Consider the following 54,797-nt stretch of genomic DNA (forward strand, 5'->3'; position numbering starts at 1 on the left):
TCGGTTCGCGATAAAACGTGGCTCCACTGGCATCTCGGCGATCTCGATTGGAAAGCCGCCATGCTAAAGCAATACGGTGTCGGTGCCACGCTTACCGACCAGCCACTTTCTTGATAGCTGAAATGCCATATTGTTGTCCTTTGAGGTCTGAAAAATTAGGACACCCGAATAATCTTCCACAAAGCAACATATGGGTTGAGGATACTTATCGCTGTTCCGTTGCCAGTGTTGCCAATCGTGATGTTGGCGTTTGCGCCTTGGGTATCAATTTCCGTGTGGAAATTTTGGACGCTGATGTTTGCACCTGATCCATTGATGGAGACGTTCGCGTACTGTGGCTGTATGCTGATGTTCGATCCTGAAACGTCCGTCCACACGTTGAAGTATCGGCCGTTGTCCGGGCCATACGCGCGTCCAATTTGCGTAGCAAAGGCCGAATCCGAACCCATGCCAACCGCATGGTTGTGTCCGCCATCATTCACGCCGTGCCCGTGCGGGGTTTGGTAGACACCGTGAGAATGGCCGCCGTCGTTGATGCCGTGGGCGTGATCCCAAGAGGCGTGATGCGAGTGCCCACCGTCCTGTACTTGATGCGAGTGTGCAGGCAAGTTAGCGACGGCCAGTGCGACGGCTGTAGCGCCCCCAGCGGCCCCGCGTTGGTACGAGAGTCCCGCACCGATGGTCATACGGTCGCGCAAGTCCGGCGTACCGTTAGATCCATCTGCAACCTGCCAGCCGGGGCCGTATTTCGTCACGATATCCGCTTGGTTGCCCCAGAAGTCTAGAACCGTCCCAATCGGGAATGATTGGTTATTCGAAACGTCGGCGACAAACCGTTGGCCGTCAAACAGGAATCGATAGGTGCCGCCGGATTTGATGCCGGTTGCTTGAATCGCGTTGCCGTCCGACGCCACGGCTGAGACGGGGGCCAGGTTGTCTACCTTGAGGGTGACCCCCGTTGAGTTCGTATTCGCGGCACGCACATAGACGACGAAGCCACGCGTCAACGACGTGAGATTCAGGCCCGTGTTGATGACTAATCCATTGGGTGCGCTCGCGGGTGCTGAGTCATCAACGTACAACGCACGCGCCTTGTCGTTTCCAGAACTGACAACCCATCGCGTGCCGTCGTAGACGAACTGGTAAATCACTCCGCCGACCAGATATCCCGCATCGAGAGGATTACCCAGACCATCCACCACAGCCCGGTTTCCAAAGTTGTTCAGGTTGAATGTGTATGCGCCCGTGTTGGTTGAGGGAATCAGGACGTTGAGAGAGATTCCGGCATTGAGTCCGGACAGTCCTTGAATCGGCAACGTTGCAGTCAGGGCGCTAGTTGAACCCTGTCCGGCAACGTACGTTAGGTATCCTCAGCGAATTTCTTTGCCTGAGTCTCTTGTGGCGTCAGAATTTTATCGATACTGATAAAGATACAGTTCTTGAAATCAGGGTAACCAATTCCTTGTCCGTCGCCCGTGCACAGCAAATCGAGACGCTGACCGCGCCGCAGGGTAGGAAGCGCTGCTCTTGCGCTTTCATGAAACGAAAGGCTGACGCGAGCCGACTCATTGTCCATTCCTTCTTTGAACGCACCTACAGGATCGATATCTTCATTTTTCGAGTTCGTCGGGAAAGTTTTCAGGATCATGCTGTTTGAGCCATCAACACTTTCCATCAAACCTTGTAGACGGATCGATTTTCCCTTGTATTTTGCATCAGCGTTGAGCTTATTTTCTTCATAGTCGGCTACGACTTGTTTAACTTGGACGACTGGTTGTTGCGCAGCTCGCTGCAAATATTCCTCTTCGGCGCGCTTGGTGTCCTCGGGAGTGGGATTTGCATTTGGTGTAGTTGCGACAGGATCATGGCCGCGCGCTGCATCAATTTCGGGTTGAGTGACTCCTGAACTCCTGTCCGAGAAATATTTGATGGCTGCAAGTCCGATAATGCCAAGCACGAGTACAGCGAGAACGATCCGTAATACTGACAGCAAAAATCCTTTCATTTTAATCCCCGTATATGTGTGGTAACGAATTTAAACGTGGTTTGTAATAGTTCTGAGTAGGGTTGCAAGTCGCGAAGATTTATTTAGTTGCCTGCGTCTTCGAGCGGTTGAGGAATTAGAGCGCAACCGCAATGCTTGCACTTGCGGGCATCACGCAAAACGAATTCACGACAGTCAGGGCATTTGACATGTGTTTCTGGCGTGGGCATGCCGTTTTGTGGTGATAGATCACGTGCGATCAACAGAAAAATAACGGCAATGAGCGGGCTAAACACTAACGCAACGAATCCCCACCCCAACCCGGAGCGGCCGCGCTTGACCGCAAGCATGCCGACCGCAACCGAAAATACAAGCCAAAGCAGAAAAATAACCATCACGACTCCCCGGAAGTTGTTGTTTGTCGATTATAGTGCCGGACCCTCGGAGGTGGCTTGGAAGTTGGCGGGCGTGCGCGTGCTCGGTGGAATGCAACCCTCATAACTTCACCACGGTAAGCTGACGGGCCTGTGAATGCTGACTATCGAACTGGAAGATGTTCGAGAGGTTGCCGGGGGCGTAGTCCGGCGGCACGAAAGTAAGATAACGGGACAACTACTAAACCTTACGAAAATGCGAAAACTACTAGCGGGGTTGCTGGGCGCTGTACCTGGACTATCTTTCGCCGTTTCGCCCCTGTCGGTTAGCCCACGGGATCGAGGGGGGCCCATAGACGTGCTGGTTGATGTGTTCCGCATCGTATTTGGCGGGATTCCCACGTGGGTGTGGGTCGTCTTGCTGATCTTGATGCTGTGGGGAGCAGCGATCGAGAAGCGGAAAAAGAAATGAGTCACGGCCCACAAGTGAATAGGCTTGCGGGCGTTTTTTGTGGGGTACACGTCAGGGCAAGCAAGCGTCGGTACACGCGGCGATAAGGCAGGACCTAATTGACCTTGGAGGGAGCGTGGTAAAGCAGGGCGCGCGGCATCCTTCGGCGTCTCGGGAAGTAAAGTACCTGCCGGGGAGCAGTGAGGTAAACTCGCAGGATAGAGGTCTGTTTTGTTGTACTTACGCGACAACTTACGCGGCAGGTCGAAGAAACTCCACGAAATCAACTACTTATGACAGATTCAGGTTTGCCCACGCCGGGCAATGGCCAGGCCGACGAGTGCGTGACGCTCGTCGCCACAGCGTCGCTGCCCACACGCTACGGTACGTTCAAGTCGTACGCTTTCCGCGTATCGGGCAGCGATGCCGAACATCTCGCGCTCGTGATGGGTGACGTCGCCGGCGAGCAGTCCGTGCTGACGCGGCTGCATTCCGAATGCCTGACCGGCGACGTGTTCGGCTCGTACCGCTGCGACTGCGGCGAGCAACTCGATCTCGCGTTGCGCTACATCGCGGCCGAAGACCGCGGCGTGCTGCTGTATCTGCGCGGGCATGAAGGGCGCGGGATCGGCCTGAGCAACAAGATTCGCGCGTACGCGCTGCAGGAGCAGGGGCGCGACACCGTCGAGGCAAACCTCGACCTCGGCCTGCCCGACGACGCCCGCGAATACGACTCGGCCGCCGCGATCCTCCGGATCCTCGGCGTGACGTCGGTGCGGCTGATGAGCAACAACCCGGCGAAGTTCGACACGCTCGCGAAGCACGGCATTCCCGTCTGCGAACGCGTGGCGCTTGCGGTGCCCGTGCGCGAGGAAAACGAGCGTTATATCCGCACGAAGCAGACGAAGTTCGGGCATTACTTCGAAGAAAACGAGTAACGGAAACAAGGGGCTCTGCGGAGCCCCTTGCTCCATCTGGATTTCGCACCTCGAAGCCTTTATGGTAAAGGGTTTGAGCCGAAAGTTGCGTTTGTCAGGTGCATTGTCTGCACTTGACGAAATAGGCGAAAACTTGGCACTCTGGCGTAACATTTTCCTACGCCAGACCGAAAAGCTACGCTGCGGTCCCGGCCTACAACAAAAACCTACGCCGACCGCTGATGAGATTCGACGCACGAACCGCGAGCAAGCTGCCTGCAGGGCAGCACATGACCTTTGACGGATTCCCGGGACTCCGCTTTCAGGCCAGCGAGAGCCGTCGCTCCTGGATCTACCGATATAAATCCCCCATTGACGACCGGATGCGTCAGGTGAAGCTCGGCGAGTGGCCGGCCATGGGGTTTCCCGCAGCGATTTCTGAATGGGAGCAAAGGCGAGCGGAGCGCGATGCCGGGGCCGATCCTGCTGCTGCAAAGCGCGAGAAGCGCGCTGCGGTTGCCAATTCGCGCACTGTCGACGCATACACCGTCAAGCGGGTGTGTTTCGACTACATGGGCGGCTATCTGGAGCCGACCCGGAAGGATAAGGGCGTGATCGAGGTTAGGCGGATGTTCAAGGCGATGCTCGGCCCGATCGAGAGCGTTCCGGCTGCGTCGATAACTCGTGCGCAGGCGTTCGAATTCTTGAATTCCTATCGTGCCACGCCGGCGCTCGCCGCTCGCCTCCGCATGGAGTTAGGCGGAGCATGGGACTATGCGATGGACGCTGGGAGGCTGCCTGACGGCACGCCGAACTGGTGGCGAATGATCCTGCGCGGCAAGCTTCGTAGCAAGGGGCGCACGATCGACGGCGTCGCCATGGGCACAAAAAAGCGGGTATTGGGCGAGGATGAGGTTGGCACGCTGCTCCGCTGGCTGCCGAATATGAGCCTAACGGTTTCGGACGCGATCACGTTGTATCTGTGGACGGGCGCCCGCGGCGGCGAAATCATTTCTATGGAGTCGCACGAAATCGCCGACGAGGCGGACGGCCTCTGGTGGACCGTGCCGAAGGAAAAAACCAAGAACTCGTGGCGCGCGAAAGCAGGGGATTTGCGGGTGCCGCTCGTTGGTCGAGCCGAGGCCGTTGTCCGTCGACGCAAGGACCAGGCTGTGAACGGCTTTCTGTTCCCGACGTCGACCGGCGAGATGATGAAGCAGACCGTCATTTCGCACGGCATTTACTATCATCAGCCGTACTGTAAGCAGGCGCCGAATCATAATCGGCCGCGGCTACCCGTCACGCACTGGTCGCCTCACGATTTGCGGAGGACCGCCCGAACTATGCTTGCCGCACTTGGGTGCCCGCATGATGTCGCGGAGGCGGTACTTGGTCATGTTCAACCGGGTGTAGCCGGCGTGTATAACCGGCACCACTACGATCGGGAACGTCGAGAGTGGCTCACGCGCCTGTCGCAGTTCCTTGATGAACTCGTGCTGCGATATCCGACTAAGTAATCTGTTGTGTAAGGCGAGGTTAGACCAAACGGACAGCGTCAGATCGTCTGACTCTGTTCGGCCAACAGGAGACATCGTTCGCTTGATTCCGGGCATCTTGGAGCGGCCGCTGCACCTTCCGAAACGGACACTCAATGCGTGCTAGCGCCGCCAGTGCACGGGTTTTATGCATCGACGCGACCACGAAGCACGGTTTGCGGTCGCGCGCGCTGCACTGCGCGCGTGAGGGCGAAACTCAGTACGGCTCCGGCCACACCTCACTCTTCGGCACGTTCTGGAATTTCTCTCTGCCTGAGTGCTTCCATTCCCAGTCGGAACGCCTGGATGCACGCCTTATCGTCGTCCGTCAGCGGATTTCGGCCAGCAACGACTTCAACCCTTGCTGCGAGATCTTCCAGCCCGATCGCAGGCGGAAGATAGCGTTCAATATCTCGCGGATTCATCGATAAGACACGACGTGCCACCCGATCGCCGTGGCTTTGCGAACTGCCGACTCTGAGCGCATGCCTCAGAACGCGAAGCAGGGTGGCATCAACACCCACCATCTGGCCAAGCCACGTGCTCACATCGTCCGGTCGTCCCCAGCTATCCCACAGGTGCAAGTTGAAGAACAGTTCCGGCAGATCCAACAACCGACCGTCGCCGGCAAGATGTCTGAGGCGCTCGACCACTGCCGTCCGCATTGCCGCCACGGTCTCGGGAGAGAACTCCCGAAAGACCGAATCACGCTCCCCTGCATCCGGCTGGTGCATATTGTCGATGCTGCTGGTGATATGGCAAACCGCGCTCAAGGCGACGGCACTACGGGCGAGATCAAGGAACAAAGGCTCCCGCTCCGCGGTCGGCAGGCACTTTGCCAGATGATGCACGAGCCAGTAGAACTGGACCGAGGCATGAATCGAATAAAAACCTGGTACTCGATCGCCGTCAATGGCGAGCATCCGGTCGCCGATACGGAAAACCGCGCGCAGGCATGAGCGCGCGAAGTCCACACCAAGATCATCGAGTTCGATCAGGCGAAGAAGAAGTTGATGCGCGCGGGTACTCCCGTCGGTGCGACGGTCGTCGAGTGCGTTCGACCACGCGCGCTCAAGCGCATCAGTTTCGTCATTCAGGGCAATGAAGGCGCGCAGCTCGGCGCGACTCAGTCTTGTCGGTGGGACCCCAAACTGGAAATAAACATCGGACATCTCAGGTGAACACACACGGGCCAGCCTATTCCATTCCCGTACGTGCTCCGCTGCAAAGAACGTGTTACCCCAGACGGATTGCAGCCGCGGGAACAGCCTTTGAAGCAAGGCCTTCACGGGCGTCCTGTAGGTTTCATCTAGGGATGCGAGCCATGCATCGTGAAAGGTACGTTCCCGCTCACGACGTCCCTCGCGGCCGCCGGTGCCAGTGAAGTAGTCGAGATTGTCACGCACAGCCGCATAGGCAGGCGGCACGAACACGCGCAGGAACTCTAGCGCGATGAAGTCCACCGGGTTGACTTCGCCGCGTACTGCCGGAAATGTGACCAGAAGCGAATTGATGATGCGCACGACGTCACGCGGTCGCTGAATGAGGGGAGACAGGCCGTCGTGGAAAACGTTGCCCCAGTATGTGGTCGCGAACTCTGGAGCGTCGATGTCGCCGAAGAGCTCGTTCAGGTCGGCAATCAGTTTGGCAACAAGCAGATCGTGGTCGACCGCTGGCAGCGAGAATTGCGCCTGAACAATTTTTTCGACGTATGCGTCTCCGTCTTCAATGTTGAGCGACGAACGGAGCGCCTGCGACACAAGTTGGCGGTCGAAAGCGAGCAGATACACGACGTTGGGGAAGTCCGCGAGCGCCTTGATTACCTTGAAGACTTCGCGTATTTCATCGGGCGCGAGCCGGTCAATATCATCGACGAAGACCACAAAGCGCCGTCCGGATTGAGCGAGCTTCTCGGCGATCGTCGCCTTGAGTTTTGGTACGTCCTTGGGCGAAGTGCGGAAACGCCCCAGCGCATAGGCAACCATCTTGTCGAGCAGCGGGAGCTTCACCCCAGTGCTCGCCGCTATCGAGGTCGATACCGCACTGCCGATAGCATCAGCGTACGTCGACATGGCTTCAGCACACGCCATGAGCACCTCGTTTTCAGCCGGAAACTGAGCGCTGATCTGGGCGAGGAACTGGGCCGCCAGTTGGTCACGGTCTGCGAACCACCACGGATTGAAGTCAATGACCACGGGAGCGGATTCCATGTCGGCTGGCGCTTGCCCCGAGGAATCTGTGAGATAGTGCCGCACGAAGTTGAGCAGCGATGTCTTCCCAGCTCCCCATGGTGCGTCTATCGCCATGACTAGGCCCTTTGGCCCGGGGGTATTGCGCGCGGCACTCGCAATCGCGCGCGCGAACGGCGCATATCCGTACGCATCTTGCGTGGGATGTACCTGCGGACTGTCGCTGCCAAGCGGCATCGCAAGCGACGGCTCGATAAGGGTGGCACCAACAACCGATCCATTCATGCTTCACCTATTCTTTTTTCTGGTTCCGCTCGTGGATATGCGCGCGACAGGACACCGGGATTCAACCCTAGGCAGGTGGACCCATGCGCGTCGATACCGTGGCGCCGCGAACCCAAGTTGGCTCGTCAGCGAAGATTGTACTCAGGGAGAAGGCCCGCCGCTTTGCCGGAGTCGAGCGCGACGCTGCGCGCGGGATCAGCATTGAACTTGTCTCTCAGTGAGCGAAATTGCCCTTTCGATTTGTGTGTCTCGTGGTAGGTACGAATGGCCGTTATGGCGTCGAGAGGAGCCAGCGGCCGCGTCTCGGGTTGACGGGCCGTTGCGGGTCGATTTCCGTCGGTTGCTTTCGATTGTGAGGGCACGTATCGGGCCGTGCGAGCGTACCTGGACAACCAAGCGGAGTAAAAACAACAGGGCCGGTGGCCCGGCCTCTCAAACAATGCACCGGCCTGCGTATCGGTTTCTACGCGACAGCCAGTTTCGCGCGCTCCGCAACGAAACTCAGCCGATCGAAGTTCATGTTGGCGCCGGACGTGATCGCGATGAGCGTTTCGTTCTCGATCCCTTCGCACTCGGCGTACAGCTTTGCCCCTGCGACGGCCAGGGCACCGGCCGGTTCGAGCACGCTCCGCGTATCCTGGAACACATCCCTCATCGCCGCGCACAGGCCATCGGTATCGACCGTCACCACGTCGTCGAGGTGTTCGCGGCATAACCGGAAAGTCTCTTGTCCAACCAGTTTGACCGCCGTACCGTCCGAGAACAAACCGACCTCCACCAGTTCGACGCGTTCACCCGCACGGAGCGACTGCGCCATCGCGCATGAATCCTCCGTCTGCACGCCGATCACCTTGATGCCCGGTCGCACGGCTTTCACGTAGGTCGCCACGCCGGACGCCAGGCTGCCGCCGCCGATCGGCACGAAGATCGCATGGATCGGCTTTTGATGCTGGCGCAAGATTTCCATCGCCACCGTGCCTTGGCCGGCGATCACGTCGGGGTCGTCGAACGGATGCACGAACGTCAGGTTCCGCTCCTTCTGCAACGTGAGCGCGTGCGCGTAGGCGTCGCTGTACGACTCCCCGGCCTGAATGACCTCGACACGCGAACCACCATGCCTGCGCACGGCATCCACCTTGACCTGGGGCGTCGTGAGCGGCACCACGATCACGGCGTGCACGCCCATGCGAGCCGCGCAGAACGCAACGCCCTGTGCGTGGTTGCCGGCCGACGCGGTGATGACACCGCAAGCCAGCGCATCAGCCGGCATCTGCGCCATCTTGTTGTACGCACCACGCAACTTGAACGAGAACACCGGCTGCTTGTCCTCGCGCTTCAGATGGATCGCGTTGCGACACCGAACCGACAGGTTGTGCGCGAAATCCAGATCGGTTTCGATCGCGACGTCGTAGACCCGCGCGGTCAGGATTTTTTTGAGGTAATCGAACGGCGCCGAAGGATGGGCGGGGCTCTGTACGTGCGCGTCGAATGGGTTTCGGTGCATGAACACGATGATTTCCTTTCCAGGTCAGGGTGGGCAAGCCTAGAAGCGGAAATGAAAAACCCGCCTCGGCGGCGGGTTTTCGTTATCGAGCAAGTACGCGCTAACCCACCATTCGGAGAATGGTGCGAATAATCAGCGCGATGGCGATGGCTCGATGTTCCATGGACACAAGGATTGACGATTATGGGAATGCTGTCAACCAGCGGCGCCTACGCTGAAAGCCAGTCGCATCACGTCGGGCGGCGGCGCGTCCGGCGGTGTGCGTTTTCTTCGGTGCCGCTTGCGCATCCTGTCGTGGGGCAGTTTCAACGTGTGAGGTCAAGCGCCCGGCGGCTTTGGGTGAAGCGAACGCCTTGGCCGGGCTGGCCGGTTTCAAGGCAGCAACCACGCGTGCCTGCACATCACGCTCACCCACCAGGCTGGACACGTGCTGGCGCGGGTGCTCAATCGCGGCGGGTGGCGGTCGGCCCGGAATGGCCATCGAGGCGATACCAGACCGCCCAGCTGAGTTGGGCCGGTATGCGCTGGTCACCAGAGGCAGTTGCCGGCCACTTGCAGCCGTTCGACATGGCGTCTCAGATCGTCCACAATCGATCTCGAGGATGCGCGCGACGTCGACTTCTTTGATCTTTCTCGGATTTGAGGAATACGCTGAAGCGTGCTTCCGAAAGCAAATCGAAATCTTGATCTAATTCGGTCTCCACTAATGAATAATCAATTAATCGTTGTTGCACCGGACGAGGTGGTAAAGGCAGCTGAGGAAGCAGAAGCCGCTGCGCTCCAACCCAAAAAGGGAATTGACTTTGCAAAGATTGGCGAAAACGCGCTGAGGGCGCTCTACGGCGCAAATCTAGCAGGCGTCTTGGTTGCTGGTGCGGAAGCTTTGATCGCATGGAGCAAAGCGCGCCAAAGCGGGCTCGACATCACCCAGATAAGCCGGACGCAAGCTAACTCACTGACCTTCCCACCGGGCCACCCACGCGACGGCGTACTGTATGTGGCCCACCCGGCGGTAAATGGGGTTTATTTCACCGTTGCCTCGTTTCATCGCCTTGCTTTTGAGCACAAATTCTCGGAAGCGATTGATCTACTGATGTCTTTGGGAGCGAGTGAAATTAAGGTGGAGCATGTAAGAGGCTGGTCGCGAGAATTCGCAGCCACCCTCTCTGCTCCAATGCCGGACGCTAATGCTGGCATCGAAATTTCCAGCAAGCAGTCGGGCGTGTCCGCACTTTTGTATGAAGCTAACCTCTGTGGAACCACTCAACCCTCTCTACCAGAACCGCTCGTATGGTACCCACACGAGCCCACGTGGCAATCAATTGCGAAAGGCAGAATCAAATTCGGATTGACTGAATTTTCACTAACTGTGAACTACGAAGACGACTTCGGGATCAATGCAGGACTGAAGCTGACTGCCGGCAAGTCGGGTTTGGACCTCGGCGGGTCGTTTGAGGATCATTGCGCTACCACTTGGAAGATCCACGGAAAGTTTCGCGAAAAAGAATCGGTAACGAGTTAATAAAATAGCGTCGCCTGCCCGGGCCGAACAGGTGGGCGACTGACTGCTATCATCGGATTCATTTGATCGTTATGAGCCGGCTACGGAGGTTGACGGCTGACGCAGATGCGCGTGGCGGTGTTTGGGTGATCTCGTTCTAGATTTGTAAGGCCACTCAAATATCACACTGGCCGATGGTGATAGCATAACCTCATCCATTTCTTTAATTCCAAAGTATTGCTCGTAAAACGTCAGTTTCTTGTGTATGAGAACAAACTCTGCGTTTATCCACGAAATCATTCGCTTTGCTTCTTTTTGCTTGATCGACGAGGGAAGTGAAATGCGATCTTTTACGAATACAGTTTTTCGATCGCGATCCAGTCCGACGTAGACAGCTTGCTGCTTTCGCCGCTCCAAGCCGCCATTTTTTATAAATTCGACAAGGGATGGGGGATATTCAAACATGTCGCGCGCAACAAAGGCATATTGCTTCTCTAAATGTATGTAAAGAAGCTTCAACCCCTGCTGCTCAAACCTCGCCTCTTCGAACCCACAATTCGTAATCGAACTGTAATAATAGTGCTCGATCCACTTGGCTTTCGCAAATTCTTCCAATGACAGAACCGACAACTGGAACGCAGACGGAAAAGAATTGGCTTCAAAGAGAAGAATCGCATCTCGGTGAAGCCTAAGCGCATTTAGAAGCGACTCCTTTCCCAATTTCTTCCACTTGTACACCGACAGGTTGTGAGTATCGGTTATGCTGTTCGTGCTCATTGGTTCCCCCGTTTGCGAACATAAAGTAAGAGAGGGCGCTATCGAGCGTAATTTTGGCATACACAACGACTGGCCGTTTTCGAGAGCGTTGAGCGGCCGGAACGGGCCGGTGACGGCCCTTGAGGAGGTGACGGCGATGTCAACTCAGATTTGATCTGATGCTGACCGAGAGTTCAGGTCTTGGCTTGCGCAAGTGAACTTGCGGCGCCGGTTACTATGGCCGGTATTGGGAGGAGGCGCGAGATCCGATTCAGGGCATGCTTCTGCCCAGGCTTCGACCTCGCGTGTCAGCCACGCAACTCGCCGATCGGAGAGAAGCCGCGGCTTCGGGAATTTGTTCTCGCGCACCAGTTTTTGGACGGTCGCTTCCGATAGCGAGAGAGCGGTTGCCACTGCTGGCAGGTCGAGGTAGAGCGGCTTTATGGTGGTTGATGCGGGCATGCTACGATCCCTCAGTCTCAAAAAGATTTACTGATGCGATGCAAAAGAAATTTGTGATGCGCGGGTACGAGATGAACTGCGAGCCGCGCGTGTCGGCGGACGGCAAATTCGCCGCCCAGGTCGAAGTGACGAAGCTGGGGTACAGCAGGGAGGCCGCGTTTCGGAACCTCGGTGAATTCGATACCGAGGTCCAGGCCGTCGAGTATGCGAAGCAATTTTCGGTTGAATGGCTTAGTCGATACGGATGAGATCTCCCGGTTGCGTCTAACATGCCTCATCCGCATGCGAATGCACTTTGGAGTGAATCATGGCACTTTCAAACGCTGAGATTGATGCATTCGAGCGGCACTGTCTGATTCCCTGGGCGAACGCCATCGAAGTCTCAATCGAAGGAAGTCACGCTCAGCCGAGAGTTATGGGGGCTGGGCCTAGGCCGGGTATTCACGTTACGGCCGATCGCTCGGATTCGGCACAGCATCAGTATTCGTTCAACGTGTTTGTCTATTGGCCTGATGGCGAGGTGAGCGCGCTTTTGACCCGCGAACGTCGAGCGAGCGTGATTTCGAGTGTCAACAACCGATTACCAAATCACCTGTTGGCGATTGCGAGTCAAAGGGGATGTGACGTTGATGGCCGGTCGCAGGCGGCTGCTACGGTTTTCTACATCGAGCTTGACGATTTCGATTTCTGACTGGTGTTCACATATTTAGCCCACAGTGTGACTGGGCTGTTCTGATTCCGCCGCCAAAGCAGGCGAGCGGGAGAGGATGGCGCCGATTCGCTGCACCGCGTCCTCGATTCCTTCGCCCGGCGCGAGTTGCGCCGCTGACCAGACTTCGTGCGCGAGCCCGTCCACACCTTCCGCCCGCTCGTCCGCCGGCGCGGTGGCGGCTTCGGTCGGGACGGTGGTCGACCCATCGACGAAGAGCGCACCTTCCTCGGGGTACTCCGTAAGCCAGCAATACATGCCATTGCCCGCGTGGCCTTCGCCGCGCCGGAACGTTAGTTCGCTTTCAAGCTGGTCGCGATCGCGTTCCGGCGCCAGGAAGTCGAGCGCTTCGAGCAGCTGCGCGCCGGACAGAGTCAGCGATTCGCCGCGGAATGTGATGGTTTTGTCGCCGCGCGACGCGTTGTCGGTGGTCATGGTGTGGTCCTCAGCTGGTCAGTTGCTTCACGTTCGCCGCGAACACCGCGCGCGCGAACCCCATCGGCGTAGCCGAGCGGATGTCGCCGCGGTCGTCGGATGGGGGGACAGCGTGGATCCGGTTGTCTGGCACGCCGAGACCTCCCGCGCGGTTCGGCGGCGGCATCGCGAAATCGCCGCCCGCCCAAATGCACGTCTTCTTCGTATAGTTGTCGGACAGCTCGAAGCCGGTGAACTCGTACGGGTGAAACGTGTAGTCCGGCCTGCGCCAATGAGTCGAGATCACGCTCACGGGGTTCTCGATGCCGTACGGCACGCCGAGGCCGCTCAGGAACTCGTCGGCGACTGCTACCATCTCGATCGCTTGGGCGAGCCGGCGCAGTCCCTTGTCCTTGAACCAGCGCGCACCGCTCACCGCGAGATCGGTGCATGGCGGAAACGCAAAACCGAACACCGCGGTCGAGTCAGCCGGAAGCGTTGGCGCACCGAGCAACGCGTCCCAGTGCTGGAAAATGATCCCGTCTCGAACCACGCGGCCGGCGTGCTGCACGTCGAAGCAGATACAGCGGTATCCGGCATCTGCCCATGGCCTAGCCATGTTGCCGGTCCTGTCGAACAGGAAAACTGCGGTGGGTACGCTCATCGCATCCTCAAATCAGAAAAGAAGCGGGCGCCACAGGGGGCGCCCGCAAAGTGCTACTACCAGGGGAAAAACGAAAAGAGCGGGCGCTATACAAGCCGCCCACAAGAAAAAGCCGCGCGTCCGAGGCAACGGAATTTGCGCGGCTCGGAGAAGGGGGCATGCTAGGATTCGCGCTTCATTTCACAACGAGGACGCGATGAGGCAATGGAATGCGGTGTTCGGAATTCTTGGTGGAATTGCGATCGTGATTATGGTTTCTTTGTTCGGCGCGACATCAGCTGGAACGGAAGCCTACAAACCAGATTTCATGGCGTCGTGGGTGCAAGCAACTGGGGGAATAGTTGCTATCTTTGCTTCAGCCGTAATGGTTAAATGGCAGTTCGATAAGCAAAGACTGCAGCAAGAAAACGACCAGAAAGAAAGCATTCGCAAGCGCGCGCTGTATCTTCGCCAGGTTGCGAGCGAGGCAAGCACGATGGCCGATCAGCTCTTGACCAATCTTCGAGATTCCGAGAGCACATTCGAATACCTTCAGAGCCTGTACGATCCGAATCGTCTTGAAGTAGTCGGTGTGGCTCTCCGTGAAATTCCCGTATTAGAGCTGCCATCACCAGAATTCGTTATGCCAATTATTGCGATTCGAACTGCATGCGAGCGCATTGCGGATTCTGCTCGCGTACTTAAGGACGCGAAAGCGCCTGGGTTAAGCGCGTATCCGAATGTCTTTCAGATGCCGGAGCACGCGGTTGTTGTGTTGCAAGCTGGATATATCAAGTATTCGATGGAATTGATCGACAGCTTGATATGGACTCACCACCTGGAATGAAGACGTCACTGCCACGTGATTTGACTAAGTGCAGTAGGTTGCCGCACAGCGTGCTGTTTCGTCCCATTGTTGCGTGGTGGCGAGAACCAGGATGGAGACAATCAACACGCCAATACTCTTGAGCCACAGGATCAGAAGGGCTTTCACGACCACACTCCTATCAGTGCTTCGATCGGGGGAGCGACGGCGCCGGCAAGCAGGTAGAAGCCGGCGATCACGCACAGCGGAATCCAATCTCGATTCATGGTCATCTCACTTTGCTGTTTTGGCTTGGTGTAACCGGTATCAGAGAATGGCGGTCAGCGTTGTGCTGCCGTCGCTATGCTCAGTGCGAAGCATCAACGGTGCTCCGCCGAAAAGCTCAGGGCGAAGTTCGCGCAACGCGTTGCTGAAGTTCTTCGGAGCCTCGAAGCCGTTGCCGAGCAGTGCGGTCGTGACTGCGAGCTCGGGATCGTCGTCGCTGGGAGTAAAGAACGACGCAACGATCGGGATCTTGTGCTCCTTGCAGATGGCGATGATCTGGGTCATGAGCGGCGAGATCTGCTCGTCATAGATTTGTTCCTTGGTGACGGTGGTCATATGTGCCTCTCCAATATGATTAGAAATCCGAAATGACAACAACGCTCAACGAGCGACACTGATCTCCAATGTCGTCCGATCAACGCTGTCGAAGCATTCAAGGGCGCGCACTCGGTCATAGGATGCGAACAATCCGCGGGCCGAACGCGCGTCGTTCAAAGCTCCGGCATTCCAACAACGTTCAGGGAGGGCGCCTCGATACCACTACGGGGTGTCGAGAGATACGGGCTATTTAGAGCCGCCGCGCCGGCTTGAGGCGCCCTCACTGAAAGCTGTTGAGCGGTGTCGGGCGCTACCCCGTTTCTCGGCTACACCGTTGAGCCGGCCGGTTGCTCCCCGTACTGCGGTCCCGGCGCACTAGCACTCTTAAAGATCGACCGCTTAGAGCGGTGGCGCAGTGATCAAAGCTGCGTTGAGGTCAATTACACCAAATGGTGATGTTTGTGTCAACACCGAACGGTGAATTTTCGATGCAGGTATGGAAATTGGAAATGATTGGCGCGGGAGAATGCGAGCATACGTTGCCGATCTTTGGACGCTGCGATTACACTAGTTCGCGCAAAGGTGGGTGGATGCTTTGCAGTTCGAGCTTTGATGGGCGGGGATGTCAACGATGCGCATGAACCGGTCAGAAAACGGTTTAGGTCGTGTGGTGACAACGGGCCGAGGGTGCAAGCCGCAGTTAACATAAAACTGAACGTCGCTGCGGATGTGGGAAACGAAGTTAAAAGTGGGACAACGGGGCGCTACACTTAATGTGTGGCACGAGTCAGAGATGAGAATAATAGATTGGTCGGCATAAAATGAAAATCCCGGAAAAAGACAGCGTTGTTGCTAAATCGCCTACGGCATTTTGGAAGAAATTTAAAATCGATACGGCGCCCTTGCTGAAAGCAGTCGCAAAGGGCGTAATCCATTCTCTTTCTGGTAAGCTCGAATACGTGCCGGTTGATATCGTCGACGCACTTGGAGCATTGAGTTTGTCTGCGACAACCGAGGAAAGGGCATACAAGCTTATTGAGCGTTCGTTGGCTGCGGCCAGCTATGATCTGGCTTTCGATGCGCTGAACTTTCTAGCAGATGGAAGTGCGGATGTAAACAGTAAGCTTAATTCTGCAATAGATGGTGTGTTTGCAGATATTTCAGTGAGTGTAAATTCTGATTTTATTCGGGCGCCAGACAAGACTGAAATAGTTTCTGCATTTTTGCCTATTTTGTCGCAATGGCTAATAGATGTGGGGGCGGGCCCTCATGCCGCCGAATCAATCTCTTCAAGATTCCCGTCCTATTTCGTTTACGCGCTGCATAAAGAGTGGAGATCTAGAAAAGTAGATTACGAGGCCATTTTTGATGAGGTCGATGGCCCTTTTCACGGTGCGATTGAGCGCTTATCTGAGTGGGCTGAGTACTCATCTGAGTTGCGCAGGAGAATCGATGAAAATGTATTTGATGAGCCGTTCGGTCTATCCCAGATTTATGTGCCATTGAATGCATACACTGTTGTTTTTGAGAAGTCTGGAGAGCGTACATCCGTCAGCAATATGGGGGCTGGTGAGTTAAAGAAAGAAGTTAGAGAGGTTGTTGAGCTGGAGGGGCAGCTAATGTCTTGGCTCAACGCGGCGAATAAAGATGATGCAATCCGCGTCATTAGTGGTGGGCCTGGAAGCGGCAAGTCTTCGTTTATGAGGATATTTTGCGCTAAATTGGCGGAGGCTGGGAAATTTAAGCCAATTTATATTCCACTCCATTTAATTGATCCAACGAAAGATGTGGCTGACGAAGTGGCTGGCTATCTTCGTGATGAAGGAATTTTTTCATCGGCTCCAATTGACGCATCATCTTCGGAAAAAAATATTATCCTTGTTTTCGATGGCCTCGACGAACTCGCTAGCCAAGGCGCGGCCGCGAGCAATGTCGCTAAAAATTTCCTTGATGCGGTCGATCTGCTGTTGATGAGGCGAAATCAACGGGATCTGAGGTTGAGAGCCGTCTTAAGTGGTCGCGAGCTAGTGGTGCAGGAAAACGAAACGTCGTTTAGAAAGCCGGGGGAGGTTTTAACCATACTTCCTTATTTCGTAGCGCCGCACGAGAGGGGTGAGTATAACGATCCGAAGGAATTGTTAAAAAATGACTTGCGCGATATTTGGTGGAAAAAATATGGACAACTCACAGGAGCAAATTTTTCGGCATTGCCGAGGTCGTTGAACAAACGTGACCTAGTTGAGATAACTGCACAACCGCTTTTGAGCTATCTTGTCGCTCTGAGCTTTAATAGAGGAACGGTTGATTTTACCAAGGAGGTTTCGCTAAATACTGTATATGGTGACTTGTTGACTGCTGTGTATGAGCGGGGATACGAAAAAAATCGCCCTTATCGCCCAATTGCGCAGATGAAGAGGGCAGATTTCTGTAGAGTATTAGAGGAGATTGGGCTGGCTGCATGGCAAAGCAGCGATGGGCGCTCCACCTCGGTTGATGATATTCTTCGACATTGCCAGCAAAGTGGTCTGGGAAGTCTCCTCGATGTATTTCGCGAAGGCGCGGAATATGGCGTTACTCGTTTATTGGCTGCCTTCTTTTTCCGACGACACAGTCGGACTGTTGATGGAAGTGCTGCATTCGTATTCACTCACAAGAGTTTTGGTGAATACTTAACCGCACTCCGCTTGCGTCGTGGCGTGATGAAAATATGCATGCACCTTGATCGAAGGAAAGCCGACCCGGACGATGGCTGGGACATAGATACAGCACTTGAACATTGGATTGGTTTGACGGGACCATCTCCACTGACACCTTACATTTCCAAATTTCTATCCAATGAATTTGCGCTGCAAGCTGCCGAGCAGCGTGAAGGTTGGCTGGAAAAGACGTCACAGCTTCTTTCGCATACCATCAATCGCGATTTGCCGATGGATAAGTTGCGAACACTTCCGTATCGTGAAGTCGTTGCTCAGGCGCGAAACGCCAAGGAAGCGCTACTGGTAGTCACGCACCTTCTTGCGAAAGCCGCTGCGAAGGTTGTTTGGCTCGAAGTTGCTGCGCCAAACTCCTTCGGATCATTTCTTCGCGCGGTTGTGCCGCAGCGGATTGGCCCGACTCCAGCGATGCTACTTATGTCGTTGGGATGGCAAGATTTTTCGGAGCAAATCCTTGATTTGGCTGATTTTTACGGGAGTAACGTTGCGAACGCCGTATTCCGTTCGACAGCATTGAATCTTGCCACATTTGATAGGGCATACGGCAATGCCGCCAATTTCCGAGGTGCCCATGGTTTTAGATTATCCGCCGCAGATGCAAATTTTTCTGATGCGGATTTCTCTGACGCTGATCTCGATGATGCAAATTTCGTGAACGCTAACCTTGGTAATGCAGTTTTTCGCGATGCGAAGGTAACAGGCGCAAATTTTTCGAATGCAGATCTCAGAAATGCCGATTTTAGCGGAGCGGATATTTCGGGTGTAAATTTCTCGGGTGCGAATCTATCGAATGCTCGGTTTGACAATATCGAGTTTGAGGTTAAACCTCGTTTCTCAAAGGCGAATTTGGCGGGGGCGAGTTTTTCTGGAATTGAGTTGTCGTCTATTAGAATTAAGCCAAGTCGCCTGAGTCAAGTGAGCAACATTAATATTCAAGACGTGGCATGAATGTATGATTGCTTGGAGTGTTGGTGAAGCTGTGGATCAAATGGTAATGTTGATTGTCACTGAAGATCCATTTTCGATCTCATGCAAAATGCATTGGATCTCGTGAAAATGTAATGAAGAGCCCACAAAGTTGTGGGCTCTTCATGCGTCGTGTCGTTAGCAAACCTGTTGGAGTTCCATGCAGACGTGGTAGAAGCGACCGAATGCTCATTGCCGCCATCTTATACTTGATCGTTTCGTGATGTGATCGAAGAAGACTCTCTTTGATCACGGGAGATGCTGCGATTGACGGTTGTCGGCTGTTGTGTGCAATCTTGCGATTTAGATCTTAGTTGCGGGGGCGTTTTTAGGGGGGGAAAGAGTGGCTTGTGCGCGCTACAGTGATAGTGTCGATTAGATACTATTTGCTATTTTTGATGTTGAATTTGAATTTACATTCTGATTTTTATTTTTCTGGCCGGAACTTGGTGCGCTACATAATACATCCACGTGATTTCTTCTGGGCGATAGGTGAACGTAGCGTGTTCCGAGTAGCTTCCGAGACGTATTAAACCACCTCGACGCGAAAGTAGGCGCTTTAGCATCGTTTCTCCACTTGCAAGGCGAACCAAAACATCGTCTTCTATCTCGGGTTCGGTACCAGGCTCGACCAAGGCAAACTCTCCCGGGTTGAATCGGGGCGCCATTGACGTGCCTACGACCGGGGAAAGGAAAGCATGTGGATCGCCGGTTGCGATCTCTGCATAGTCGTCTGTTGCTCCCACCGGATAATCCCCGTCCGTCCATATTCTCTCAGGTAAACCGCCTTGCGCTCGCCCTACAACGAACACGCAGCGAAAGTTCTTTGTATTAATAGGATACTTCAAAAGCACCGGATGGTGTCCTTTAGGCAGTGGATCTTGGGGGGCACCGGTGGCCTTTGTATCGGTGCGCTCGCTGTCGAGCCAGCCAGGTGGCAAATCCGGATCCCATGATGCCTCCATCGCTCGGGCGACCTTTTCCCCAAACGACTTCCGGGCGGCAAGCATGTCGCTGATCTGCCTAGCGGGCTTCTTTGTTCGGCGGCTGACCTCGGCGAGCGTATGTTCGTCAACGAGGGTTTGGAGGTTTTGCCGGCGGATGTCGGGAAGTTCTTTCATGGGCGCGATTAGAGCACGGTGAAATCATTTGGTGAATTCACCGAATGGTGTTGATTGGCTTCACTGAATGGTGTAGCCTTGCGGGCATGGACGAATTCAAAAAATTCTTGATGGTCATCCCCGTCGCTGAGCGCCACGCCTTCGCGGCGCGGTGCGGCACGACGTACGCGTTCCTTCGGAATGTCATCTATGGGCAACGGACGCCCGGCGAGAAACTGTGCGTGGCCATTTGGCGCGAGTCGAATGGGGTCGTCACTCGGCAAGTGCTGCGCCCGTATGACTGGCAAGAGATCTGGCCTGAGCTCGCTCAACAAAAGGAGATCGCCTGACATGCCTCGATACATCAAGGTCGTTGTCGGTAGCGAGAGCGGCGAGGCCCCAGTGATCGTTATGCGGCGAGACGGTGTGACTGGACTCGACGTTCTCGGATTCGTGCAGGACGTGATCGGGCTGTTTGACATGGAGGCGTTGGCGCAGGCCGAAGGCCGCACGTTCAAGCATCCGTTTGCCAAAAGCGTTGGGGCTTTGCCGCAGGCCGACATCACCACAGGTCGCGAATGAACTGTTCGACTCTGATCCGTGACGCATTTCCGACCGATCGAATGATGTGGTTGGCTGTTCGCTCGTCGATGTTGAGGTTCCAGTCGTCGAACGAGTCTCTCGGGAAATTCTCATCGAATGTTTCGCGGACGATGAGCTCGGCCTGTTCCAGTTTGATCCCGCTTTTCACGTTGACGAGGCAGGTCGCAATGATTGTGCTCTTTCGCAATTTCGAGGCTCCCGGGTATGGATTGCAGTGTGACGCTATTTAAGAAAAAGGAGATCGCATGAAGCGCCTGTACGCACGTCTGATCCTCTGGCTGATCCGACCGGCGCTCGAAGATGTCGAGCGCCGAATGGTCGAACGGATTGAGCGCGAAGCCATGATGCGCATTGACGGCGATATCACGTCGCATGTGCGCCTTGAAAAATTGCGGAGCCAAGCTGCAGGGGAGGCACATGAATCTAGTTTGCGCTATCGGGATAGTCGCCTGTCCGCACCAATCGCCACGATCAACCTTCGGACTGACGATCCTCGGTGATGTGAAGAGTTGCCCGCATGCAGATCGCTTCGATTTCACGCCGGAAACGCGCGCGCATTTCGGGGTCCGCGAATGTCACCTCGCCGGCTTTGAGAAAAGCGGGTTGGCGCGAATCAATTTCATCAACAGGGTTCGGGAATTGTTTCGCGGCCAGTGCAAGTGCCGCGGAAATCGTCAACTGCTGCGCGGCGAGGACGGCGGTGACTTCTTGTTCAAAGGTCAAGCTCATGAGGGTTCCCCGTATCGGAATGGTTGTGTGAGAACTGCCAATTCTACAGATAGGGCCGGAACCCTCGCCATAGTCCGATCTGCGTCGAGATCCGATGCTTGAAGTTTAGAAAATTTGACCTTCAAGGTCATTCAATCAGTTTTGAACGGAGTTGAGTTGCTATGAACACCATTGAAGTCATCCGGAGGCCAAGCATCGAACGGGCGTTCCGGGAAGCATTGAGTGATCCGCGTAGTCGCGGGCCGGTGGCTGATGCGCTCGGCTGGGACGATTCGCAGGTGAGCCGTTTCCTCTCGGGGAACCTCGGCGTTCCGATCAACAAGATCGACGCGGGCCTGAATGCGCTTGAACTGCGCGTCGTCTCGCGGGAGTACCTGGACGGGCTGTCGACGATGAGCAAGGTGGGTGTGAACTGCCATTGCGCGCGGGAAGGGTTCGGGGAGTGCGGCGGCCGATTCTGATGTAAGCGACTGGCCCCGCCAAAAGCGTTTTCGACGGAGAGCGCTTCTGTCAGGGTTTAGGAATCCTAAAAATTTAAAATTTATGGAAGCGAAACAAACCAACCAAACCGCCGATGTGCGACAGCAGCATCCGGTTCTGACCGACGAGCTGAAGCGCATTGTGCGCGACACCAACCAACACCCGACGTATCCGCGCAAGTGCCTGTCGTGCGGTGCAGTCGAATCTCTCGACGGCTCGGTGCCGTGCGGTCACTGAAATGGCCCGCTTCCATTGCCGCTGCCGGCACTGCGAGACGCGCCGGGTGCTGAAGAAGCGTCCTGACGAGTACGTACGGCAGCCGCAATGCAACGTCTGTGGCCGGCGCGATTTCCGAGTTGATGCGTGGATGCAGAAGCGGAATACGCGCCTGATGGCTTGCACGTGCGCTGGTTACTGGTTCTGGCATCGGCGAGGTTCGCTGTACTGCTGGCACCGAGAGGATGGTTCGACCCGATCACCTGGCGATCCCGATTTTGCGGATCGCAATCCGCCGCCCGACGCGTTGGCGGCCTGAATCTCTTCTGGAGGAAACGTGGCAAAAAGCTCCGTTGAAGCATATGGCGCGAAGAGCAAGGTAACTGCGCTCGCGATGGACCCGAATGACCTCGAGCTCGTTGTCGACCCTTCGCACCCCCTGTACGACCGTCGCGTGCATCAAGAGCCGAACCCGAAGACGGTACTGAACTACCGTGCGATCGGTGTGCGCGAGCCGGTGCTGTTCTACAAGGATCCGGAAACCGGCAAGAACCTGGTTATCGATGGCCGGACGCGCGTTATCAATGCCCGTGAGCTAAATCGACAGCTGATTTCCGCTGGCGAACCGCCGATCACAATTCCTGCGATTCCACAGAAGGTCATCAACGACGGTGGGAAGTCATTCACTGCCGTGATGGTCAGCGCGAATGAGATCCGCCATGAGGACTCGCCGATCAATCGTGCCGAGAAGATGGCGCGCATGCTCGACGTCGGACATACGGAAGAAACCGTCGCCATCCACTTCGGCGTCGAGGTGCCAACTGTCCGCCAGCAACTGAAGCTGCTCGATTGCACGGCTGCGGTCCGTGATGCGCTCGAAGCGGACCAGATCACCGTGTCGAATGCACTGAAGCTCGCGAAGCTGGCGCCGGAGCAGCAGCGCGAGAAGGTGAAGGCGGTCATCGCTGCAGCTGACGGCAAGGAGGGACACGAGCGCTCGCGCGCGCAGAAGGCGGCGCTGACGGGCGATGCCGCTCCGCGCATGCGTACTCGCAAGCAGATCGCGGCCGAATTGACGAACGCCACTGGTGAGCGTGCAGAGGCTCTGCGGTGGGTTCTCAACCTGGCAGATAGTGAGCCGGGCGCGGAAGAGGCCGATCCGCGCCAGTTGTCTATCGACGAGGCTGCATGAGCATCAAGGTCCAAACAATGGTGTGGGACCGGTATCCGGGCGAGGACCACGAGCTGTTACTCGCCTTGAAGCTGGCCGACTTCTGCGACGACAACGGGGAACACATCTTCCCAAGCATCGAAAGGCTCGCGGAAAAGACGCGCCGTTCGGTGCGTGCCGTGCAGTACCAGCTCAAGAGCATGGTGGAACGCGGCTGGTTGATTCTGGTTGCCAACGCGGGCGGCGGTCGTGGTCGTGCCTGCGAGTACCGCATCAATCCCGACTGGATAAACGGTGCAGAGATTGCACCCATTTCCACTGGCTCAAAGGGTGCAACGGATGCACCCATCGGAAAGGGTGCAACGAGCAGCAAAAAGGGTGCAACGAACGACGGAAAGGGTGCAATGGGTTTCGCAAAAGGGTGCAATGGGTTGCACCCGATTCACCATGAACCACCACAGGAACCGTCAGAGAACCACCAAGGCGCTCGGCGTGCGCCGCGAGTTGCGTTGCATGCCGAGCTGCGCTCGATCGAATTGCCCGACTGGCTCGCGTTCGAGGATTGGGACATGTGGTGCGAACACCGTGAGGCGAAGCACAAGGACGCCCCGTGGACGCGCCCGGCTGCAACCGTATCGATCCGAAAGCTGACGAAGCTGCGTTCGCTGGGGCAAGACCCGAAGGCATGCATCGAGGAGGCCGTGCTGCGCGGCTGGACGGGCCTGTTCCCGCTGAAGGGCGATGTGGCTGCAACGTCGTCGGGCTCCGACACCGCGATCGCTCCGGACTGGTGGAAGACGGCACCAGGCATTCGCAAGCTCGGCAAGCAGCTCGGCATCGAAGAGAAACCGAACCAGGTCTTCGAGCAGTACAAGGCGAAGGTGTTCAAGGCTGCCGGGCCGGGCGAATGGATGGAAGACATGCTCAGTACGGTCAGCCGCGAAAGCGAAGAACGCTACGAGGCGCTGTACGCCTACTTCAACGACATTCCGCGTGATCAGGGCGCGCACCAGGTGGGCGCATGACGAAACGAACATCTTGGCCAATGCGAATCGACGCAGATGCAACGACCGTGGGAACGGCTCGCGTGCGAGATAGCTGGGCTGTCGGCCGTAGCTCTGCTGCGCGACAAATCGCCGAGCATACGGGCGTTCAGCCGCCGTCGGATTTCGACGACATCGCGAGCGGGTTTAATCCCGGCGCTCCGGTGCCACAGTCGATGCAGAAGCCGAATCATTCGCCGAAATACCGCAACAGGAAATGCGAGCACGAAGGCATCCGATTCGACAGCGAGAAAGAGCGCGCGCGGTATTCCGATCTCGTTCGAATGCAAGCGGCCGGCCTGATTCGGGATTTGCGGCTTCAGATGCCGTTCGTACTGACCGAGCGCATGCAGCGCGACGACGGGACATGGGAGCGCGCGTCGAAATACGTGGCGGATTTCGTCTACATCGACTGCAAGACGGGAAAGCAGGTGGTCGAGGACGTGAAGTCGCCGATCACCCGGAAAAACCCAACGTACATCCAGAAGCGGAAAACCATGTTGGCGGTGCACGGAATCACGATCAAGGAGGTGTGATGGCTGTTGAAAAGGTGGGGAAGGTTGGGCCGGCCTCGAAAAAGATCATCGATTGCGTGAAGGCAAACCCGGGTATCCATGCCGCTCGGGCCGCGCGAACACTGGGCGTCACCCCGGGTGGTGGATTCCGGTCGACCGTTCGGAAGCTGATTTCGGACGGCTATCTCTCCAGGGTAGAAGTGGATGGCGTTCCGCACGGCCTGTTTCACACGGCTCTGCCGCTCAAGTACACCGGCAAGCCCTACGAGGGTATCAACGAAGGTCGCTTCTCGAAGCGTTCGCGGCAAATTCAAGAGCGAATCGCGGCACAGATCGAGAGGGAACAGCGACTGGCCGAATCGACTGCGTGGGCCGGGAAGGCAATTCGCGCAATGGTTGACGCAGGACGAGCGGCAGCATGAAACGATCCGGATTCAAGCCGCGTGCAAAGCCAATGTCGCGCGGATCGTGGTCTCGTAAAAGCTCACCACTTCCCGAGGAGGCCCCACGGAAAACCGCGATGAGACGTCGCCGAAAGCGACCGACCGTTGCTGAAGGGGCGAAGTATCTGGCCGCCTGCCGAGGCGAGCCGTGCTACCTGCGTGTGCCGACTGTCTGCCGCCTCGATCCGCGCGACGAAACGGTCGTGCCGTGTCACGACAACAGCCTCGCGGCGGGCAAGGGGATGGGAATCAAGGCGAGCCATGAGCGGACGGTGCCCGGTTGTTTCTGGTGCCATGCATGGCTCGATCAGGGGAAGGCTCCACGCTGGCAGAAATCGAACGTGTTTTTCGGGGCATACAACGAATGGGCGCCAGTGCGAGCCCGAAAGATGGGAGAAGCAAATTGCCAGTGAGATTGTGGGTTGAGATCCCGGACGGCGTGTATAGCGCGCCTCGACGCCGTGGCTCGGGCGGAATCGTTTTTCATGAGCACACACGCGAAATCGACGCGACCGTGTTTCGCATCGCCCGAATCGCGACTGTCAAACGCCAACTGATCACGGCCGTCGAGGTGGACGCGTTTATTCCCGAAATGTGGCGGGCGCGTATGCCGAAGGCCGATTGGCGATGGGTGGAACCGGGTGTGTTCAGGACGAAGGCATACGTTTATCGCAACCAGAAGTCGCGCGAGCTGGGGCAGTTCCTGGCGAGCGGTGCGTTGGTACTGGACTTGAGGGAGACGCGATGACGCCGACTGCACAGAGGAAGCGCTTGGAAGGTCAGGCGACGATCGCAAAGAAGGTGTTCGAGGCAGTTCCGATTCGTTCCGCATGGTCGATCCACCAAATGATGTCGCACCTGACGAAGATCACGAAGAGCCACATCGACTACCGGGTGATGCAAGGCTGCTTGAACGCCCTAAAAGATTCCGGGTTGGTCAGGGAGCCGGAGCGGGGATGCTTCCAGCGCGTCGAGGTGCGCGAGGAAGCAGCGAAAACCGAAGTGAATGGAGAAATTGACGTGCCAAACCAGAAGACCGAATCGAAATCGGCCGCACCGGCCACGACGGGATCGCCGATCGACGTACTGGATGGGATTGCAGGCCGCCTGCGCCAGTTGCGAGATGACGCGGACACTCTGGCGTCCGACATCGAGACGGCGGCACTCATCATCGCGGAGCAAGGGGCGGAGACACAGGCGGCCGTAATGAAGGCTCGCCAACTGCAGCAGCTCTTGCAGGAGTTGGGAGGTATTCGGGTATGAGCGACATCAAGATTAGCGTTGCCCGCTCGAACACGACGACGCATCGGGCGGTGCTGGATGAGCGAGAGATCAAACGGATTCTTGCCGAAGAGGTGTGTGGACTCGTGGGCGTTGCGAGCGTTGCGGATGCTGTGGAGGTGAGGATCTACCTGTCGAGTCGGATGGGTAGCGGTGGGTCGGAGCATTCGGCAACCGTGGAGGTGACGATCGACCACGACAAGATCGCAAGCGCAGGTGAAGCATGAGCGCTGCCGCATGCATCTTGTACAGCGATGTACCCGAACGGCTGTTGATTTCAGCGATTCGCCACCGTGACGGCGTAACCGAAGCGGATCTCATCGCGTTCGACGAATGCCCGTTTTCGGGGGAGATCACCGAGACGGAGCACGGCACGCAGATCGCGTTTCCGTGGCCGCGCAACCGGACGATGCGCCATGCGATCGGCGATTGGCTCACGCACTACGGCATCAACTTCACGGTAGTCATGTAACGACGAATAACCCGGCGTCTCAAGCAAATCTAAAACAGGATGAACATGACGATCGACGAAAGCAACCAGATCGAGGAGCTTCTGGACGAATGGTACGCATGGCAGGCGGGGTACACGCCGGGGCTCGGCTACGGTCGGGTCGATCCGACATGCCGCGGCTTCTCGGAATCCGATCGCGCCGTTACGGCTACCGAACGGGCGGAAGAGGCTGACCGGAAGGCGACGAAGCGACGGGCGGAACAGGTTGACGTGTGCGTCGATGCGCTGACGTGGCAGGAGCGCTCAGCCATCCAGAGACACATGAAGGCGAAGCGAATCGGAGCAATGAGCGAGGCATGTGGCGCAAATGTCTGGAGCAATCCGCGCGGACTTGATCTGTCGGACGCGCATGCAAGCTACCAGGCCGCGAAGGCAGCTTTGTATCCGAGCGTGAAAGCGCGTGGTCTGTTGAAGGAGCCGTGCCCCGCGTAAGGCGCGTAGGCATAGAGACCGGCTCTTTCTGTCACTGTCTCCTCGTCACCGGCCGTTATCGAGTGCGGATGATCGGTAAGAATGGCTGGTCCCGCGCGCACGAAACGGAGTCGTTCGCGACTTCGCTAGTACGGTCGAGCGCTTCAATGTCGCGGTGGGCACTCGCAGCAGTTCTCTTGAAAAACGCCATTTTCCGACTACTCTCCAAGAGAATTGCATTTCGATTTGCTTTCGGATCAAGGGCGTTGCATGTGAAATTTGCGCATCACGATGCCGCTGCCGCGTGATACGTCTCTTTCGACTCAGCGGATTTTCCATGAGTTGTGTAAATGATGGCGGCGCTTACAACACGACGGCTGGTATGGAGCGGTGATGGACACAACGATCAGTGGGCAGGGGCAGGGGCAGGCGCGGCGACCGACTACGCACCAGGCATCGGTCAACGAATCTCGGCAGGACGGCATCCGGCGTCGGTTGATCGCCGTTACTGCTTCCGGACCAATCTACCATCAGGAAGTATCTTTGGCGGTTATTCCGTTCACAAGTGGCTTAGCGCTACTGCAGGAACTTGCCACTCGCATTCGAAATGAAAAGGTAGAGGTGGCCTCAAGCCTCGCTCTTCGCGTGCGCGGGCGCAATGCTTACCTCACCTGGCTTTACCACACCGCTCGCATTGGCATGGGCTTAGCCTCAGTACCGCCTCGGTGGCGAATTGTCTTTCTGCGCGCGCTCATTGACTATATCCATCGGAAAGGTGACGTTGGCGGCCTCGAGCCGTTGATGGCTGCAACGCTGAACGCGACTTGGCCATGGATGTCCGCGCAGCGCACGAGTGCCGTCACGAAGATTTTCCACTCCCAGATACTGCGCTCGAAGTTCATCCAAGAAACTCCCGCACTGGTGTGCGATCCCATTACGCGTAACATCACGATGCTGCCGCCGGGCGAGCTTGCCAAGGCCGACGTCGACAGCTGGCTCGACTGGCGAAACGCCGTTGCCGGCAACTGGGGAACCCAAGGAATGGACGCCAGCGATCTTGGTATGTCTATACCCAGAGGCCCCGATTGGGGCGACGTGTTGAGCGGCAATTCCGGGTGGGGCGGCTGGGGAGTACCCAGCGGTCCGGGCCGCGTGGGGCCGGGCGGCGGTCCTAATGGCCTCGGCGGATTTGGAGGTTTCGGCCGCGGACAAGGCAATGGGAGCGGATCGAGCGCGTTCGGCAATACCGGCTGGGGGCGAGGAATTGGCTCCAATGGTTTTGGAGACACCGGATTCGACGGGAACGGTAACGGAGGCTCCGGCATCGACTGGACCCAACCGGGCTCCGGTGCAGGCGTGTTCGGCGCCGGATTTGGTTCTGGGCTTGGCCGCGGGATGGGGCCTTCGGGCTTGGGTGGCTTCGGACAGCCCGGCAACGGCGTGGGTCCTGGGGGACTCTTCAGCGGGGGCGAGCCTGGCTCCGGCGGATTCAACGGCCTCGGTGTGCTGGGAGGCCTTGGGCCGATCGACTTCAACGCGCCCGGTGGACCGTTCGGTACAGGCGCCTACCTCGGGAACGGCGGTGCCTCCGACTTTTGGGGCGATGCGGCACAAGTCGTCGGTAAGACCGTGCAGGGCGCCGGAGCAGTCGCAACGGCGGTGGGTGGTGGCCTCATTGTCGCCGGTGCGGCGCAAGACGCGACTATCGTGCTGGGAGTAACTGGGACTGGCTTCATGATTACCGGCGCCGAAGTTGTCGTTGGCGGGTTAGGGGCAGGGTTCGTTGGCCTCTCTATTGAGCAGTGGGGGAAAACTCACAACGAAGGTGAGAAGCCAGCCGAGAAGGCTCCCGATGCTCAGGCTGCGCCACCCGTCATCACGGTGCCCACTGTAGAGATCGACGACAGCGAGGAGGATGACGAGCCGAAGCCGAAGGACTCTAAGCCAGGCGACCTCTATCCGGATCCTGATGGCGGCGGCAGCCCATCGCCGAACCGGCTGCCAGCGGGCGACGGCATAGGCGGGGGCCGCCCCGACTCGATTTGGGACGATCAGTTCGGTGGCGGACGACCTAACAGCATATGGGACGAAAATGGTGGCGGTGGACGTCCGACCTCGATATGGGATGAGAACGGGGGAGGCGGTCGGCCGAATTCAATCGCTGGTGCGGCCAAAGCTACGTTTTTTTCGGGAGCTGGTTTGAGAGCAGCCATAGTCCAGGTCGGTCCGAGCACGTTCCGGTTCTGAGCCCGCCGCAAGGCATGCGGGACAGCGGAAGTGGATGATGAGAGGCGTGCGTGCTTAGTCAGCGCTCTGCGGTTGCGTTGGCTACTTTTCGATATTTCATTTGAAGAGCCGCTTTCCAACGAATTGCGCCTGGCGTCGCGGGAATGCGTTTAACGCGGTAGTTCCTGATTGGCAACATCGAACGCCGCCTTGCGATTCGGATCGATTGATCCTTAGCAAGGGTACGCGTATAAGCGGGCCGCAGACGCTCGCCTGTGCATTCAGTGAGTGACCCGATGGACGGCGAACGGTAGCTTCATGCGATCGTAACGCGCCGAACTGAGTCAGTCGATCCGACGCTAACTGCTTGTTTGGTTTGGTGCAGCCTCATGCGCAAAAAGTGCTTGTAAACCTTCTCTCGTTTCGCTAGATTGACTACGTCGGGCACGAGGTGCGCCCAAACGAAGCCCACGCGGTAAGCCGCGCGGGCTTTTTCGTTACGGTCCTCCGAAATTCAAGTCGTGCAGCTTCCTGCCGGTTTCCTATAAATGTACTTACCCCGATATGGGGAATAACAAGGAGACCACAACATGAAAACAGCATTGCTTGCTTGCGTGGTTGCTGGGGCGTTGCCGCTGACCGGATGCGGGATGTTTTCGTCGCCCCCAGTCCGACCGAGTGACATTACGGTTGAGCAAGCGTTGGCCTCGGTTGGGGATGGACTGGCAGTGTTCAAGAAGAAGCTTGACTCGAACAACATGCAACTGGGCATGTATGTCGAGACGATCAATTTGGAATTGGATCTAACGACAGATCAGAAGGGCGACGGAAAGTTGTCGGTCGACTTCTCGAAAGGATTTCAGCTTGGTCCACAGTTGGGCATGGAGCAAACGGTGGACGCCAGCCGCGGAAGTAAGCTGGTTATAACGCTGAAGCAAGCTATGGTTCCCAGCAAACAGAGCCAAGAGACGGCTCATGGTGACGGGGCCAGCCACCACGCGCAAACTCCGGCAAATCCGCATGATAAGACGCAGAATGGCCAAGGAGATGTTTCCGAAGGCCCGTCAAAGGTGCCGTTTCACGTGCCGTGGAAGATTCTCGGGCAAGACCCGAAAATGTAAGTCCCAGTTATTTGACTTCGAAGCTCGTCGAGCAATTGCCGGCGAGCTTTTTTGTTTTTGCGCCTGGCGAGGCGTTTGGTCTGAAGGTCACGGAGGTGCGTGCGTGGAGCCGCGTTATGGCCGGTCTCGGTGACTGGTCGGCTGTTCGATCAAGTCGTCTACCGGGAATCGAGGTTCCCGCTGGAATTCACATTTGTGGGATATCGATATGCTCCTTCGCTTACGGTCAAAGCGTCTATCATATGCGCAACACAACTATTGGAGGAATGCATGGCGACCTACAAGGAACTGAAAGCCCAAGCGGAGGCATTGGCGGAGAAAGCAGAGGCCGCGCGCCTGGCTGAATTCCAGGCCGTTGTCGAAGACATCCGCGCCAAGGTTGCGGAGTACGGCATTACCGAGAAGGACATCTTCGGTGCACGTCGTAGCAAGTCAGCAAAGCACAAGACGGTGCCTGCGGAGGCGAAGTACCGAGATCCGAAGACCGGCGCGACCTGGTCGGGCCGTGGTCGCGCGCCGGCTTGGATCAAGGATGCCAAGAACCGGAACCGATTCCTGATCGAAGGGTAAATCTTTTTAGTAGCTGGGGGTTGTAAACCCACCCGCGTTTCGCTATATTGACGACGTCGGGCGCGAGGTGCGCCCAAGCGAAGCCCGCTCGGATTGCCGTGCGGGCTTTTTGCATACGGTGGGGCAAAGCCGCTCACTCGGATAGTTGGGTCGACGAGGCGACGGACGCAAAAATGCTGCTGATGGATTTGGCAATCGGTTTTGGATGAATCGTACGCTTCGTCACCTTGGTGCGCTCGGCTTTGATGCAGAGCGGCCTAGGGGCAAGAGAGTACTCTGCGAGGATTTTGCGAGCTCTTTCCTCAGTCATCTCGGACAGCTTCATGCTCTTGAGTACTTTGCTCGACGGTGTGCCGGACCGAAGTAGGAGAAGTGCATAAGCCTCGAATCGTTCTGCGATGGTCAAGCTATGCTTTTGGTCGGCTGCGACGTATGCGCGAGCAATTTCTTCCCACAGTACAATTTCATTCTCGGGATTGTGATCCTGAGAGAAGGAATCATGCCAGTTGCCACTACCTATAGGGTTGACCTCGTCGAGGATCATCGAGATTACGTCGATGCGGCTTCGTTGTTCCGTGGTCAACATACTGGTTCCAATGGGATTTCCAGCTCGGAGTCGCCCTAGCTCAACTTCGATCGCGTTTTGATGTTCTGGCGCAAATGCTTCCGTTGGTGCCTCTTGGTGGGCATGCGCTCCTAACGTTGCCGGGCTGGATTCCCATGAATCAAGGTTGACAAGCCCCATCTGTTGGTTGATCGATGTGCATCGCTGCAAGACAACACTATTTGCAACGTGTCGTGGAATCGAGAAAAATTCGCGGCGGTTGTGCACTCTGTAGGCGGCAAGCTGCTGAAAGATCATCCTTTCAGCGGTGTCGCAGTCTCCGACCTGACACCATGCGACTACGTCGAATGGTTCGGGCACACCGGTTGCATTATGGAAAACCTCTTTGGCACGATCTGAGGGAGTTCGAGTTGTCTTCCCGATTTTTACGACATGCCGTCCATATGAGCGATTCTGCAGGATGTAGATATACCCCGACGCCATGATAGTGGTCCGTATAAGGAGATTTTGATTTCTGTTGCAGATCGTACTGTAGCAGAGCGCCCGCTTCTCGAACTGATGACTTATAAGATGTAGTACGCATTCGCGCGTGCGATCCTTGAATAGGACGAAATCCTGCTCTCGTTGTTTGAACGCCCGCAAGGCGAGGCCCTTGCGGGCGTTTTCATTTATCCGCTGAATCAACTCTTAAGTAAGTTTATGCCGCGCCGACCGATGAAACCGTGTAAGCACCGAGGATGCGGTGAACTGGTCGCGAACGGAAGGTCGCACTGTGCCCGGCATGCACAGGAGGCCATCAAGTGGAGGTCTGACGCATTGCGTGGCAATCGCCATGTACGAGGCTACGGAAGCGCATGGAACGTGATCCGGGTGCGCATCTTGCGTCGCGACAATGGCCTATGTCAGCCCTGTTTGCGAGCAGGGTGCCTGACTGTTGCCACTGCGGTTGACCACATTATTGCAAAGGCGCGAGGCGGTACTGACTGCGATGACAATCTGCAAGCGATTTGCCAAAGCTGCCATGCGATGAAAACCGCTCGCGAGCGGTTGCGTTTTGGAAATCGAGCCGACGCCACCTGAGATCGTGCAGCGTGGGGAGGGGGGGCGAAAAGTCTGGAGGGCGCGGCCCTCGGGACCGCCCGCTTCGTCGAATTTTTACGCCCGCGAAATTAAAAATTCAGGAGTTGGCCAGTGGGAGGAATCGCGTCAGTGCCGGGGCGGGGCAGAAAACCCAAGCCGACCGCACGGAAAATCGCTGCGGGAAATCCCGGCAAACGTGCGCTGAATAAGGACGAGCCGGATTTCGGTTTGGTCACGAACATCGAGCCGCCGGAGTGGATTGCTGGTGAGGCGCGTGACATGTGGGAGCGCGTTGTTCCGCTGCTTTGCGGGCAAAAAATCTTGCAAGTGACCGACCTGCACATTGTTGAAATCTTCTGTGCGGCCTACGGCAACTGGCGCACTGCTCAGGACGAGTTGACTCGCAACGGCCCTGTCGTTGACAGCTCACAAGGCAGTCCGATGAAGAATCCGGCCGCGACCGTTGTGAAGGAGGCGGCGGCGCAAATGGCGAGCTTCGGAGCAATGCTGGGGCTCGACCCGGCGAGCAGGCAGCGCCTGGTCGGCGCGAAGCCGAAAACACCCGACAACCCTTTCGCGAAGCTGCTCGGCAAATGATTGGAAGACATGGCGACGAATTTCCCGCGCGTAGAGCAGGGGCTCAAGTTCGCGCGAGAAGTCGTTCGTGGCAAGCGCATCGCTTGCCGGTATGTGCAACTTGCTTGCAAGCGCCACCTTGACGACCTTGCGGCGAGCCGAAAGAGGGATTTCCGGTGGAAGTTCGATCCGGAAGCCGCTGAGCGAAAGCTCGCGCTCGTTGAACTGCTGCCGCACACGAAGGGCGAGTGGGCGTTCAAGGGGCAACTGGTAACGCTTGAGCCTTGGCAGAAATTCGGCCTGATGGCGACCTTCGGATGGGTCAACAAGCGCACCGGCAAGCGCCGGTTTCGCGAGAGCTACTGGGAGGTGCCGAGAAAGAACGGCAAATCGGTGATCGCGGCCGGCGTCGGTATCGGGATGTTCGTGCTCGATGACGAGTTTGGCGCGGAGGTTTATTCGGGCGCGACGTCGGAAAAGCAGGCGTGGGAAGTTTTTCGTCCAGCTCAGTTGATGGTCAAGCGCTCGCCGATGCTGATCGATTCGGCTGGAATCGAGGTCAACGCCTCGAACATGAACAAGCCGGCCGACGGGAGTCGATTCGAGCCGATCATCGGCAACCCCGGCGATGGCGCTTCGCCTTCGTGCGCAATCGTGGACGAGTATCACGAGCACGATAGCGCCGCACTGTACGAAACGATGCTGACCGGTATGGGCGCGCGTCGTCAGCCGCTCATGTTCATCATCACGACGGCAGGTGCGAACATCGAAGGCCCGTGTTTCGACAAGCGCCGGCAGGTGATCGAAATGCTCGAGGGGACGGTTCCCGACGACGAGCTTTTCGGCTGGATCTGGACGATCGACGAAGGGGATGATTGGACTGATCCGCATGTGCTGGCGAAGGCCAATCCGAATATCGGAATCTCGGTCTATCAGGAGTATCTGGAGAGCCAGCAGCAGCGCGCGATCAAGTCGGCACGCTTCACAAACACGTTCAAGACGAAGCACTTGAACGTGTGGACCTCGGCCAAAGCAGGCTATTTCAACCTCGAAGACTGGAAGGCATGCGAGGACCGCTCGCTGACGCTTGAACAGTTCGAGGGGCAAGACAGCGTGCTCGCGCTCGATATGGCGCGCAAGCTCGACTTGAACAGCATGGCTCGCCTTTTTTGGCGCGACATCGACGGGAGACGGCATTACTTCTGCGTTGCGCCGAGATTCTGGGTTCCCGAAGACACGGTGCGCAATACCGAGAACCGCCGTATGGCGGAGCGGTATCAGGCGTGGGTCAATCACGGCTTTCTGCTTGAAACGGATGGCGCGGAGATTGACTATCGCGACATTCTCGAAGAGGCAAAGGATGCGAACCGAATATGCCCGGTGCAATGCACGCCACTGGACCCGCACGGCGCGACGAACCTCTCGCATCAGCTCGAAGACGAAGGGCTGACGCCAGTCACGATCGTTCAAAACTACACGAACATGTCGGACCCGATGAAGGAGCTCGAGGCGGCGATTACGTCGGGCCGGTTTCATCACGACGGCAACCCGATCATGACCTGGTGCGTTAGCAACGTGATCGGCAAGAATCTCCCGGGAAATGATGACGTGGTACGCCCGATCAAGCAGGGTAACGACAACAAAATCGACGGCGCAGTGGCGCTGATCATGGCGATAGGTCGAGCCATGCTGGCCGATCGAGTCAATTCTGAGTCGATCTACGATCAAGGAGTGGGTGTTTGAAATCAATTGCTATTGCGGCCTGGGTGGCCGGCCTGCTCGGTTTTGCGCTGCTGGTCACGGGGGTAGTGCTGATCAGCCTGCCGATCGGCCTGATTGTTGCGGGTGTCCTGCTTCTGTTGTGGGCGCTCTTGGCGGATATGGCCGCGGCTCGTGCGCAACGAGTCGGGCAGCCGAAGGAGTAGCCCGATGTTCTTCAGTAGGCAATTGCTGTCCAATTCCGGTCAAACCCAAACGGGTTCTGGCGGTTGGTTGTCGGCGCTGTTGGGAAGCGCACGATCGGAAGCAGGTCAGGTCGTTACGCCCGCGAGCGCGCTCTCGCTGACGGTCCTGCAAAACTGCGTCACGCTGCTGTCGGAGAGCATCGCTCAACTGCCGATCGAGCTGTATGAGCGCGCTGGCGACGACAGGAAGCCGGCGACTGACCATCCGCTGTATTCGATCCTGAAATACCAGCCGAATCCGTGGCAGACGCCGTTTGAGTATCAAGAGCAGTCGCAGGTTGCTGTCGGCCTTCGCGGCAACAGCTACAGCTTCATCGATCGCGATCAGGACGGCGTGATTCTCGGGCTGTATCCGCTGGATAACGAGGCAGTGACGGTGATGAAGGGTTCTGACCTCATGCCGGTCTATCGGATCTACGGGGCCGAACCGATGCCGCAACGGTTGGTGCATCACGTTCGCTGGATGTCGATCAATGGCTATACCGGGCTTTCGCCGGTCATGCTTCACGCGAACGCAATCGGGCATGCGCAGGCGATCCAGCAGTACGCCGGGAAGTCATTCATGAATGGCACGGCCCTGTCGGGCGTGATCGAGCGGCCGAAGGATGCTCCGGCGCTGAGGGATCAGGCGAGCGTCGATCGAATCACGGACGGTTGGAATGCGAAATTCGGTGGGTCGGGTAACGCGAAGAAGGTCGCGTTGTTGCAGGAGGGTATGACGTTCAGGCCGTTGTCGATGACGAATGTCGACGCAGCGCTGATTGATGCGCTTCGTCTTTCGTCGCTCGACATCGCGCGAATCTACAAGATCCCGGCTCACATGGTGAACGAGCTGGAGCGGGCGACGTTCAGCAATATCGAGCATCAGTCGCTCCAGTTCGTCATCTACACGCTGTTGCCGTGGGTCAAGCGGCACGAGCAGGCGAAGACGCGCGATCTGCTGTTGCCGTCCGAACGGAAGCAGTACTTCATCGAATACAACCTTTCGGGGCTGCTGCGAGGCGATCAGTCGTCGCGCTACGCCGCTTATGCGGTCGGGCGCCAGTGGGGCTGGCTTTCGATCAACGATATTCGCCGGCTCGAAAACATGCCGCCGGTCAAGGGCGGCGACGTCTACCTGAGTCCGATGAACATGGTTGACGCGTCGAAGCCGCAGCAAGTAGCTGCCGGGAAGACCGAGCCGACGAAAGCCCAAATCGGCGAAATTGAGAGGATCCTATCTTGAAACCGCACCTCAGACTTGCAAGTCTGATTTTCAACCAGCCGCAGCTCGTCACGGACCCAATGATGTCGCTCGCGGTTCAGTGGGCGAACCAGGCGCTGAACCTCAACATCGTCAACCTGACCGTGAACGGCGTACAGCCGAAGATCATGGAGGACGACGAGTTCGACAGTGGTGCACAGATGGCTGCGGCGTCGGAGCGTCGCCGTGTCCTGGTGGCCGATACCGGTATGGACATCATTCCGGTGTCGGGAATCCTGGTGTCCCGCTCGGCGCACATGAATCCATGCGAGCCGATGACCAGCTACGAGAGTTTGCGTACTGCCGTGAATCAGGCGGCTGCGGATCCGGCAGTCGAACATATTGTCCTCGACGTCGACAGCAACGGCGGCAGTGCAACCGGTGCGTTCGAGCTGGCTGACGATATTCGCGCTGCCTCTCTGGCGAAGCCGATTACGGCGATCGTCAATTTCTCGGCATTTTCGGGGGGCTACTTGATCGCTGCCGCGGCGTCGAACGTGATTGTCAGCCGCACGTCAGGCGTTGGCTCGATCGGGGTGATCGCGAATCACCTGGACGTGTCGAGGCGCGACGAACAGCAGGGCGTGAAGGTGACGTCGGTATTCGCCGGCAATCACAAGAACGACCTCACGCCGCATGAACCGTTGAGCGACCAGTCGATGCAGTTTCTCAACGACATGGTGCAAAACAGCTACAAGCAGTTTGTCGACGCGATCGCGAACTTCCGTGGCTTGAGCACGCAAGCGGTGAAGGACACGCAGGCGGGCATCTTCTTCGGGCAGCAAGGCGTCGACGCTGGGCTTGCGGACAGCATCGAGACGCCGCAGGCAGCGATCAACCGGATTGCTGCCGAAGTGCGCGCATCGCGAGCCGAGCGTCAGAGCGGGAGCGCTCGACGCAGCGTGTCGGCACGTGCTGCGGCAATGAACATGCAATCCATGATTTAACCAGTCGCAATAAATCGAATTCCCACGATCAACATCAGAGCACGTTCGCGTCTCAGTTGAGCACTGCCACCTCCGGGTGGCATTTTTTTTAGGAGAAGGGTAAGTGAACATCAATGAACTCCGCCGCGAACGCGCTGCCATCAACCAGCGCGTTCAGGCGCTGGCCCAGATCGAGTTGGGCGGTACCGCGTTGTCGGGCGAACAGCAAGCCGAGTTTGACCAGCTCAGCTCGAAATTCAACGATCTGACCGCGCAAATCGAGCGTGCGGAAGCCGCGGAGCGTATGGCTGCCGCCGCCGCAGTGCCGGTCGATCCGGCGCCGGCTGCGGTTACTGCGCCGGCTGCGGCGTCCGTGCCCGCACAGCCGAAGGTTCCGGAAGTGAAGGGCGCGAAGATGGCGCGTATGGTTCGCGCACTCGCGGCAGCGCGTGGTGACACGCAGCTCGCGTCGAAGATCGCGATCGAGCGGGGTTTCGGCGAAGACGTTGCTATGTCGCTCAATACGCTTTCGTCGAGCGCGGGCGGCGTTCTGGTGCCCGAGAACCTGTCGAGCGAGGTCATCGAGCTGCTGCGTCCGAAGTCCGTTGTTCGCAAGCTCGGCGCTCGTACGCTGCCGCTGTCGAACGGAAACATCACCATCCCGCGCCTGAAGGGCGGTGCCATCGTCGGTTACATCGGCGCAGACACCGATATTCCGACGACGCAACAACAGTTCGATGATCTGAAGCTCACGGCGAAGAAGATGGCCGCCCTGGTGCCGATCGCGAACGACCTCATCAAGTATTCCGGCGTGAATCCGAACGTCGATCAGATCGTGGTCGGCGATCTTACAGCCGCGATCGGTGCACGCGAAGACAAGGCGTTCATTCGCGACGATGGCACGGCGAACACCCCGAAGGGCCTGCGCTTCTGGGCGATTCCCAGCAACGTCATCACCGCGAGCGATGGCTCGACGCTGCAGAAGATCGAAACGGATCTCGGTAAGGCCATTCTCGCGCTCGAAAACGCCGACGCGAATCTGACGCAGCCCGGCTGGATCATGGCCCCGCGTACGTTTCGCTTCCTCGAAGGTCTGCGCGACGGGAACGGTAACAAGGTCTATCCGGAACTCGCAAACGGCATGCTCAAGGGCTATCCGGTCGGCAAGACGACGCAGGTGCCGATCAATCTCGGTGACGCCGGCAAGGAGTCGGAAATCTACTTCACCGACTTCGGCGATGTGTTCATCGGCGAGGAAGAAACGCTCGAAATCGACTACAGCAAGGAGGCGACCTACAAGGACGCCGACGGCAACATGATCAGCGCATTCCAGCGAGATCAGACGCTGATTCGTGTGATCGCGAAGAACGACTTCGGTCCGCGTCACGTCGAGTCGATTTCGGTGCTGGCCGGCGTGACCTGGGGCGCGTAAGCGAACTCGTAACCGTGCGGCTCGATCCGTCGTGATCGGGCCGCCGTTCGGAGAAAAACATGAAGGTAGTCAAGTTCAAGCGGCATTACGCGCAATACACGCCTGGCGATATCGCGGGTTTCGAGGACGCGCACGCAGACCGGCTCGTCGACGCGGAAATCGCGGAGGCATCTGTGTCGGAGCCGAAGGAGGTGAAAGCCTCGCAGAGGGTCGACACGGGTAAGCCCGCGGCAAAGGGGTAATGCCAGATGGCCGCTGTTCTCATCGAATACCTGGACGACGCGGAGCCGCTTACCTTCGAGGATGTTGCAATTCAATGTCGAATCGATGGTGACGAAGAACGGGAGTTCATAGAGCACACGGTGATTCCCGGCGCGCGTCACGCGGCCGAGCGCAAGTCTGGGGCCGCGATCCGAAAGGCGCGCTATTTCGAGCGGCTGGCGGGCTTCCCGAGGGGGGACTTCCCGTTGTCGATCGGGCAAGTTCTGAGCGTCGACAGCATCGAGATTCGCGATGCAACAGGCGCTGCCTCGACACTCGACCCGAAAGGGTATGAGCTCGTCCAACTGGGGCGAGAAGCGTGGTGCGCGGTTCTTGGATCCGCTGACTGGCCGCACGCTCGAGCAGTGACGATCACGTATCAGGCTGGCGTCGACATCGACAAGCATCCGTCGGTACGGTCGTGGATGTTGCTTGCGGCTGCATGGGCCTACGACCATCGCGAACTTTTCTCGGAGGGGCAAGGAGTCGCGCAGATGCCGGAAGGTTATTCGGACCTCCTGCTCGATTCGATCACCGTTCCGCCGAGGTTCTGATGAAGGCCGGAAAACTGAAAGAGCGAATCGTCATCGAGCGGCCCAGCGGGGAAGAAAACGAGAACGGCGAACCGCTGCCGGGGGCGTGGGTGGTGCATGCGCGGCCGTGGGCTGACGTGTTGTTCGTGAACGGAAAGGAGCACGTTGTCTCCGGAGCGATTCGCGGCGCCACTGTCGCCAGCATGCGCATTCGCTATCGGGCAGGGATCGATGAGCAGATGCGAGTGCGTTACGACGGCAGGCTGTACGACATCACGGCGGTGCTGCCCGCTCGGACGCGTGGGTATCTCGACCTGTCGGTAAAGGTGGGAGAGAAGTATGTCTAGTGTCCAGATTCTTGGGCTGGCGGATCTGCAGGCCGATTTCGCCAAGCTCGCGAAGGCGCAGTCGACGAAGGCACTTCGACGCGCGACGTTGGCGGGCGCCAAGGTGATCCGAGACGAAGCTCGTGCGCGAGCGCCGAAGAAGACCGGGAAGCTAAAGCGGAACATTGTTTCGGCATCGCTGCGACAGAAGGAATCGCCTGGTGTGGCGACTGCGGGCGTTCGGGTTCGATCGAAGGGCAAGGAAGATTCGCCGACCAACGCGTTTTACTGGCGATTCGTCGAACTTGGCACGCAGAACATGAAGGCCGATCCATTCATGCGTCCGGCCTTCGACGCAGCGATTGCCCAGGCCGAGGGCGCGATTCGAACCGAGATCGCACATGCGATTGATACGGTGATCGGAGGTGGAATATGAGCGCGCTGATCATCCGCGACGCGATCGGGGTTGTGGGTGCCGCGAAGGGCTATGTCACGGTAGCCGGGTCGAAGGCGCAATCGCCGTACTACGTCGTGTCGCGCGTCAGTGGTGGGCGCGATATGGCACTTGGCGGAGCGACCGGCGGCAAGTCGGGCATGTATCAGATCGACGTGTACGCCAGCACCTACACGGAGGCCGATGCGATCGCCGATCAGGTGATCGACAGGGCATCGTCGAGCGGGAAGTTCGCCGTTGGTGGCATCAGTGAGTTGCCCGACGACTTTTCGAGCGATACCGGAGATTTCCGGGTGAGCCTCGAAGTATCCGTGCAGTTCTGATCGATTCAATTTCTGTTTGGCCCGCGAGTGCGGGCTTTTTCATTTTGAGGGGCTTATGGCCGAGAAGAGCAAGCGCATCAAAGCGCAAGGTACGAAGGTCGAGATCTCGAAAACGTCGTCGGCGAACCTCGACGACGACAAGCTCGTTTTCGTCGATCTCAACACGACTAGCAAGACGATCAACTGGCAAGGCGGGCAGTCGTCGGAGATCGACGCGACGACGCTCGCCAGCGATGAAAAGGAATCCGAGCTTGGCTTGCCGGATCCGGGCGAGTTTTCGGTGGATGGCAACTATTCGTCGGACGATGCTGGCCAGCTGATTCTTCGCGGCGCGCGCGGCACGGGTGACAAGTATGTGTTCCGTGTGACGTTCCGCGACAAGTCGCAATTCCTGTTTGTCGGCATGGTGCGCCAGTACACCTGGTCGGCCGGCGTCGACGGCATTGTGACGTCGACCTACAGCGTCCGCGTCAGCGGCTCGCCGAAGGAAGTGCCGCCGCCTGCCGCACCGGCGGGTTAAGCGATCTGAACAACGTGAGGAAAGAGTGATGACGAAAACTCCGACGGTCGCCGGCGCGCTACGTGCTGCGATTCTCAATCCGCTGGCCGGCTGGCGCCACGAGATGCTCCCGATGCCGGAATGGGGCGACGTCACGGTCGCCGTTCGCGAGCCATTGCTCGAGGACCGAGTATTCTGGCTCGAACCGCTGCGCCTCGCTGCCGGCGTCGAGCCGGGCGACGACGAGGCGGCTGCCCGCGCGAAGTATGCGCGCGTCAGTGCGGGCGAGCACAAGCTGGCTTCCGCGCGTCTGTTTGTTCGTGTCCTGTACGTGGAGTCGACGGCCGGCTGGCGCCGCGAATTCGAGGACGCGGACGCGCAGGAGGTCGCTTCTGCATTCGGAGCCGCGCACGAACGCATCGTGAACGCCGCGCTCGAGCTCGGCAACATGAAAGCCGACGCGGAGGACGATGCAAAAAAAGCCTCCGCCGAAACCCCGATCTCCGACTTGAACTGACGCTGGCGCTGCGGCTCGGCAGGACGCTTGCCGAGCTGCGCGCGGACATGTCGACCGCGGAGTTCGCCTTGTGGCAAGCGTTCGATGCCGAGTCGCCGATCGCCGATGATCGTTACGACCTTCATGCCGCGATGGTCGCGTCGGCGGTGTTTCAGGCGCAGGGTGCGAAGGTGAAGGTGGCCGACATGATGCCGAACTGGTCGGGCGAATCGCCCGAGGTTCAGGAGGTCGCCGACGATCCTTTCTTCGCAGGCCTAATGAGGTTGGTAAAGTAGGCGGATAGGAAATATGGGAACGAGTCTCCGCGAGCTGATCGTCAGCGTTACCGCGAATACGACCCAGTACGATCGACGCATGCAGCAGCTTGGGTCGACGGCCAACGGCTATTTCAATGCGGTTCGGGATGGGGGCCGGGCCGCAGATGCGGCGTTCGCTTCGAACGCATCGAGCGTGCAGGTGACGGTGCGCGCGATCGAGGCCGCGCGCGGGTCGCTCACGGCATATGCTCAGGCTGCGGCCGCGGCGTTCGGCGTGCACCAGCTGGTCGAGTATGCCGACGAATGGACAAACCTGAGCAACCGACTCAAGATCGTCACGCGGGATCAGATCGATTTCGCGGTCGCGCAAAACGATGTGCTTCGCATCGCACAGGCAACCCGGCAACCGCTCGACGCGACGGCCGAGCTGTATCAGCGGATCGCGAACAACACGTCGCACCTCGGTCTGTCGATTAAGCAGGTCGGCCCGCTGGTCGAAACGATCAGTAAGGCGGTTGCGCTCTCGGGTGTGTCCGCTGACACGGCGCGGCTCGGGATCGTGCAGCTCGGTCAGGCGTTCGCGTCCGGCCAACTGCGCGGGCAGGATCTTAAGAGCGTGCTCGAGGAACTGCCGGGCGTTGCCGACGCAATCGCGCGCGGAATGGGTAAGGGCACGTCCGAGCTGAAGTCGCTGGCTGAGGACGGCAAGTTGACCGTCGAGAACCTGATCGACGCGCTGAAGAACGCCGGATCGAGCACGGACGCACTGTTCGGTAAGGTGGACATGACCGTCGGGCAGGCGATGACGCGCCTGCAAACGGAAATCGTCGCGTACGTCGGCCACGCGAACGAGGCGACCGGTGCGAGCGCGAAGCTGGCGCAGAGCGTGGTCTACGTTGCGGATCACCTCGACGAGATCGTCACGATCAGCGCATCGCTCGCGGCCGGCCGGCTCGGTGTGTATTTCGCGCAGACCACGGTGGCCGTCAGCAAGTCGGCCATCGCGTGGAACGCGGAGCGGCAGGCGCTGCTCGCGAAGGCGCAGGCGGAAAACGCGGCTGCGCTCGTCACGATCGCGAAGGCACAAAGCGACCGCGATGCGGCAGCGGCGAAGCTGCAGAACGCGCAGGCGGCAGAGGTCGCCGCGGCGGCCGAGCTGGCCGGCATGCGCGCGATGCGCGAGAGCCTCGCGATGCAGTCGGCACTGACGGCCGGTTCGATCCAGTACACGCAGGCGAAGCTCGCGGAGGCACGAGCGATCGAGGCGAGTGCGGTGGCGCAGGTCGCGACAGCGCGGTCGAATCTGGCGAATAGCCAGGAGATCGGCACGCGGATCGCCGGCACGCCGTACGCGGCGGTGATCGCGCGCGAGACGGCGGCGGCGCAGGGCGAGCTGGAGCGGGCCGAGGCATCCCTCGCGCTGGCACAGCAGCGCCGTGTGGCGCTGGAGGCTGCGGCGGCCAAGGGAACGGTCGACCAGACGCGCTACGCGGCGGCACTGGCCGAAACCGAGAAGGGGCTCGCCGTCGCCGAGCGCGAGGTCGCGGCGGCGACGCTCGCCCGCGAGCGGGCCGAGCGCGGGGCGACGGCAGCGACTGCGGGTCTGGCCGCCGCGACCGAGCGCGCGGCGGTAGCGCAGACTGCTGCCGCGCGAGCCGGCTCGTTGATGCGCACGGTAGGTTCCGGATTGCTGTCGGTGATGGGCGGCTTGCCCGGCATCATCGCGACGGTTGGCACGGTGGCGCTCGGCGCCGCGGTGAACTGGCTGGTATTTCGCGATCACGCGAGCAGCGCGACGTCGAGCCTGCTCGACATGCAGGCGCCGCTCGACCAGATCATCGAGAAGTATCGGCAGTTGTCGCCGTTGCTGCAGGAGGTCGAGCGCAATCGCGCGAAGCAGGCGCAGACCGCGGCACGCAGCGATGTAGCGGACGCATACGCGGGCCTTGCGGCGCGCGCGTCGCAGAGCGTCATTGTGCCGGGCATTGGAGACAGCGCGCCGATCATCACGGACGAGAATCAGGTCGCGCTCGATCGGTTCATTGAAGGGCTGAACCGGATCAAGACTGAGAACCTCGGCGTCGACGAGAAGTCGCGCGAGCTTGCGTCGCTGGTCGGCGTGTTTATCGACGCGACGAAGGGCGGTGACGAGCTTCGCGCCGAGCTGGTGCAGGCCGCGTCGGCGATCGACACGGCCGGCGCCGCGGCGGACAAGGGCACGCGCACGCTGGCCGCGATGGATGCTGCCGCGCGCAGTGCGGCCGACGGAATTCGGCTGCTCACGGAAGAAAACAATTTCTTCGCGGGCGGCATGGCGGCCGAGGCCTGGAACAAGTACGTCGAGAAGCTGAAAGAGGCCTCCGACGTCATCGGCATGACCGCGCAGCAGCGCGCCGAATACGAAGCGAAAACGAAGGGCGCGAACACAGCGGAGGCGCGGCAGGCCGGTTTGATCGCCGGCCGCGCGGACGCGTACAAATCGCTCGAAAAGGCGATCCAGGACAAAGACGCGAAGGCCGAGGCCGGCGCGCGGCGGAACATCGACAATCTGACGCGCGAGCTCGCGCTGATGAATCAGCAGATGGTCGTCGCGGCGGCACTGGCTGAGTTTCAGGCGGATCTCGTCAGCAAGAAATTCGAGAAATTCGGGTTCAACGCTGACGCGGCGCTCGCGGCCGCTGCGGCGCGCGGCAAAAAGGCTTTCGACGATACGGTGTCGGAATCGTCCGGCCAGGTCGCGCGCATCGGCGTAAACGCGTCGGCGCTCGCGCACAAGAGCCGGGCCAGCGGCTCGCGCGCCGAGCCGGAAAGCCAGCGCATGCTCGACAACATCGCGCAGCGCATTGCGCAGCTGCGCGTCGAAGCGGTCGCAACCGACAAGCTCACGCAGTCGGAGAAGGATCGGATCGGGTTCGACCAGAGGCTGACCGATCTGGCCGCGAAGCGCACGAAGCTGACCGACGGCGACAAGAGCTTGATTCGTGATCAGGCTGCAATTCGCGCGGCGTACGACCGCGCGGTGCAGCTGGAGAAGGAGGTGCGCTATCACGAAGCGATCAACAAGCTGAAGGAGCGCAGCACGCAAATCGATGCGGAGCTGGCCGACTACGCGTCGGAGCGTCAACGCGAGGTTGAGCGCGAGCTCGCAGCGATGCCGATGGGCGACAACGCGCGCGAGCTGAACCAGGCGACGAGCCGCGTCGGCGATGAATTCCGGCGCCGGCGCGACGATTTCACGAAGGGCGCTCGGAAGGACGGCACGCTCGGGTCGCCGGAGTATCTGGCCGAGATTGACCGGATTAACCGGGCCGAAGCCGAACTGGTCGAGCGCGAACGTGGGTATGTCGAGCAGCGGCTCGCGGTGCAGCGCGACTGGCGCGTCGGTGCAAGCCGCGCCGTGGCGCTGTATCAGGAATCGGCGGAAAACGCGGCAGGGCGCGCGGAGGAAGCATTTACGAGTTCGTTCCGCAGCATGGAGGACGCGCTGACCTCGTTCGTGTCGACCGGCAAGCTGGATTTTCGCGGGCTGGTCAACAGCATGATCGCGGACCTGGCGCGCTTCGCCGCGCGCGCGGCGATGGCGCCCGTGTTCGGCGCGCTCGGTTCGGCGCTGGGGCTTGGCGCGGCCAGCGCGGGCGGATTCAGTGCGTCGTCGTTGCTCGGCGGTGTAGCGGGCGGCATGTCCGACATTTTCGGGGCGGGCGGCGGCAACGCGTACGGTTTCCACTTGGCTACCGGCGGGCGGGTCACTGGCCCGGGCACGTCGACGAGCGACAGCATTCCGGCGTGGCTCTCCAACGAGGAATTCGTGGTGAAGGCTGCGGCGGTGCGCAAACCCGGCGTGCTTCGGCTGCTGGAGGCGATCAACAGCGGACAGGATCTCGGTTTCGCGAAGTTTGCGAATGGCGGACTGGTCGGTGGCGGATCGGTCGGCGGGGGCGGGCTCGGCGCGCAGGGCGGAGGGATCGAGCTGAATATCCCGGTGACGATCGACGGTGGCACGGGCAACGCAGCGCAGATGATGGCGAGCGCCGAGTTCGTGAAGAAGCTCACGCAGATGGTGCAGGGGCTGATCGCGGTCGAGAGTCGTCAGGGTGGCGCGCTCTGGAAACTGAAAAATGGGATGGGGTGATGACCGACACGTTTAACTGGTCGCCGACGGTTGAAGGTTTCGGCGGCGACACAACGCTGCGCGTGCGAAAGGCGCCCTTCGGCGATGGGTACACGCAGCGCGCGGCCGACGGTCTCAACAACCGTGTGCCGTCGTACAGCCTTCGATTCGTGGGGAAGGCCGAGAAGATCTCGGCCATCCTCGAGTTCCTCGATGCGCATGCCGGCGCGGTGTCGTTTTTCTGGACACCGCCGCTTCGGCCGCAGGCGCGGTTCGTGTGTGAGAAGTACACCGAGCCGGTGAGAAGCGGGCGCGTGTACACGATTACGGCGCAGTTTGAACAGACGTTTGCACCATAGGGTTAGAGATGCCAGCACTACAAAAAGCAAACCTCGGAGTAGCGCCAAACGGCGCGGGCGGCGATGATCAGCGCACCGCAAATATGCGGTTCAATGCCAATGTCGATGTCTTGTCCGCGATCCTTGCGCTCGGATACAACATTCTCAGCGACAACTGGACACTCGCGCCTAGCAACGTCGGTACGCGGTTCGGATTGAATATGGGTGCTGGTGGAAAAGTGGTGAAGCTGCCGCTTGCGTCATCGGTGTCCGTAAATGCGTGCGTGCATTTCTTCAACGTCGGGCCGCCAGTGACGATTGGCTTCCAGGGTAATGATGGATCGCAAGTCAATCTGCTCAATACCGGGGATTGGGCGACATACATTGCGGACGGCGGCACCTACTGGCATGTCGCCGAGCGCGGCAAGATGCTGCCGGACGAGGTCGTAAGCGGATTCCTGACGGTTGCGAAAGGGCTTACAGTTGGCGGCGACCTCGTAGTAAAGGGGAGCGTAGCTGGAGACCTTATCGCGTCCGGAAAGCTTTCAGGAGTAAACAGTCCGAACCTCTTAATCAATGGGTCTGGCGAACTCGGCAACACCGGTTGGAACGGCACTAATTTCACGGCCACGCCAGGGAATTTTGGTGAAGGGTCTCTCTTCTTAAATGCCGGTGCGATCAATACCGGAACCTGGGTGGTTGATGCGTCGAACGATATCCCGTGCGGCCCCGGCATCCCACTTGCGCTCTCTGCTGAATTCTATTCGATGGGCCTTAACGCCGGGCGCGTGTATGTGAAATGCGAGGCGTTCAAAGCTGACGGCACGTTCATCGGAACCGTTACCGGGACACCGGGGATTACAACCAAGCTGGGCTATACGTTCCGAAGTGCTGCGGGTGTGACGCCCGACGGAACGGCGGCTGTGCGTGTAAGCAAGGTCGCTGACGCTGCACCGAACATTTCGGCATTCGGCGTTGCGTTTCGCAGAATCAAGTTGGAGAGAAACAACGGGGCGACGCTGTATTCCCAGGAGGCAACCATTGCCTATCTGGGGGGGGCTCCGACGTTTTCCGGCGTGCCGTACTTCGGCCGGTTTGTGCCGTGGCACAGCGGAAATCTGATTGCGCCGATGACGCTGGACGGCGAGCAAACGGTTTCGGGTATCAAACGCTTCACGGCCGCAACCTCCTTTAGTGCGAATACGTACTATGCAAAGCAAGTAACGATCAACGCGAGTGCGCCCGATGGACTCTGGTCGAATGCACCATTGGTAATTGCTGGCTATCCCGGCGTTGGCTCGATCGGGATCGGAAGTAATAACGGGGCAATCAACCTGAGATGCTCGGCCAACAGTGGAACACTGGACGTTGTGTCCTCCACGTCTGCCGCGTTTGCTCCGGTCTCGGCGTCAGCATTCAATGTCAACTCGGATGTAGCAATCAAGGCCGAGGTTGAAACGATTGAGAACGCGATGGAGAAGCTCAAGAGGCTCCGTGGCGTGACGTACGTCATGAAGTCGGACGAAACTCGCGCGCGGCAGTTGGGGGTCATCGCGCAGGAGGTCGCGAAAGAGTTTCCGGAGGCTGTCACCGAAACGAGCATGCAAATCGATGAATCCGGTGTGATGGTTACGGAAGGAGGCCGGCCCATGCTCGCGGTCAACTATTCGGCACTGATCGGACCATTGCTTCAGGCATTCATCGAACTGGAGGCGCGAGTGTCGGCGCTTGAGGGGTGATTCGCATATGGGGATCAATTCCGATATTCAGCAGCTGGAACCGGGGCATCGTATCGAGCTGTTCGAGGTCAACTGCACGGAGATTGGCGGAGACGCGTTGCGCTTCCACGGGCATCTGCAGTCGACGTCGATCGTGTGGCAGAGCCTGGAATACAAACCGTGGCCGATCCAGGCGGCCGGCTTCGAGCGGACATCGGACGCGCGGCAGCCCGCGCCGACTCTGACGGTAGGCGATATCAACGGCACGATCACCGCACTGTGTGTCGCGCTCGATGATCTAGTCGGCGCGAAGGTGATCCGCCGGCGCACGCTGGCGAAGTACCTCGACGCGGTGAATTTCCCGAACGGCAACCCGACCGCAGACCCGAATGAGCAATGGCCGCCCGAGCAGTGGCGTATCGAGCAGAAAAGCGACGAGCAGCCCGGCGTGCAGGTGGAATTCACGCTGTCGTCGCCGCTCGATTTCGGTGGGCAGCAGGTGCCGGCGCGACAGATTGTCGGCATGTGCCAGTGGCGCTATCGCGGGCCCGTATGCGGATATGCCGGCGTGGCGTTCTTCGACAAGAACGACAGGCCGGTGAGCGATCCGGCGCTCGACTGCTGCAGCCAGAAAGTCAGCGGATGCGAATGCCGGTACGGCGTGAACAACCCGCTGCCGTACGGCGGATTTTTGTGCGACACCCTCGCGTAGACCTTCGATTAACCTCTCTTCATGGACCCGCCACCCGGCGGGTTTTTTTATGGGCGAACGAATCAAGCAGGCGATCGCGGAGCACGCGCTCGCCGAGTACCCGCGCGAGTGCTGCGGGCTCATCGTCGGCACGGCGGCCGGCGACGTGTACGTGCCCGGCCGCAACATCGCGGCCGTGCCCACTGAGCAATTCGGGCTCGCGGCCGAAGATTACGCGGATGCGGAGGACATGGGCGAAATCCTCGCGTTCGTGCACTCACATCCGAACGGACGGGCACAGCCGAGCATGGCGGACCGCACAGTATGCGAGCGTTCCGGCATCCCGCTGTGGGTGATCGTCTCGCTTGGCGTGCAGGCCGACGGCGCGATCGGTGTCGACGACTGGTGCGAGTTCGGCCCGAGCGGATACGTTGCGCCGCTCTATGGCCGGGAGTTCCTGCACGGCGTGCTGGACTGCTATTCGCTGGTGCGCGATTGGTACCTCGCCGAGCGTGGCGTCGTACTGCCGGATTTCGAGCGTGAAGATGGCTGGTGGGACGACGGTCGCTCCAATCTGTATATCGCGCACTACCAGGATGCCGGCTTTCTCGACGTCGGGATCGACGTACAGCTCGAGCCGGGTGACGTACTGCTGATGCAGATCCGAAGCAAGAACGGCGTGCCGAATCATGCGGGCGTGTATCTCGGCGACGGCATGTTCGGGCATCACGTGCACGGGCGACTGTCGTGCCGCGCGGTGTGGGGCTCGATGTGGCGCGACAGCTGTACGACGGTGTTGAGGCACATCGGGGGCGCGAAGTGATTGAAAAGCTGCGCGAGGTGAGGCTTTACGGGATCGCGGGCGCGCGGTTCGGTCGGGTGCATCGCCTGGCCGTCTCGTCGACCGCGGAGGCGGTGCGCGCGCTTTCGGTGCTGATCCCGGGCTTCCAGAAGTTCCTGCTCGACGCGCGCGACAACGGGTTGACGTTTGCGGTGTTCAACGGCCGCCGAAACCTGAGCGAAGGCGATCTGGGTGCGCCGGTCGGCGGCGAAGCGATCCGGATTGCGCCGGTGATCATCGGCAGCAAGAGCGGTGGTCTGTTCCAGACGATTCTCGGTGCGGCGCTGGCCGTGGCCGGTTTCGTGTTCAGTCAGCCGACGCTGATCGGCCTAGGCGTGTCGATGGCGCTCGGCGGCATCACGCAGATGTTGAGCCCGCAGCAGGCGGGGCTGGCCGGCGCGGCCGACAACGGCACCTCGTACTACTTCAACGGCGCGGTGAACAGCGCCGCTCAGGGCGAGCCGGTGCCGCTCGTGTACGGCGAGATGGTCGTCGGGTCGAAGGTCATCAGCTCGGGTATCTATACAGAGGATCAGGTGTGAAAAAGATCTACGCGGAATCCGGACCGAAGCGGATCAGCGGGGCGAAGGGTGGCGGCGGTGGCGGGAGTGGCGGTGGGGAATCGCCCGACAGCCTGCATTCCGTCGCGCGCGCCAAGGTGCTCGACGCTATTTCCGAGGGACCGATCGTCGGGCTGGTGAAGGGCATGCAGTCGGTCTTTCTCGACGGCACGCCTATCCAGAATTCCGACGGCTCGGTCAACTTCCAGAATTACAGCGTCGACGTCCGCACGGGTACGCTCGATCAGGAGTTCATGCCGGGCTTTCCGGCGGTCGAGCGCGAGGCGGCCGTAGGCGTGCCGCTGACTTCCGATGCACCGTGGGTGCGGCAGGTGCAAAACACGCAGCTGTCGGCGGCCCGTATTCGCTTCGGCCTGCCAGCACTGCAAAAGAGCGATCCGGCGACCGGCGTGTTCGGCTATCGCGTGGAATATGCGATCGATCTGTCGGTCGACGGAGGCTCGTACGCACAGGTGCTGTCGTCGGCATTCGATGGCAAAACGACGTCGCTTTACGAGCGCTCGCACCGGATCGAGTTGCCGCGCGCGACAACCGGCTGGTTGGTCCGCGTGCGCCGCATCACGCCGAACGCGCACAGCTCGCTGATCGCGGACACGGTGAACATCGAGGCGATCACAGAGGTGATCGATCGCAAGCTACGGTATCCGATGACGGCGCTCGTTGGCATGACGTTCGACGCGCGGTCGTTCTCGCAGGTGCCAGTGCGGTCGTACCACATTCGCGGCCTGATCGTTCGGGTGCCGTCGAACTACGATCCCGAGACGCGAGCGTACTCGGGGGCATGGGACGGGACGTTCAAGCCGGCGTGGACGAACAACCCAGCGTGGATTTTCTACGACCTGCTGCTGAACGATCGCTACGGGCTTGGCAAGACGGTCGACGCGTCGATGATCGATAAGTGGGGGCTGTACGAGATCGCGCGCTATTGCGACGTCATGGTGTCGGATGGGCGGGGCGGTGTCGAGCCGCGCTTCACGTGCAATTGCGTGATCCAGTCGGCGGCCGACGCGTACAAGGTTCTGCAGGATATCGCCAGCGTGTTCCGTGGCATTTCGTACTGGGGGCCGGGCGCGGTGGTCGCGTCTGCGGACATGCCGTCCGATCCGGTCTACGTGTACACCGCGGCGAACGTGATCGACGGTGCGTTCCGGTACGTGGGTAGCGAGCGCAAGACGCGATACACGGTCGCGCTTGTGAGCTACAACGATCCGTCGAACCAGTACAAACAGGCGGTCGAGTATGTGCCGGACGACGACGGCATCGCGCGGTACGGCGTTATCAAGACGCAGGTGACTGCGTTCGGCTGTACGTCACAGGCTCAAGCGCACCGGCTCGGGCGATGGCTTCTCCTGACGTCCCGCTACGAGTCGGGCACGGTGTCATTCAAGGTCGGGATGGATGGCGTGCTGGTCGGCCCGGGGCAGGTGATCGCGATCGCCGATCCACGAAAGGCTGGCCGGCGCATCGGCGGGCGCATTCGAGCGGCGGCCGGCAACGTCGTCACGCTCGACAAGGCGCCTACCGTGGCACCAGGCGATCGCTTCACGGCGATTCTGCCGTCAGGTGTCGCGCAGTACCGTGCCGTGAAGTCCGTCAACGGCGACGTGCTCACGCTGGCCGATCGCTTCGACGCGGATCCCGTGCCCGGTGCGGTGTGGATGCTGGAAAACGCGGAGGTCGCGGCGCAGCTCTATCGCGTCGTGAGCGTTCAGGAAGGCGACGACGACGGGCGCATTGAGTACACGATCACGGCGACGATGCACGAGCCGGGCAAGTACGCGGCGATCGACGACGGCGCGCAGATTCAGCAGCGGCCGGTGACGGTCGTGCCGCCGTCGGTGCAGGCGCCGCCGGCCAACGTGCGGATTACCACGTATTCGGCGGTCGACCAGGGCATTTCCAAAACGACGATGGTTATCGCGTGGGACGCCGCGGATAACGCTGTGACATACCTGCCGGAGTGGCGGAAGGATAACGGCGAGTGGGTGAGCGTGCCGCGTACGGGCGGGCTGCAAGTCGAGGTGTCCGGGATTTACCAGGGGCGGTACGTTGCGCGCGTGCGTGCCCAAAACGTGATGAACGTCACGTCGCTTCCGGCCATCAGCGCGGAAACGCAACTGAACGGAAAAACGAGCCTTCCGCCGGCGGTCGTGTCGCTCAAAGCGGCGGGCGTGGTCTACGGCATCAATCTCGACTGGGCGTTTCCCGGCGATGGTACTGCCGGCGACACGCAACGCACGGAACTCTGGTACAGCCGCACGCCGAACCGTGCCGACGCGATCAAGCTGTCGGATTACGCGTTCCCGCAAGCGTCGACGTCCATGCAGGGGCTCGCGGTCGGCCAGGTGTTCTATTTCTGGGCGCGGCTCGTCGACACGACTGGGAATATCGGCCCGTGGTTTCCGGCGAATGGTTCTGGTGTGCAGGGTCAGCCGTCGACGAACCAAAGCGAGTACGAGAAATATTTTGCTGGCCAGATCTCGCACTCGGCACTCGGCGAGGATCTGAAAAAGCCGATCGATGCGATTCCCGGGATTCAGCAGGGCGTTACGGATAACGCGGCGGCGATCGCGAAGGAGGTGAAGGATCGCACCGATGCGATCACGAAAGAGGCGAAGGATCGAGCCGACGCGGTGGCCGAAGAAGCGCGCCAGCGTGGTGCGGCTGTGGCGTCCGAGCAGCAGGCGCGGCAGTCGGCCGATAGTTCGCTCGGGCAGCGGATCGATACCGTGACGGCGAGCGTCGGAGACGCGGCGGCCGCAGTGAAGCGAGAGGAAGCTGCGCGTATCGATGCAGACGGTGCTCTTGGCAAGCGCGTCGACACAGTCGTCGTGAAGGTTGGCGAAGCAACGACGTCGATTCAATCGGAAGTACAAGCGCGTCAGGATGGCGACGGCGCGCTCGGGAAGCGAATCGACGCTGTAAGTGTCGCTGTTGGGGAGAACAAGGCGGACATCATCACCGAGCAGCAGGTTCGCCAAAAGGCGGACTCCGCACTGGCCAGCCGAATTGACTCCGTGTCGGCACAGATCAATGTTCCGATGGCAGGTGACAGCGGCCAGGCGGCCGGATCGACGCAGGTAATGGCCGGCGTCTATTCGGAGCAATCGGCGCGTGCCGAGGTCGATATGGCGTTGGGCCAACGGCTCGACACTGTTTCCGCGCAGATGCAGGTAGGGCAGGCGTCGTTGCTTGCGGACATTCGTACCGAGTCGAAAGCGCGTGTGGATGCGATCAGCGCGCAGGCCGAGCAGATCACAACGATACGCGCGCAGGCCAACGAGAACGCGGCGGCGGTCCAGACAGTTGCGCAGTCGTATGCGGATCTGAATGGGCGCGTTTCGGCGTCGTACCAGATCAAGACGCAGATCACGTCGGACGGTCGCACGTACATCGCCGGCATCGGAATCGGCATCAACAACGACAGCGGGATTGTCGAGTCACAGGTGTTGGTGTCGGCGCAGCGCTTCGCGGTCGTTGACCCGAGCAACGGCGGATCGTCGATCGTGCCGTTCGTGGTGCAGGGCGGGCAGGTGTTCTTGCGTCAGGCGCTCATCGGCGCTGGTTGGATCACGAACGCGATGATCGGCAGCTATATCCAGTCCGACAACTATGTCGCGGGAAAGCAGGGCTGGCGGCTCGATAAGAGCGGTTGGTTTGAAATCAACTCGACTGATGGTCGCGGCAACCGGACGGTGATCGATAGTAATGGCGGGCGCGTGTACGACGCAAACGGCGTTCTGCGTGTTCGATGGGGGGTATGGGAGTAATGGCTGCGGGGTTCTGGGTATGGGATGGTGCGGGGCGCTTGGTGCTCGACGGTACGTCGCGGGCCGGGCGGATCGTTGGGATCGTGTACACGGGAGGCGGCGCTGGGTCCAGTCCGGCTGACTTGTCAGGGGGCGCGCCGTTTTGGGCGTTCATGCCGCAGTGGATTTTTCGCCGTGTCGGCGGTGCAGAGCCGACGCCGCTTGTCGCGATCGACGCATTTGGAATCAGTTGGTCGTACAGCGGCAATAGCAGCGGTTCGAATGCTTACTCGCCTGTGCCTGGCTGGCTTGTTTTCGGGGTGTATTGATGGATGCAGGATTTCAAGCATTTACGAATAGCGGCCTTTACCAAATTGATGGAAGGACACCGAACTATCAGCTCGTTAGATCGATGTCAGGGCAGGCGGTAGACACGTCGTTACCGCTCGCGGTCAACGATGCGGGGAAGCCGTTCGGGGCGACGGTTCCGAGCATCGCATTTTCGTTCAACGCGACGGCTGGACCGATGTATGGCGTGTATGCATCTGATGGCGTTGGGATCTCGGTTTGGAGCGTAAGT

At 59.1% G+C, this 54,797-nt stretch carries 63 protein-coding genes and 1 pseudogene (1 of these 64 running past the window's edge); 48 read left to right on the forward strand and 16 right to left on the reverse strand.

Annotation, left to right across the window (positions count from 1 at the left end):
* Nucleotides 1–155 precede the first annotated feature (155 nt).
* The 3 genes from ABIC51_RS38735 to ABIC51_RS38745 form a co-directional block, all read right to left on the reverse strand.
* On the reverse strand, nucleotides 156–1,316 hold the full coding sequence (locus ABIC51_RS38735) for a hypothetical protein (protein WP_226127975.1): 1,161 nt from the start codon (nucleotides 1,314–1,316) through the stop codon (nucleotides 156–158).
* A gap of 44 nt (nucleotides 1,317–1,360) precedes the next feature.
* On the reverse strand, nucleotides 1,361–2,005 hold the full coding sequence (locus ABIC51_RS38740; RefSeq protein ID WP_226127973.1) for an OB-fold protein: 645 nt from the start codon (nucleotides 2,003–2,005) through the stop codon (nucleotides 1,361–1,363).
* An 83-nt stretch (nucleotides 2,006–2,088) separates the two neighbouring features.
* Entirely contained in the window at nucleotides 2,089–2,379 is a 291-nt protein-coding gene (locus ABIC51_RS38745) for a hypothetical protein (protein WP_034195955.1), read from the reverse strand.
* A 723-nt stretch (nucleotides 2,380–3,102) separates the two neighbouring features.
* On the opposite strand from ABIC51_RS38745, the gene ribA reads away from it, so the two are divergent.
* The gene (gene ribA / locus ABIC51_RS38750; protein ID WP_027789400.1) at nucleotides 3,103–3,747 is read left to right on the forward strand and encodes a GTP cyclohydrolase II; all 645 of its coding nucleotides are present in this window, start codon (nucleotides 3,103–3,105) and stop codon (nucleotides 3,745–3,747) included.
* A 221-nt stretch (nucleotides 3,748–3,968) separates the two neighbouring features.
* Nucleotides 3,969–5,243 (forward strand): tyrosine-type recombinase/integrase, encoded by a 1,275-nt coding sequence (locus ABIC51_RS38755; RefSeq protein ID WP_060286073.1) that lies wholly within the window; start codon nucleotides 3,969–3,971, stop codon nucleotides 5,241–5,243.
* Between the two features lie 257 nt (nucleotides 5,244–5,500).
* Here ABIC51_RS38755 and ABIC51_RS38760 read toward each other — a convergent pair whose 3' ends face one another.
* Entirely contained in the window at nucleotides 5,501–7,735 is a 2,235-nt protein-coding gene (locus ABIC51_RS38760) for a KAP family P-loop NTPase fold protein (protein ID WP_354007020.1), read from the reverse strand.
* Nucleotides 7,736–8,201: 466 nt separating this feature from the next.
* Nucleotides 8,202–9,239, reverse strand: a pseudogene (gene ilvA, locus ABIC51_RS38765) (threonine ammonia-lyase, biosynthetic); the annotation flags it as partial.
* A 706-nt stretch (nucleotides 9,240–9,945) separates the two neighbouring features.
* Here ilvA and ABIC51_RS38770 point away from each other — a divergent pair.
* Nucleotides 9,946–10,761: a hypothetical protein gene (locus tag ABIC51_RS38770; protein WP_354007021.1), complete on the forward strand. Its 816-nt coding sequence runs from the start codon at nucleotides 9,946–9,948 to the stop codon at nucleotides 10,759–10,761.
* Nucleotides 10,762–10,830: 69 nt separating this feature from the next.
* On the opposite strand, the gene ABIC51_RS38775 is transcribed toward ABIC51_RS38770, so the two are convergent.
* Together ABIC51_RS38775 and ABIC51_RS38780 are read right to left on the reverse strand one after the other, a co-directional pair.
* A complete protein-coding gene (locus tag ABIC51_RS38775) occupies nucleotides 10,831–11,517 on the reverse strand; it encodes an AbiV family abortive infection protein (protein WP_196488930.1) in 687 nt (228 codons plus the stop codon).
* Between the two features lie 144 nt (nucleotides 11,518–11,661).
* Nucleotides 11,662–11,958 (reverse strand): helix-turn-helix transcriptional regulator, encoded by a 297-nt coding sequence (locus ABIC51_RS38780; protein WP_240690355.1) that lies wholly within the window; start codon nucleotides 11,956–11,958, stop codon nucleotides 11,662–11,664.
* 38 nt (nucleotides 11,959–11,996) lie between these two features.
* Between ABIC51_RS38780 and ABIC51_RS38785 the strand changes: the two genes are divergently transcribed.
* Both ABIC51_RS38785 and ABIC51_RS38790 read left to right on the forward strand, forming a co-directional pair.
* On the forward strand, nucleotides 11,997–12,206 hold the full coding sequence (locus tag ABIC51_RS38785) for a hypothetical protein (RefSeq protein WP_354007022.1): 210 nt from the start codon (nucleotides 11,997–11,999) through the stop codon (nucleotides 12,204–12,206).
* A gap of 59 nt (nucleotides 12,207–12,265) precedes the next feature.
* Nucleotides 12,266–12,649, forward strand: a complete 384-nt coding sequence (locus ABIC51_RS38790; RefSeq protein ID WP_354007023.1) for a hypothetical protein — start codon at nucleotides 12,266–12,268, stop codon at nucleotides 12,647–12,649.
* A 15-nt stretch (nucleotides 12,650–12,664) separates the two neighbouring features.
* Here the strand turns inward: ABIC51_RS38790 and ABIC51_RS38795 are convergent, their stop codons facing one another.
* Together ABIC51_RS38795 and ABIC51_RS38800 are read right to left on the reverse strand one after the other, a co-directional pair.
* On the reverse strand, nucleotides 12,665–13,102 hold the full coding sequence (locus tag ABIC51_RS38795; RefSeq protein ID WP_354007024.1) for a hypothetical protein: 438 nt from the start codon (nucleotides 13,100–13,102) through the stop codon (nucleotides 12,665–12,667).
* A gap of 10 nt (nucleotides 13,103–13,112) precedes the next feature.
* Entirely contained in the window at nucleotides 13,113–13,745 is a 633-nt protein-coding gene (locus ABIC51_RS38800) for a hypothetical protein (protein ID WP_354007025.1), read from the reverse strand.
* 196 nt (nucleotides 13,746–13,941) lie between these two features.
* On the opposite strand from ABIC51_RS38800, the gene ABIC51_RS38805 reads away from it, so the two are divergent.
* On the forward strand, nucleotides 13,942–14,571 hold the full coding sequence (locus tag ABIC51_RS38805) for a hypothetical protein (RefSeq protein ID WP_354007026.1): 630 nt from the start codon (nucleotides 13,942–13,944) through the stop codon (nucleotides 14,569–14,571).
* 24 nt (nucleotides 14,572–14,595) lie between these two features.
* On the opposite strand, the gene ABIC51_RS38810 is transcribed toward ABIC51_RS38805, so the two are convergent.
* Together ABIC51_RS38810 and ABIC51_RS38815 are read right to left on the reverse strand one after the other, a co-directional pair.
* Complete coding sequence (locus ABIC51_RS38810) at nucleotides 14,596–14,718, reverse strand: hypothetical protein (RefSeq protein ID WP_276322721.1); 123 nt, start codon at nucleotides 14,716–14,718, stop codon at nucleotides 14,596–14,598.
* Between the two features lie 138 nt (nucleotides 14,719–14,856).
* Nucleotides 14,857–15,150, reverse strand: a complete 294-nt coding sequence (locus ABIC51_RS38815) for a hypothetical protein (protein WP_134256703.1) — start codon at nucleotides 15,148–15,150, stop codon at nucleotides 14,857–14,859.
* 803 nt (nucleotides 15,151–15,953) lie between these two features.
* On the opposite strand from ABIC51_RS38815, the gene ABIC51_RS38820 reads away from it, so the two are divergent.
* Nucleotides 15,954–18,794 (forward strand): pentapeptide repeat-containing protein, encoded by a 2,841-nt coding sequence (locus ABIC51_RS38820; protein WP_354007027.1) that lies wholly within the window; start codon nucleotides 15,954–15,956, stop codon nucleotides 18,792–18,794.
* A gap of 431 nt (nucleotides 18,795–19,225) precedes the next feature.
* Here ABIC51_RS38820 and ABIC51_RS38825 read toward each other — a convergent pair whose 3' ends face one another.
* Nucleotides 19,226–19,933 (reverse strand): S24 family peptidase, encoded by a 708-nt coding sequence (locus ABIC51_RS38825; RefSeq protein ID WP_354007028.1) that lies wholly within the window; start codon nucleotides 19,931–19,933, stop codon nucleotides 19,226–19,228.
* Between the two features lie 8 nt (nucleotides 19,934–19,941).
* Nucleotides 19,942–20,265 carry a hypothetical protein gene (locus ABIC51_RS38830; RefSeq protein ID WP_354007029.1) on the reverse strand — a complete coding sequence of 108 codons (324 nt, stop codon included), beginning with the start codon at nucleotides 20,263–20,265 and terminating at the stop codon, nucleotides 19,942–19,944.
* Here ABIC51_RS38830 and ABIC51_RS38835 point away from each other — a divergent pair.
* On the forward strand, nucleotides 20,264–20,494 hold the full coding sequence (locus ABIC51_RS38835; RefSeq protein WP_354007030.1) for a hypothetical protein: 231 nt from the start codon (nucleotides 20,264–20,266) through the stop codon (nucleotides 20,492–20,494). The two genes, ABIC51_RS38830 and ABIC51_RS38835, sit on opposite strands and share 2 nt — an antisense overlap.
* Here the strand turns inward: ABIC51_RS38835 and ABIC51_RS38840 are convergent.
* Nucleotides 20,475–20,702 (reverse strand): hypothetical protein, encoded by a 228-nt coding sequence (locus tag ABIC51_RS38840; RefSeq protein ID WP_354007031.1) that lies wholly within the window; start codon nucleotides 20,700–20,702, stop codon nucleotides 20,475–20,477. The genes ABIC51_RS38835 and ABIC51_RS38840 overlap by 20 nt on opposite strands.
* A gap of 58 nt (nucleotides 20,703–20,760) precedes the next feature.
* On the opposite strand from ABIC51_RS38840, the gene ABIC51_RS38845 reads away from it, so the two are divergent.
* Nucleotides 20,761–21,015, forward strand: coding sequence for a hypothetical protein (locus ABIC51_RS38845; protein WP_354007032.1), 255 nt, complete (start codon nucleotides 20,761–20,763; stop codon nucleotides 21,013–21,015).
* On the opposite strand, the gene ABIC51_RS38850 is transcribed toward ABIC51_RS38845, so the two are convergent.
* Nucleotides 20,987–21,244, reverse strand: a complete 258-nt coding sequence (locus ABIC51_RS38850) for a hypothetical protein (RefSeq protein WP_354007033.1) — start codon at nucleotides 21,242–21,244, stop codon at nucleotides 20,987–20,989. The two genes, ABIC51_RS38845 and ABIC51_RS38850, sit on opposite strands and share 29 nt — an antisense overlap.
* Nucleotides 21,245–21,405: 161 nt before the next feature.
* Here ABIC51_RS38850 and ABIC51_RS38855 point away from each other — a divergent pair, with 161 nt between their 5' ends.
* From ABIC51_RS38855 to ABIC51_RS38925, 15 genes are all read left to right on the forward strand, one after another.
* Nucleotides 21,406–21,705 (forward strand): DNA-binding protein, encoded by a 300-nt coding sequence (locus ABIC51_RS38855; RefSeq protein WP_081068739.1) that lies wholly within the window; start codon nucleotides 21,406–21,408, stop codon nucleotides 21,703–21,705.
* Nucleotides 21,706–21,787: 82 nt separating this feature from the next.
* On the forward strand, nucleotides 21,788–21,961 hold the full coding sequence (locus ABIC51_RS38860; RefSeq protein WP_155632341.1) for a hypothetical protein: 174 nt from the start codon (nucleotides 21,788–21,790) through the stop codon (nucleotides 21,959–21,961).
* 316 nt (nucleotides 21,962–22,277) lie between these two features.
* Complete coding sequence (locus ABIC51_RS38865) at nucleotides 22,278–23,132, forward strand: ParB/RepB/Spo0J family partition protein (protein ID WP_175810621.1); 855 nt, start codon at nucleotides 22,278–22,280, stop codon at nucleotides 23,130–23,132.
* Entirely contained in the window at nucleotides 23,129–24,136 is a 1,008-nt protein-coding gene (locus tag ABIC51_RS38870; RefSeq protein ID WP_226212319.1) for a helix-turn-helix domain-containing protein, read from the forward strand. The genes ABIC51_RS38865 and ABIC51_RS38870 overlap by 4 nt, the downstream gene beginning before the upstream one ends.
* A gap of 20 nt (nucleotides 24,137–24,156) precedes the next feature.
* Nucleotides 24,157–24,690, forward strand: coding sequence for a DUF1064 domain-containing protein (locus ABIC51_RS38875; protein ID WP_354007034.1), 534 nt, complete (start codon nucleotides 24,157–24,159; stop codon nucleotides 24,688–24,690).
* The gene (locus ABIC51_RS38880) at nucleotides 24,690–25,091 is read left to right on the forward strand and encodes a hypothetical protein (RefSeq protein ID WP_059668027.1); all 402 of its coding nucleotides are present in this window, start codon (nucleotides 24,690–24,692) and stop codon (nucleotides 25,089–25,091) included. Before ABIC51_RS38875 ends, ABIC51_RS38880 begins: the two co-directional genes overlap by 1 nt.
* Nucleotides 25,088–25,525 (forward strand): nuclease domain-containing protein, encoded by a 438-nt coding sequence (locus tag ABIC51_RS38885; protein WP_226286471.1) that lies wholly within the window; start codon nucleotides 25,088–25,090, stop codon nucleotides 25,523–25,525. The genes ABIC51_RS38880 and ABIC51_RS38885 overlap by 4 nt, the downstream gene beginning before the upstream one ends.
* Nucleotides 25,411–25,860, forward strand: a complete 450-nt coding sequence (locus ABIC51_RS38890; RefSeq protein ID WP_354007049.1) for a hypothetical protein — start codon at nucleotides 25,411–25,413, stop codon at nucleotides 25,858–25,860. Before ABIC51_RS38885 ends, ABIC51_RS38890 begins: the two co-directional genes overlap by 115 nt.
* Complete coding sequence (locus tag ABIC51_RS38895; RefSeq protein WP_354007035.1) at nucleotides 25,857–26,375, forward strand: hypothetical protein; 519 nt, start codon at nucleotides 25,857–25,859, stop codon at nucleotides 26,373–26,375. The genes ABIC51_RS38890 and ABIC51_RS38895 overlap by 4 nt, the downstream gene beginning before the upstream one ends.
* Nucleotides 26,372–26,620: a hypothetical protein gene (locus ABIC51_RS38900; protein ID WP_354007036.1), complete on the forward strand. Its 249-nt coding sequence runs from the start codon at nucleotides 26,372–26,374 to the stop codon at nucleotides 26,618–26,620. The genes ABIC51_RS38895 and ABIC51_RS38900 overlap by 4 nt, the downstream gene beginning before the upstream one ends.
* A gap of 44 nt (nucleotides 26,621–26,664) precedes the next feature.
* Nucleotides 26,665–26,865 (forward strand): phage portal protein, encoded by a 201-nt coding sequence (locus tag ABIC51_RS38905; RefSeq protein WP_334070302.1) that lies wholly within the window; start codon nucleotides 26,665–26,667, stop codon nucleotides 26,863–26,865.
* A 45-nt stretch (nucleotides 26,866–26,910) separates the two neighbouring features.
* A complete protein-coding gene (locus tag ABIC51_RS38910) occupies nucleotides 26,911–27,336 on the forward strand; it encodes a hypothetical protein (RefSeq protein WP_134256715.1) in 426 nt (141 codons plus the stop codon).
* Between the two features lie 372 nt (nucleotides 27,337–27,708).
* On the forward strand, nucleotides 27,709–29,562 hold the full coding sequence (locus ABIC51_RS38915) for a hypothetical protein (RefSeq protein ID WP_354007037.1): 1,854 nt from the start codon (nucleotides 27,709–27,711) through the stop codon (nucleotides 29,560–29,562).
* 569 nt (nucleotides 29,563–30,131) lie between these two features.
* The gene (locus ABIC51_RS38920; protein WP_134256717.1) at nucleotides 30,132–30,662 is read left to right on the forward strand and encodes a hypothetical protein; all 531 of its coding nucleotides are present in this window, start codon (nucleotides 30,132–30,134) and stop codon (nucleotides 30,660–30,662) included.
* 270 nt (nucleotides 30,663–30,932) lie between these two features.
* Entirely contained in the window at nucleotides 30,933–31,232 is a 300-nt protein-coding gene (locus ABIC51_RS38925) for an H-NS histone family protein (RefSeq protein WP_134256718.1), read from the forward strand.
* A 133-nt stretch (nucleotides 31,233–31,365) separates the two neighbouring features.
* On the opposite strand, the gene ABIC51_RS38930 is transcribed toward ABIC51_RS38925, so the two are convergent.
* A complete protein-coding gene (locus ABIC51_RS38930; protein ID WP_354007038.1) occupies nucleotides 31,366–32,280 on the reverse strand; it encodes a GIY-YIG nuclease family protein in 915 nt (304 codons plus the stop codon).
* A gap of 216 nt (nucleotides 32,281–32,496) precedes the next feature.
* Between ABIC51_RS38930 and ABIC51_RS38935 the strand changes: the two genes are divergently transcribed.
* The 24 genes from ABIC51_RS38935 to ABIC51_RS39050 all read left to right on the forward strand — a co-directional run.
* Nucleotides 32,497–32,877, forward strand: a complete 381-nt coding sequence (locus ABIC51_RS38935) for an HNH endonuclease (protein ID WP_354007048.1) — start codon at nucleotides 32,497–32,499, stop codon at nucleotides 32,875–32,877.
* Nucleotides 32,878–32,988: 111 nt separating this feature from the next.
* A complete protein-coding gene (locus ABIC51_RS38940; protein WP_059652952.1) occupies nucleotides 32,989–33,474 on the forward strand; it encodes a phage terminase small subunit P27 family in 486 nt (161 codons plus the stop codon).
* A gap of 9 nt (nucleotides 33,475–33,483) precedes the next feature.
* On the forward strand, nucleotides 33,484–35,196 hold the full coding sequence (locus ABIC51_RS38945; RefSeq protein ID WP_354007039.1) for a terminase large subunit: 1,713 nt from the start codon (nucleotides 33,484–33,486) through the stop codon (nucleotides 35,194–35,196).
* Nucleotides 35,193–35,378 (forward strand): hypothetical protein, encoded by a 186-nt coding sequence (locus ABIC51_RS38950; RefSeq protein ID WP_014899207.1) that lies wholly within the window; start codon nucleotides 35,193–35,195, stop codon nucleotides 35,376–35,378. Before ABIC51_RS38945 ends, ABIC51_RS38950 begins: the two co-directional genes overlap by 4 nt.
* Before the next feature lie 4 nt (nucleotides 35,379–35,382).
* Entirely contained in the window at nucleotides 35,383–36,642 is a 1,260-nt protein-coding gene (locus ABIC51_RS38955; protein WP_354007040.1) for a phage portal protein, read from the forward strand.
* Entirely contained in the window at nucleotides 36,639–37,607 is a 969-nt protein-coding gene (locus tag ABIC51_RS38960) for a S49 family peptidase (protein WP_334053907.1), read from the forward strand. The genes ABIC51_RS38955 and ABIC51_RS38960 overlap by 4 nt, the downstream gene beginning before the upstream one ends.
* Nucleotides 37,608–37,710: 103 nt before the next feature.
* Nucleotides 37,711–39,018: a phage major capsid protein gene (locus tag ABIC51_RS38965; RefSeq protein ID WP_134256721.1), complete on the forward strand. Its 1,308-nt coding sequence runs from the start codon at nucleotides 37,711–37,713 to the stop codon at nucleotides 39,016–39,018.
* Nucleotides 39,019–39,077: 59 nt separating this feature from the next.
* A complete protein-coding gene (locus ABIC51_RS38970) occupies nucleotides 39,078–39,260 on the forward strand; it encodes a hypothetical protein (protein ID WP_354007041.1) in 183 nt (60 codons plus the stop codon).
* 6 nt (nucleotides 39,261–39,266) lie between these two features.
* Complete coding sequence (locus ABIC51_RS38975) at nucleotides 39,267–39,833, forward strand: head-tail connector protein (protein ID WP_060158760.1); 567 nt, start codon at nucleotides 39,267–39,269, stop codon at nucleotides 39,831–39,833.
* Nucleotides 39,833–40,159 (forward strand): phage head closure protein, encoded by a 327-nt coding sequence (locus tag ABIC51_RS38980; RefSeq protein ID WP_081068744.1) that lies wholly within the window; start codon nucleotides 39,833–39,835, stop codon nucleotides 40,157–40,159. The genes ABIC51_RS38975 and ABIC51_RS38980 overlap by 1 nt, the downstream gene beginning before the upstream one ends.
* Nucleotides 40,152–40,574: an HK97-gp10 family putative phage morphogenesis protein gene (locus ABIC51_RS38985; protein WP_059652976.1), complete on the forward strand. Its 423-nt coding sequence runs from the start codon at nucleotides 40,152–40,154 to the stop codon at nucleotides 40,572–40,574. The genes ABIC51_RS38980 and ABIC51_RS38985 overlap by 8 nt, the downstream gene beginning before the upstream one ends.
* Nucleotides 40,571–40,915 carry a DUF3168 domain-containing protein gene (locus ABIC51_RS38990; RefSeq protein WP_059652979.1) on the forward strand — a complete coding sequence of 115 codons (345 nt, stop codon included), beginning with the start codon at nucleotides 40,571–40,573 and terminating at the stop codon, nucleotides 40,913–40,915. The genes ABIC51_RS38985 and ABIC51_RS38990 overlap by 4 nt, the downstream gene beginning before the upstream one ends.
* 55 nt (nucleotides 40,916–40,970) lie before the next feature.
* Entirely contained in the window at nucleotides 40,971–41,435 is a 465-nt protein-coding gene (locus tag ABIC51_RS38995; protein WP_021162321.1) for a phage tail tube protein, read from the forward strand.
* Between the two features lie 28 nt (nucleotides 41,436–41,463).
* The gene (locus ABIC51_RS39000) at nucleotides 41,464–41,931 is read left to right on the forward strand and encodes a phage tail assembly chaperone (protein WP_354007042.1); all 468 of its coding nucleotides are present in this window, start codon (nucleotides 41,464–41,466) and stop codon (nucleotides 41,929–41,931) included.
* A complete protein-coding gene (locus ABIC51_RS39005) occupies nucleotides 41,928–42,206 on the forward strand; it encodes a phage tail assembly protein T (RefSeq protein ID WP_042976942.1) in 279 nt (92 codons plus the stop codon). The genes ABIC51_RS39000 and ABIC51_RS39005 overlap by 4 nt, the downstream gene beginning before the upstream one ends.
* Before the next feature lie 13 nt (nucleotides 42,207–42,219).
* Complete coding sequence (locus ABIC51_RS39010) at nucleotides 42,220–46,320, forward strand: phage tail tape measure protein (protein WP_354007043.1); 4,101 nt, start codon at nucleotides 42,220–42,222, stop codon at nucleotides 46,318–46,320.
* Nucleotides 46,320–46,658, forward strand: coding sequence for a phage tail protein (locus ABIC51_RS39015; protein WP_334053902.1), 339 nt, complete (start codon nucleotides 46,320–46,322; stop codon nucleotides 46,656–46,658). Before ABIC51_RS39010 ends, ABIC51_RS39015 begins: the two co-directional genes overlap by 1 nt.
* 8 nt (nucleotides 46,659–46,666) lie before the next feature.
* On the forward strand, nucleotides 46,667–48,376 hold the full coding sequence (locus tag ABIC51_RS39020) for a tail fiber domain-containing protein (protein WP_354007044.1): 1,710 nt from the start codon (nucleotides 46,667–46,669) through the stop codon (nucleotides 48,374–48,376).
* 7 nt (nucleotides 48,377–48,383) lie between these two features.
* Nucleotides 48,384–49,067 carry a phage minor tail protein L gene (locus ABIC51_RS39025; protein WP_334053900.1) on the forward strand — a complete coding sequence of 228 codons (684 nt, stop codon included), beginning with the start codon at nucleotides 48,384–48,386 and terminating at the stop codon, nucleotides 49,065–49,067.
* Between the two features lie 49 nt (nucleotides 49,068–49,116).
* On the forward strand, nucleotides 49,117–49,869 hold the full coding sequence (locus ABIC51_RS39030; RefSeq protein ID WP_334053899.1) for a C40 family peptidase: 753 nt from the start codon (nucleotides 49,117–49,119) through the stop codon (nucleotides 49,867–49,869).
* Nucleotides 49,866–50,429: a tail assembly protein gene (locus ABIC51_RS39035; protein ID WP_354007045.1), complete on the forward strand. Its 564-nt coding sequence runs from the start codon at nucleotides 49,866–49,868 to the stop codon at nucleotides 50,427–50,429. Before ABIC51_RS39030 ends, ABIC51_RS39035 begins: the two co-directional genes overlap by 4 nt.
* A complete protein-coding gene (locus ABIC51_RS39040) occupies nucleotides 50,426–54,238 on the forward strand; it encodes a TipJ family phage tail tip protein (protein WP_354007046.1) in 3,813 nt (1,270 codons plus the stop codon). The genes ABIC51_RS39035 and ABIC51_RS39040 overlap by 4 nt, the downstream gene beginning before the upstream one ends.
* Complete coding sequence (locus tag ABIC51_RS39045) at nucleotides 54,238–54,546, forward strand: hypothetical protein (protein ID WP_334053897.1); 309 nt, start codon at nucleotides 54,238–54,240, stop codon at nucleotides 54,544–54,546. The genes ABIC51_RS39040 and ABIC51_RS39045 overlap by 1 nt, the downstream gene beginning before the upstream one ends.
* A protein-coding gene (locus tag ABIC51_RS39050; protein ID WP_334053896.1) for a hypothetical protein crosses the window boundary here: on the forward strand, nucleotides 54,546–54,797 show its 5' end (the start). The gene runs 465 nt beyond the window's last position; the window shows 252 of its 717 coding nt (coding positions 1–252); its start codon is at nucleotides 54,546–54,548; its stop codon lies beyond the right edge, outside the window. The genes ABIC51_RS39045 and ABIC51_RS39050 overlap by 1 nt, the downstream gene beginning before the upstream one ends.

The organism is Burkholderia sp. 572 (assembly GCF_040545135.1).
Classification (GTDB): domain Bacteria; phylum Pseudomonadota; class Gammaproteobacteria; order Burkholderiales; family Burkholderiaceae; genus Burkholderia; species Burkholderia cepacia.

Excerpts from the sequence above, each read along its gene's own strand:
- ABIC51_RS38945 (WP_354007039.1), top strand. The coding sequence starts at position 33,484 with ATGGCGACGAATTTCCCGCGCGTAGAGCAGGGGCTCAAGTTCGCGCGA.
- ABIC51_RS38790 (WP_354007023.1), top strand. The coding sequence starts at position 12,266 with ATGGCACTTTCAAACGCTGAGATTGATGCATTCGAGCGGCACTGTCTG.
- ABIC51_RS38745 (WP_034195955.1), bottom strand. The coding sequence starts at position 2,379 with ATGGTTATTTTTCTGCTTTGGCTTGTATTTTCGGTTGCGGTCGGCATG.
- ABIC51_RS38755 (WP_060286073.1), top strand. The coding sequence starts at position 3,969 with ATGAGATTCGACGCACGAACCGCGAGCAAGCTGCCTGCAGGGCAGCAC.
- ABIC51_RS38990 (WP_059652979.1), top strand. The coding sequence starts at position 40,571 with ATGAGCGCGCTGATCATCCGCGACGCGATCGGGGTTGTGGGTGCCGCG.
- ABIC51_RS38930 (WP_354007038.1), bottom strand. The coding sequence starts at position 32,280 with ATGGCGTCGGGGTATATCTACATCCTGCAGAATCGCTCATATGGACGG.
- ABIC51_RS38805 (WP_354007026.1), top strand. The coding sequence starts at position 13,942 with ATGAGGCAATGGAATGCGGTGTTCGGAATTCTTGGTGGAATTGCGATC.
- ABIC51_RS38935 (WP_354007048.1), top strand. The coding sequence starts at position 32,497 with ATGCCGCGCCGACCGATGAAACCGTGTAAGCACCGAGGATGCGGTGAA.
- ABIC51_RS38975 (WP_060158760.1), top strand. The coding sequence starts at position 39,267 with ATGGCCGCTGTTCTCATCGAATACCTGGACGACGCGGAGCCGCTTACC.
- ABIC51_RS38845 (WP_354007032.1), top strand. The coding sequence starts at position 20,761 with ATGAAGCGCCTGTACGCACGTCTGATCCTCTGGCTGATCCGACCGGCG.
- ABIC51_RS38820 (WP_354007027.1), top strand. The coding sequence starts at position 15,954 with ATGAAAATCCCGGAAAAAGACAGCGTTGTTGCTAAATCGCCTACGGCA.
- ABIC51_RS39020 (WP_354007044.1), top strand. The coding sequence starts at position 46,667 with ATGCCAGCACTACAAAAAGCAAACCTCGGAGTAGCGCCAAACGGCGCG.
- ABIC51_RS39015 (WP_334053902.1), top strand. The coding sequence starts at position 46,320 with ATGACCGACACGTTTAACTGGTCGCCGACGGTTGAAGGTTTCGGCGGC.
- ABIC51_RS38910 (WP_134256715.1), top strand. The coding sequence starts at position 26,911 with ATGACGATCGACGAAAGCAACCAGATCGAGGAGCTTCTGGACGAATGG.
- ABIC51_RS38780 (WP_240690355.1), bottom strand. The coding sequence starts at position 11,958 with ATGCCCGCATCAACCACCATAAAGCCGCTCTACCTCGACCTGCCAGCA.
- ABIC51_RS38815 (WP_134256703.1), bottom strand. The coding sequence starts at position 15,150 with ATGACCACCGTCACCAAGGAACAAATCTATGACGAGCAGATCTCGCCG.
- ABIC51_RS38895 (WP_354007035.1), top strand. The coding sequence starts at position 25,857 with ATGACGCCGACTGCACAGAGGAAGCGCTTGGAAGGTCAGGCGACGATC.
- ABIC51_RS38795 (WP_354007024.1), bottom strand. The coding sequence starts at position 13,102 with ATGACCACCGACAACGCGTCGCGCGGCGACAAAACCATCACATTCCGC.
- ABIC51_RS38850 (WP_354007033.1), bottom strand. The coding sequence starts at position 21,244 with ATGAGCTTGACCTTTGAACAAGAAGTCACCGCCGTCCTCGCCGCGCAG.
- ABIC51_RS38740 (WP_226127973.1), bottom strand. The coding sequence starts at position 2,005 with ATGAAAGGATTTTTGCTGTCAGTATTACGGATCGTTCTCGCTGTACTC.
- ABIC51_RS38775 (WP_196488930.1), bottom strand. The coding sequence starts at position 11,517 with ATGAGCACGAACAGCATAACCGATACTCACAACCTGTCGGTGTACAAG.
- ABIC51_RS38925 (WP_134256718.1), top strand. The coding sequence starts at position 30,933 with ATGGCGACCTACAAGGAACTGAAAGCCCAAGCGGAGGCATTGGCGGAG.
- ABIC51_RS38830 (WP_354007029.1), bottom strand. The coding sequence starts at position 20,265 with ATGTCAGGCGATCTCCTTTTGTTGAGCGAGCTCAGGCCAGATCTCTTG.
- ABIC51_RS38890 (WP_354007049.1), top strand. The coding sequence starts at position 25,411 with ATGGCTCGATCAGGGGAAGGCTCCACGCTGGCAGAAATCGAACGTGTT.
- ABIC51_RS38825 (WP_354007028.1), bottom strand. The coding sequence starts at position 19,933 with ATGAAAGAACTTCCCGACATCCGCCGGCAAAACCTCCAAACCCTCGTT.
- ABIC51_RS38900 (WP_354007036.1), top strand. The coding sequence starts at position 26,372 with ATGAGCGACATCAAGATTAGCGTTGCCCGCTCGAACACGACGACGCAT.
- ABIC51_RS38980 (WP_081068744.1), top strand. The coding sequence starts at position 39,833 with ATGAAGGCCGGAAAACTGAAAGAGCGAATCGTCATCGAGCGGCCCAGC.
- ABIC51_RS38885 (WP_226286471.1), top strand. The coding sequence starts at position 25,088 with ATGAAACGATCCGGATTCAAGCCGCGTGCAAAGCCAATGTCGCGCGGA.
- ABIC51_RS38875 (WP_354007034.1), top strand. The coding sequence starts at position 24,157 with ATGCGAATCGACGCAGATGCAACGACCGTGGGAACGGCTCGCGTGCGA.
- ABIC51_RS39030 (WP_334053899.1), top strand. The coding sequence starts at position 49,117 with ATGGGCGAACGAATCAAGCAGGCGATCGCGGAGCACGCGCTCGCCGAG.
- ABIC51_RS39025 (WP_334053900.1), top strand. The coding sequence starts at position 48,384 with ATGGGGATCAATTCCGATATTCAGCAGCTGGAACCGGGGCATCGTATC.
- ABIC51_RS38995 (WP_021162321.1), top strand. The coding sequence starts at position 40,971 with ATGGCCGAGAAGAGCAAGCGCATCAAAGCGCAAGGTACGAAGGTCGAG.
- ABIC51_RS38760 (WP_354007020.1), bottom strand. The coding sequence starts at position 7,735 with ATGAATGGATCGGTTGTTGGTGCCACCCTTATCGAGCCGTCGCTTGCG.
- ribA (WP_027789400.1), top strand. The coding sequence starts at position 3,103 with ATGACAGATTCAGGTTTGCCCACGCCGGGCAATGGCCAGGCCGACGAG.
- ABIC51_RS38855 (WP_081068739.1), top strand. The coding sequence starts at position 21,406 with ATGAACACCATTGAAGTCATCCGGAGGCCAAGCATCGAACGGGCGTTC.
- ABIC51_RS38920 (WP_134256717.1), top strand. The coding sequence starts at position 30,132 with ATGAAAACAGCATTGCTTGCTTGCGTGGTTGCTGGGGCGTTGCCGCTG.
- ABIC51_RS38985 (WP_059652976.1), top strand. The coding sequence starts at position 40,152 with ATGTCTAGTGTCCAGATTCTTGGGCTGGCGGATCTGCAGGCCGATTTC.
- ABIC51_RS38835 (WP_354007030.1), top strand. The coding sequence starts at position 20,264 with ATGCCTCGATACATCAAGGTCGTTGTCGGTAGCGAGAGCGGCGAGGCC.
- ABIC51_RS38955 (WP_354007040.1), top strand. The coding sequence starts at position 35,383 with ATGTTCTTCAGTAGGCAATTGCTGTCCAATTCCGGTCAAACCCAAACG.
- ABIC51_RS38870 (WP_226212319.1), top strand. The coding sequence starts at position 23,129 with ATGAGCATCAAGGTCCAAACAATGGTGTGGGACCGGTATCCGGGCGAG.
- ABIC51_RS39000 (WP_354007042.1), top strand. The coding sequence starts at position 41,464 with ATGACGAAAACTCCGACGGTCGCCGGCGCGCTACGTGCTGCGATTCTC.
- ABIC51_RS38800 (WP_354007025.1), bottom strand. The coding sequence starts at position 13,745 with ATGAGCGTACCCACCGCAGTTTTCCTGTTCGACAGGACCGGCAACATG.
- ABIC51_RS38880 (WP_059668027.1), top strand. The coding sequence starts at position 24,690 with ATGGCTGTTGAAAAGGTGGGGAAGGTTGGGCCGGCCTCGAAAAAGATC.
- ABIC51_RS38770 (WP_354007021.1), top strand. The coding sequence starts at position 9,946 with ATGAATAATCAATTAATCGTTGTTGCACCGGACGAGGTGGTAAAGGCA.
- ABIC51_RS38785 (WP_354007022.1), top strand. The coding sequence starts at position 11,997 with ATGCAAAAGAAATTTGTGATGCGCGGGTACGAGATGAACTGCGAGCCG.
- ABIC51_RS38970 (WP_354007041.1), top strand. The coding sequence starts at position 39,078 with ATGAAGGTAGTCAAGTTCAAGCGGCATTACGCGCAATACACGCCTGGC.
- ABIC51_RS39010 (WP_354007043.1), top strand. The coding sequence starts at position 42,220 with ATGGGAACGAGTCTCCGCGAGCTGATCGTCAGCGTTACCGCGAATACG.
- ABIC51_RS39045 (WP_334053897.1), top strand. The coding sequence starts at position 54,238 with ATGGCTGCGGGGTTCTGGGTATGGGATGGTGCGGGGCGCTTGGTGCTC.
- ABIC51_RS38860 (WP_155632341.1), top strand. The coding sequence starts at position 21,788 with ATGGAAGCGAAACAAACCAACCAAACCGCCGATGTGCGACAGCAGCAT.
- ABIC51_RS38915 (WP_354007037.1), top strand. The coding sequence starts at position 27,709 with ATGGACACAACGATCAGTGGGCAGGGGCAGGGGCAGGCGCGGCGACCG.